Annotated in this window: 31 protein-coding genes, 1 tRNA gene and 1 pseudogene; 12 read left to right on the top strand and 21 right to left on the bottom strand. The window is 62.5% G+C overall.

Translation table 11 applies throughout. The features are described 5' to 3' along the window. The coding region (locus tag B7Z66_12715) for a hypothetical protein (GenBank protein OYV75516.1) at nucleotides 1–2,019 on the bottom strand (2,019 nt) is incomplete at its 3' end. A 1,289-nt stretch (nucleotides 2,020–3,308) separates the two neighbouring features. On the opposite strand from B7Z66_12715, the gene B7Z66_12710 reads away from it, so the two are divergent. Continuing rightward, nucleotides 3,309–3,385 (top strand) — tRNA-Arg (locus B7Z66_12710). Nucleotides 3,386–3,660: 275 nt separating this feature from the next. Continuing rightward, entirely contained in the window at nucleotides 3,661–3,891 is a 231-nt protein-coding gene (locus B7Z66_12705; GenBank protein ID OYV75515.1) for a hypothetical protein, read from the top strand. Nucleotides 3,892–4,759: 868 nt separating this feature from the next. On the opposite strand, the gene B7Z66_12700 is transcribed toward B7Z66_12705, so the two are convergent. The 6 genes from B7Z66_12700 to B7Z66_12675 all read right to left on the bottom strand — a co-directional run bounded on the left by B7Z66_12700 (nucleotide 4,760) and on the right by B7Z66_12675 (nucleotide 9,975). Beyond that, entirely contained in the window at nucleotides 4,760–4,990 is a 231-nt protein-coding gene (locus B7Z66_12700) for a transcriptional regulator (protein OYV75520.1), read from the bottom strand. Further along, nucleotides 4,987–5,316 (bottom strand): hypothetical protein, encoded by a 330-nt coding sequence (locus tag B7Z66_12695; GenBank protein ID OYV75514.1) that lies wholly within the window; start codon nucleotides 5,314–5,316, stop codon nucleotides 4,987–4,989. The genes B7Z66_12700 and B7Z66_12695 overlap by 4 nt, the downstream gene beginning before the upstream one ends. After that, nucleotides 5,313–5,690: a hypothetical protein gene (locus tag B7Z66_12690; protein ID OYV75513.1), complete on the bottom strand. Its 378-nt coding sequence runs from the start codon at nucleotides 5,688–5,690 to the stop codon at nucleotides 5,313–5,315. The genes B7Z66_12695 and B7Z66_12690 overlap by 4 nt, the downstream gene beginning before the upstream one ends. A 457-nt stretch (nucleotides 5,691–6,147) precedes the next feature. Next, nucleotides 6,148–7,005, bottom strand: coding sequence for a cytochrome c oxidase subunit 3 (locus tag B7Z66_12685; protein OYV75519.1), 858 nt, complete (start codon nucleotides 7,003–7,005; stop codon nucleotides 6,148–6,150). Nucleotides 7,006–7,123: 118 nt separating this feature from the next. Beyond that, nucleotides 7,124–8,716 (bottom strand): cytochrome c oxidase subunit I, encoded by a 1,593-nt coding sequence (locus tag B7Z66_12680; GenBank protein OYV75512.1) that lies wholly within the window; start codon nucleotides 8,714–8,716, stop codon nucleotides 7,124–7,126. A gap of 35 nt (nucleotides 8,717–8,751) precedes the next feature. After that, nucleotides 8,752–9,975, bottom strand: a complete 1,224-nt coding sequence (locus B7Z66_12675; GenBank protein OYV75511.1) for a cytochrome c oxidase subunit II — start codon at nucleotides 9,973–9,975, stop codon at nucleotides 8,752–8,754. A gap of 893 nt (nucleotides 9,976–10,868) precedes the next feature. On the opposite strand from B7Z66_12675, the gene B7Z66_12670 reads away from it, so the two are divergent. After that, nucleotides 10,869–13,892, top strand: a complete 3,024-nt coding sequence (locus B7Z66_12670) for a hypothetical protein (GenBank protein OYV75510.1) — start codon at nucleotides 10,869–10,871, stop codon at nucleotides 13,890–13,892. Between the two features lie 188 nt (nucleotides 13,893–14,080). On the opposite strand, the gene B7Z66_12665 is transcribed toward B7Z66_12670, so the two are convergent. Further along, nucleotides 14,081–14,707 (bottom strand): alkaline phosphatase, encoded by a 627-nt coding sequence (locus B7Z66_12665; protein ID OYV75509.1) that lies wholly within the window; start codon nucleotides 14,705–14,707, stop codon nucleotides 14,081–14,083. A gap of 145 nt (nucleotides 14,708–14,852) precedes the next feature. After that, nucleotides 14,853–15,242, bottom strand: a complete 390-nt coding sequence (locus tag B7Z66_12660) for a lactoylglutathione lyase (protein OYV75508.1) — start codon at nucleotides 15,240–15,242, stop codon at nucleotides 14,853–14,855. Between the two features lie 339 nt (nucleotides 15,243–15,581). On the opposite strand from B7Z66_12660, the gene B7Z66_12655 reads away from it, so the two are divergent. After that, on the top strand, nucleotides 15,582–16,142 hold the full coding sequence (locus tag B7Z66_12655; GenBank protein OYV75507.1) for a peptide-methionine (R)-S-oxide reductase: 561 nt from the start codon (nucleotides 15,582–15,584) through the stop codon (nucleotides 16,140–16,142). 37 nt (nucleotides 16,143–16,179) lie between these two features. On the opposite strand, the gene B7Z66_12650 is transcribed toward B7Z66_12655, so the two are convergent. Further along, entirely contained in the window at nucleotides 16,180–17,202 is a 1,023-nt protein-coding gene (locus B7Z66_12650) for a 6-phosphogluconate dehydrogenase (decarboxylating) (GenBank protein ID OYV75506.1), read from the bottom strand. Nucleotides 17,203–17,649: 447 nt separating this feature from the next. Here B7Z66_12650 and B7Z66_12645 point away from each other — a divergent pair, with 447 nt between their 5' ends. Then, nucleotides 17,650–18,402 carry a hypothetical protein gene (locus B7Z66_12645; protein OYV75505.1) on the top strand — a complete coding sequence of 251 codons (753 nt, stop codon included), beginning with the start codon at nucleotides 17,650–17,652 and terminating at the stop codon, nucleotides 18,400–18,402. Nucleotides 18,403–18,656: 254 nt separating this feature from the next. Here B7Z66_12645 and B7Z66_12640 read toward each other — a convergent pair whose 3' ends face one another. Next, nucleotides 18,657–22,508 carry an FAD-linked oxidase gene (locus B7Z66_12640; protein OYV75504.1) on the bottom strand — a complete coding sequence of 1,284 codons (3,852 nt, stop codon included), beginning with the start codon at nucleotides 22,506–22,508 and terminating at the stop codon, nucleotides 18,657–18,659. A gap of 398 nt (nucleotides 22,509–22,906) precedes the next feature. On the opposite strand from B7Z66_12640, the gene B7Z66_12635 reads away from it, so the two are divergent. Then, on the top strand, nucleotides 22,907–24,298 hold the full coding sequence (locus B7Z66_12635) for an aminodeoxychorismate synthase, component I (GenBank protein OYV75503.1): 1,392 nt from the start codon (nucleotides 22,907–22,909) through the stop codon (nucleotides 24,296–24,298). A 118-nt stretch (nucleotides 24,299–24,416) separates the two neighbouring features. Here the strand turns inward: B7Z66_12635 and B7Z66_12630 are convergent, their stop codons facing one another. Together B7Z66_12630 and B7Z66_12625 are read right to left on the bottom strand one after the other, a co-directional pair. Continuing rightward, complete coding sequence (locus B7Z66_12630) at nucleotides 24,417–25,394, bottom strand: hypothetical protein (protein OYV75502.1); 978 nt, start codon at nucleotides 25,392–25,394, stop codon at nucleotides 24,417–24,419. 123 nt (nucleotides 25,395–25,517) lie between these two features. Next, on the bottom strand, nucleotides 25,518–26,975 hold the full coding sequence (locus B7Z66_12625; protein ID OYV75501.1) for a hypothetical protein: 1,458 nt from the start codon (nucleotides 26,973–26,975) through the stop codon (nucleotides 25,518–25,520). A 659-nt stretch (nucleotides 26,976–27,634) separates the two neighbouring features. Here B7Z66_12625 and B7Z66_12620 point away from each other — a divergent pair. Continuing rightward, the gene (locus B7Z66_12620) at nucleotides 27,635–28,267 is read left to right on the top strand and encodes a hypothetical protein (GenBank protein ID OYV75500.1); all 633 of its coding nucleotides are present in this window, start codon (nucleotides 27,635–27,637) and stop codon (nucleotides 28,265–28,267) included. A 22-nt stretch (nucleotides 28,268–28,289) separates the two neighbouring features. Here the strand turns inward: B7Z66_12620 and B7Z66_12615 are convergent, their stop codons facing one another. Beyond that, nucleotides 28,290–29,084 (bottom strand): hypothetical protein, encoded by a 795-nt coding sequence (locus B7Z66_12615; GenBank protein OYV75499.1) that lies wholly within the window; start codon nucleotides 29,082–29,084, stop codon nucleotides 28,290–28,292. A gap of 910 nt (nucleotides 29,085–29,994) precedes the next feature. Here B7Z66_12615 and B7Z66_12610 point away from each other — a divergent pair. From B7Z66_12610 to B7Z66_12590, 5 genes are all read left to right on the top strand, one after another. Further along, nucleotides 29,995–30,984, top strand: a complete 990-nt coding sequence (locus tag B7Z66_12610; GenBank protein OYV75498.1) for a hypothetical protein — start codon at nucleotides 29,995–29,997, stop codon at nucleotides 30,982–30,984. Nucleotides 30,985–31,588: 604 nt separating this feature from the next. Continuing rightward, the gene (locus B7Z66_12605) at nucleotides 31,589–32,524 is read left to right on the top strand and encodes a TIGR01212 family radical SAM protein (protein ID OYV75497.1); all 936 of its coding nucleotides are present in this window, start codon (nucleotides 31,589–31,591) and stop codon (nucleotides 32,522–32,524) included. A gap of 8 nt (nucleotides 32,525–32,532) precedes the next feature. Next, the gene (locus B7Z66_12600) at nucleotides 32,533–33,528 is read left to right on the top strand and encodes a protease (protein ID OYV75496.1); all 996 of its coding nucleotides are present in this window, start codon (nucleotides 32,533–32,535) and stop codon (nucleotides 33,526–33,528) included. A 164-nt stretch (nucleotides 33,529–33,692) separates the two neighbouring features. Beyond that, a complete protein-coding gene (locus B7Z66_12595; protein OYV75495.1) occupies nucleotides 33,693–34,619 on the top strand; it encodes a U32 family peptidase in 927 nt (308 codons plus the stop codon). Further along, nucleotides 34,471–36,165 carry a hypothetical protein gene (locus B7Z66_12590; GenBank protein OYV75494.1) on the top strand — a complete coding sequence of 565 codons (1,695 nt, stop codon included), beginning with the start codon at nucleotides 34,471–34,473 and terminating at the stop codon, nucleotides 36,163–36,165. Before B7Z66_12595 ends, B7Z66_12590 begins: the two co-directional genes overlap by 149 nt. A 28-nt stretch (nucleotides 36,166–36,193) precedes the next feature. On the opposite strand, the gene B7Z66_12585 is transcribed toward B7Z66_12590, so the two are convergent. The 7 genes and pseudogenes from B7Z66_12585 to B7Z66_12555 all read right to left on the bottom strand — a co-directional run bounded on the left by B7Z66_12585 (nucleotide 36,194) and on the right by B7Z66_12555 (nucleotide 42,231). Further along, complete coding sequence (locus B7Z66_12585) at nucleotides 36,194–36,712, bottom strand: hypothetical protein (protein ID OYV75493.1); 519 nt, start codon at nucleotides 36,710–36,712, stop codon at nucleotides 36,194–36,196. 661 nt (nucleotides 36,713–37,373) lie between these two features. After that, nucleotides 37,374–38,000: a carbonic anhydrase gene (locus B7Z66_12580; protein ID OYV75518.1), complete on the bottom strand. Its 627-nt coding sequence runs from the start codon at nucleotides 37,998–38,000 to the stop codon at nucleotides 37,374–37,376. Between the two features lie 544 nt (nucleotides 38,001–38,544). Continuing rightward, nucleotides 38,545–38,908: pseudogene (locus B7Z66_12575) on the bottom strand (hypothetical protein). Between the two features lie 98 nt (nucleotides 38,909–39,006). Beyond that, complete coding sequence (locus B7Z66_12570) at nucleotides 39,007–39,387, bottom strand: hypothetical protein (protein OYV75517.1); 381 nt, start codon at nucleotides 39,385–39,387, stop codon at nucleotides 39,007–39,009. 211 nt (nucleotides 39,388–39,598) lie between these two features. After that, a complete protein-coding gene (locus B7Z66_12565) occupies nucleotides 39,599–40,288 on the bottom strand; it encodes a hypothetical protein (GenBank protein OYV75492.1) in 690 nt (229 codons plus the stop codon). A 165-nt stretch (nucleotides 40,289–40,453) separates the two neighbouring features. Next, nucleotides 40,454–41,119: a flavodoxin reductase gene (locus tag B7Z66_12560; protein ID OYV75491.1), complete on the bottom strand. Its 666-nt coding sequence runs from the start codon at nucleotides 41,117–41,119 to the stop codon at nucleotides 40,454–40,456. A gap of 350 nt (nucleotides 41,120–41,469) precedes the next feature. Further along, on the bottom strand, nucleotides 41,470–42,231 hold the full coding sequence (locus tag B7Z66_12555) for a short-chain dehydrogenase (GenBank protein OYV75490.1): 762 nt from the start codon (nucleotides 42,229–42,231) through the stop codon (nucleotides 41,470–41,472). Nucleotides 42,232–43,741: the final 1,510 nt, after the last annotated feature.

Below are 43,741 nucleotides of genomic sequence, written 5' to 3'. Positions count from 1 at the left end.
CTCGTTACCGCCCAGACGCGCGACGGTATGCGTTCCAAAGCGGGCCACCGTGTCGCTCGTGCGAACCACGCCGGTGAGCCGCGCACCGATCTCGCACAGCGCCTGGTCGCCAGCGTGTCGGCCGAGCGTGTCCGAGACCGTGCGAAACTGAATCAGGCCGATTGCGAGGACCGCGGTGCGTCCGCTAGTGCGCCGGCCCCTGGCGAGCGCCTGTCCGAGCCGGTCATAAAAAAGCGTCCGATTGGCGAGCCCTGTGAGTGCATCGTAGTAGGCAAGATGGCGAAGTTGTCGCTCCTGCTCGATATACTCGAGCCCGAGTCCGGTGTCGGCGGCAAGCTCCTCCAATAGCCGGATCTCCTCGGTGTCGAAAAACCCCGGCTCGTCGGCGTACAACGCCAGGGCCCCGATGGCGCGCTGTTGAAGCTGAAGCGGAAAGGCCGCCATCGAGCGCAAGCCAAACGCGCGGGCATTTTCGCGCCACAGCGCCATGTGGGAATCCTGCTCGATATCGTTGCATACCATGTACTTGCTGGAACGCAGCGCGTGACCGATGGGACCGCCGCCTTCGGGAACGTCCTCCTGCATCGAAATCCGGATCCCCTTGACGTAGTCCTGACCACTTCCGGCCCAGGCCGTTGGCACGACGTCCCCGCTCTCCGGATCCACCATCCCGATCCACGCAAGCTGAAAGCCCCCCTGATCGACTGCGATGCGGCAGGCTTCCGTGAGCAACGCCTCGCGCTCGCGAATCCGCAGTAGCGCACTGTTGATGCCACTCAATACCCTGTAGACTCGATTGAGGCGCTCGACCCGCCGGGTTTTTTCCGCGATTTCCGCGGCACGCCGCTCGAGTCCGCCGGCCATCGCGTCGAAGTCGGCGGCCAGTTCCCCGAGCTCGCTGCCCCCGCGTAGGGCATACGTACGTGCGGTAAGATCGCCGGTCGCGAGGCGCCGGGTGGCCGCGAGCAAGGCATGAACCGGTCGTATCACGAAGACGGTCCCCCCTAACCACGCCAGTATGAACACCACTGCCGTGGTCAACGTGAGGAGTAGCAGTTCGCGACGCGTCGTGCGATAGACCTGCGTGTAGGCGATCGTGGTCGGAATCCCCAAGATGACGTGCAAGTCGTGGGAGCTACCGAGGTGGCGGACCCGCGAAAACGCATAGAGGCTGGACACACCATCCGGGCCCCCAGTGTGCACGACCCCTGACCCCGCAACCGTGTGAAGAACGCGTCCGAGTGGGGTATTGGCCAGTGCCTTCCCCAACCACCGTTGTCCATGGGGATAGTGGAAGAGTACCCGCCCGGTGGGGTCGAGCACGGTCAGCGTCGCGCCGGCAGGTAGGCGCATATCCTTTGATAAGATATCGATCTCATTTAATTTCATCGCGGCGATCAGCAATGCTGTCACCCGACCCTGGGGATCGAGGAGCGGGTAGGCGGCTACCAGGACGGGTAGCCTCGTCATCTGGCCGATTTGATAGTTGCCGAGCGAGAACGCGTGCGTCTTGGAGGCACGTTGAAAGAACGCTTCCCGCGCCGGGTCAACTGGTTGGCGGAATTCCACTGCGCTACAGCGCACGTGCGCATCCGCGGCGATGATGGCGAAATTGGCATATTGCGGACTACGGGCGAGGATCCCCGCAAGGAACGAATGGCAGTTAGTGGTTCCCGAACGGACCTGTGGCAGGTGCGCAAGAAGCGCCAGGAGCTGACGGGTGTGGCGAATCCGCTGCGCTTCGCGAAGACCGATCTGTTGCGCCACGGCGATGGCTTGGTCCTGCGCGGTGGCCGTGGCTTGGGCCCGCTGCCGTTGCGCCGTGTAGCCGATGACTCCGAGTGCGGGGAGAACAGAAAGTCCAACCAACAGGAGCAGACGTGCGCGCAGCCCCCAAAGGTAGCGACGTGGCGTGGTCCGGCCCGGTAGCCCGTCCCCAGCAGCGAACCGGGCTTCATGCCCCCGCTCCCCGTTCTCGCGACCTTGGTCGCCACTGTCGGATTCGGCACGCGTCGTCATGGTGGCGACACCTCTTCTAGGCAGTGTTACTGGTGGAAATTAGAGCCGATCTCAAAATGCATCTCGGTCGCCCATGCGGTGTTGCGGACCCTGCTGCGGTGCTCATTTACTGGGTGTAAACTGCGCGCCTCGCAGGGCCCGCGCCTTGCCTGAACGCCCGATCTGCGAATTTGAGATCGGTTCTAGTACGGTTTCCCGGACTCGCGAGAGTCGGAACACTCGGTGAAGTCGGGTGTTCCCGTAAACCGGCAGTAAGATCATTGACGTGTAGATCTTCAGTTCCGCGAAGAGTTATCGGTTCGTCAATGCGCCATGATCGTGAGTCACGTTCTCAGTGCTTGCGCACGCTCGCTTAGCGCGATCGAGGTCCGAGACCGTTCGCCCTGCTTTCCTGCCTCGTGCTCATTACCTCACCTATGCCTATTGGGGTCAGCGGCAGGTTATTGAAAACATGTAGGGGTGGCCAATTTTTTTGGCCGCGAACACGAAGGCTTTGGGAACCGGAAAGGGATTCATGGTTGGCTATGTTTAGGTTCCCCAGCTCGGGCGCGCTTACTGGGGCATGCCAGCGGGTGAATGTCTTATGCGACATCGAAGACCCGCCACCAATGTCTGCTATTCCTGGGCGTCAGGGAGTGGTCACCTCTCCGACGCTGCCCGCCATGGAAGTGCGAAGCACGAGGCGGGTAGTCCCCGGAAGGCGTAGAGCGCGGGCGTATCGACGTAGTGGAGAAGTGGCGACGGACGTAGGGGGGGCCGGGGCCCAAAAGCTGGTCGCGCAGGCGAGTCGATTTTGGGGACTGGGATATCCCAAAATCGTTCACGACGTAGCGACACTCCTGCAGTTCGGTATCGCGATAAAAATTCTCGGCGGTCGAGTAACGAGGAGGAGGGCTTGCGGGGGAGGGCTCGGCATCGGTCGCCGGAGTGGACATGCCACGGGGCCGATTGCGGAGATGTAAAATTCCCCGCAGAACAATGTTCTATGGGGGGAGATCACGGTACCGCCGGTTTGGTGTCGGCACTGGGTGCATTGCGGAATCCCAGAGATTTCCTGGCGCTTGAAGTTCTCACATGGATCGGGGATAGTGCGGCAGGGTGATCCGTTGCGCCGTTGAGTTTGTGGATAAGGATGGGATCCAATGGCTTCGCCGCGACGCAGATAACTAATTGATAATACTTGTTAAGTTATTGATTATCCCGAGATCCCTTGCGCTCTGAAAGGAAGGACAGAACCAGGGTTTCTTGACACCCTGGAAGGCCGTCAGTGACAATTGCGCCGCAAATTTGCGCCCGTAGCTCAGTTGGATAGAGTACCTGGCTACGAACCAGGTGGTCGGGAGTTCGAATCTCTCCGGGCGCGCCAATAAAACAAAGGGTTAGATTAGTTTTGTCGCCGACCCCTTTGTATCCTCCGACATCCTCTTTGTTCCCTACGGGGAGCAAGCCCGTGCGTCGGACCACGATCAGCGTCGGCGCCTGCGCGAGCCCACGGTCGACGCTATTTTCGACCGCTCCCAGCAGCTCGCTCAACTCCGCAGCCGAGTAGTGCGTCGTAATGTCCCCATTATTGGCATGACCCAGCAGCGCCTTTCGTGTCTCCACCGGCACGCGCGACGCCCTCAGCCGTCTCCCGAAAGTGTGCCGGCGTTTTCGGAGCCGGCCTACGGGGATCCCGCGACGATCCTGGTCGTGGGCAGCGGGCCCGACGTCGTGGCGGCACTTGGGCGGGTCCTGGCCCCGGGTGAGTGCCGAATCGTGACCGCGGGCAATACGGAGGGGGACTTCGAGGCACTCGCTGCCAAGGACGTGGCACTCGTTTTCACGGGCGAGGAGGTCTTTGGGACCGTCGGGGAGGAATTCATGCGTTGAGTCTGCGGGATCTATCCAAACACGGCGCGCATCATGCTGGTTCGGGATACCGCCCGCCGGAGCACTACCGAGTCCGTTGGCCAGGATCCAGTGGCCGAATACATCCAACTACCGTTGGATGAGGACCATCTGCGCATCCGGCTCCGGGAGACCGTGCGCCAGCGACTTGGGCCGCCGGCGAACCGGTAACCCTCTGGCGTTCTTTTGCCTCCGGGATGCGGCCGGCGAGCAGCCGGGCACACCAGTACGACGGCCATAAATATCTCTCGCCGACCGTGTATTCGCGTTGGAATTGACGGACCACGAGTTGGGAATCGGGCCGGCAGATGAGCAGCCCCGCCCCATGGGCGACTGCCAGCTCCAGGCACTGGCAGAACGCAACAAGCACGTAGGCGGAGACTGCGATCCAGATTTGCCATGTCTGGGGTGCGTTGCACCTGACCCGATCGTGGCTCGGCGCTACGGCCAGACGGCGCTTGCCACCCCTGGCGATTACCATCTTACCATTAAGGACGGCTTGTTTTATTATGAAAATCAATAAATTAAGCTTAAGTAAGTGCCCTTCGTCACCGACCCCTTATTGTTCTACGCAGAAACCTGGGTTTGCACCAGCGCCGCCAGGCCATCGAATCCCAGGCGCATGTCGGTCACGCCGGCCACCAGCAACACGCGGCGCTCGACCATCTGAGTAGAACCTATCTCAAAATGCATCTCGGTCGCCCATGCGGTGTCGCGGACCCTGCTGCGGTGCTCATTTACTGGGTGTAAACGGCGCTCCTCGCAGGGCCCGCGCCTTGCCTGAACGCCTGATCTGCGATTTTGAGATAGGTTCTGGTTACCAGTTTTTTACTGCTCATTCAGCTTGATCCTATCTTGATCTTTCGGAAGATTCGCCGCAGGCCGGATCGATCTTCTTCTGTGTGCAAAACCGTTCGAACTGCCGCTGCGCGAGCTTCGACGGCACCGTCTTGCCGTTCTCCCAGCGGTTGACGGGGGCGAAGCTCACGCCGGGGGCGTGAGCTAGTTTCTCCTGGGAGAGCGTTAGCTGCCGCCGGACTTCCTTGACCGTTTCCGGGAAGTTTTCGGGTTGGCGGCTCATGGCCATTGGACATCTCCCGCTGATCGAATCAGCCGCAGCAGACCGGGGGCGACGTTCCACTGGTGGCCGTCGTCGGTGGCGACGCTGACGGTCTTCTTGTTGAGGCGCAGCACCACGCCCTCCCGCATCCGACCGTCCGGGGCCTGAAAGCCGACGCGGTCACCCCTGGTGAAGCCGGTCATCTGCGTTGTGGCGTGGGCCTGAGATATGAGATTGAGCCGTTCAACGATCAACCGGTTGAGAAAGAGCAGATCCTCTTCACCCAGCCGCTTGATCGCCTCGACGGCGGAGACACGGTCGACGATCTTGACGCTGCCGGGCTTCATGGCTGCGCCTGGTTTTGGAGCGTTTGCAAAAGCGGCAATAGCTGGGGTACGTCATCGCGGATGCTGCTCCACAGCGTGTCGTCGTCGATGCCGAGATCGCCATGGGTGAGGCGGTTGCGGGTGGCGATGATCATTCGCCAGGGAATTTTAGGGCGGGTGGCGCGGATCTCGTCCGGGAACTGGGTGGCGGATTCGCCGATCGGCTCCTTGGAGGTGGCCGGACCGTCGAAGGCCACCAGCACATCGACATCGCTGCCGCTGATCGCGGTATCGCGGGCGGTGGATCCGAACAACGCTAGCCGGGTCACGCCGAAACGGGCTTGCAGCTCGGGCTTGCTGCGGCTCAGCAGTTCGAGAGCGCGCTGTCTGTTCATGGGCCAACCTCCAAGGGTCGCTGTCCTCCATTTTGAGCCATTTATCCGCCGAACCGGCTGGGCGCATAAAGGCAACGTAACACCCACCGGAAATATAATATCTGCTATACGCCGTGCAACCTAAAATTGATGGAGTTCCGACCGGCGTGGGACTTGCGGGATATTTTAGGGTCGTTGTTAGGACTTTTGTTACTTCTGGCGTTGCCGCTGGGATGAGGCCCTACTAGGGTCCAGCCCCCAGGGTGCCTATCGCGCGCAAGACCCCCACTCCACGGGGTTAACGACGCTCATGCTCCGCGCCCGGCGCTGGCGCCGCCTGCATGAGCCAGGGGCGGGGCCGGTGGATGACCAGAGAAGACATGGGAACCAGCAAGCGCCGTCGGGTGGCCGAACCGGAGCAGTGAGCGTCCCGCCCCGGTCCACCCGCCCGGTCGCCGCGGCCCGACTATTCTTCGTTCTACAACCAGTACACAAATACGAACAGCAACAGCCAGACTACATCCACGAAATGCCAGTACCACGACACCGCTTCGAATCCGAAGTGGTCCTCCGGACCGAAATGTCCCTTCATGCAACGACCGAGGATTACACTTAGCATAATCAACCCGATCGTCACGTGGAGCCCATGGAACCCAGTCAAGATATAGAACGTCGCTCCATATACGCCAGATGTCAGAGTCAAATGGAGTTTCGTATACGCAAGATAGAATTCGCGGCCCTGTAGAGCAAGAAACACCATTCCGAGCGCGATCGTAGCGCCTACCGCAATCGTCGCAACACGCCGCCGCCCCTTGATCAACTGTTGCAGCCCCCAGGTAATTGTCCCACCTGACATCAGAAGAATCAGCGTATTCAATGCTGGGATCCCCCAAGCGTTCTCCGGTGTAAACGGTCCGCCCGACGGGCCGCTGGTAGGCCACGCGGCGTGGAAGCCCGCCCAGGGAGAATAGTGTGGGTTGAACGAAGCGAGCCAGGGCACCGCGATATTGCGTTCGTAGAACAGCACCCCGAACAGACTGCTGAAAAATACGACCTCCGAAATGATGAACCACCCCATGCCCCACCGGAACGACCGGTCTACCTGTGCTTGGTATGCGCCCATCCGGTTTTCCCGGATTACCCGCCCAATCCACGCGGACAAGGCATAGACTAAGATCACTGCCCCCACCAGGGCCGTCCAACGCCCGGCACGATAGCCGTTCACCGCCAGTGCCCCGCCCAGCGCCAGAAAAAACAGGCTCACAGAGAGGATGATGGGGTATGGGCTGGGACCGGGAAGATAGTAGTTGGCCCCGTCGGCATGCATTGTGCTCATCATTGTTGCCTCATCCGAAATTCCCTACGCTTAAGCTGCATCAGCAAGCCCGGCTTGGCGCTGCTCCCATCGGACAGGTAGGGACTCTCCATCCGCCGATCATGTAGGCACGTGACGTTCACTCGATCACCGGCGCCGAACTGAACGTGTGATACGGCGGTGGTGAGGGAAGCGTAAATTCCAAACCGTGTGCGCCCTCCCAGACTTGGCTCGTCGCCGCCCTGCCCGCACCGGAGATCGTGCGAACCACGTTGTATACGAACAGTAGCTGGGCTGCCCCTAGGGTAAATGCCCCTAAGCTAGAAGCCATGTTGAGATGCGCGAATTTGAGCGCGTAATCCGGTATCCGGCGCGGCATCCCGTCAATCCCTAGCAGGAATTGGGGTATAAACGTCGCGTTGAACCCGATCATGGTCAGCCAGAAATGCCACTTTCCGAGCGTCTCGTTGTACATGCGGCCCGTTAGTTTGGGCAAATAATAATAGGCAGCCGCGATCACCCCCATGATAGGTCCGCCGAAGAGTGCGTAGTGAAAGTGCGCCACGAGGAAATAAGTGTTGTGGTATTGCTGATCGGCCGCGGCGTCCGACAATACAAGCCCCGTCAACCCGCCGATACCAAACAGCACCACGTATCCGATCGCGAACAGCATCGGTGTTTCAAAGGTCATGGCCCCTCGCCAGATGGTGGCAAACCAGCAAAAAAACAGAATGCCGACGGGAACCGAAATCGCCATTGTTGAAAACATGAAGTAGATATTCGCGTAAGCGGGCAGGCCGGACGTGAACATATGGTGGGCCCATACAATCACAGAAAGCATACTGATCGCCGCGAACGAATAGACCTGTGCCTTGTATCCGTATATCGGTTTGCGCGCGAAGGTAGACAGGATGTGCGGCAATATCCCCGCCGTGGGAAGGAGCAGGATATAGACTTCCGGATGCCCGAAAAACCAGAACATGTGTTCCCAGAGTATGGGGTCTCCACCGCCGGATGCGCTGAAGAAATGGGTGCCAAAATGCCGGTCGGCGAGCAACATTACTGCCCCTGCAAGGAGGGCGGGGAATACCGCAATGAGCAAAAAGGCGGTATTCAACCAACTCCACACGAAGATCGGCAACTTTTCCAGGGTCATTCCGGGTGCTCGCAGGTTTAGCACCGTCACAATGACGTTGATTGAAGCCATCGTGGATGACAAACCGAGCAGAAAGATCGCGAAAATTGCGAAATCCACGCCCAGCCCGCTCTGGATCGACAACGGCGCGTAGATTGTCCATCCCGTATCGATGGTTCCGTTACCGATGCCGAGCAGCTGGAGAAACCACGGCAGCACCAGTAGGACAGCAGCCGGGGGAAGCAGCCAAAAGCCCCAATTGTTAAGCCTCGGCAAGGCCATATCGGGAGCACCGATCATCATGGGGATGAGGTAATTGGCCATTCCCGCGGTCACCGGCATCAGGGCTGCGAACACCATCACCAAGCCGTGGACAGTGATCACTTGGTTATAGAGTTCCGGGTGCATCAGCTTCATTCCCGGTTCAAACAGCTCTAGGCGGATGAGCATCGCCAGCAGTCCACCCACCAGGAACATCGTGAGTCCAAAAATCATATACAGGATACCGATGTCCTTGTGATTAGTCGTATACAACCATCGGCTGATTCCCCTGGGGTGGTGCTCCTCCTCAAGACCGTGAACATCAATTACGCTCATTGCTACGATCCTCCGCAATCGGACATTCGTGGAGACTATCTAACCTTTTTGGAGCGAAGCGCCTTTATGCTCGCCGGCTGAACGACTTGTCCGGTGTGATTGCCGAATGCATTTCGCTCAAATGTGATGACCGAAGCAATGTCGGTGTCGCTGAGTTGTGATTCGAACGCGGGCATCGGAGTGCCCGGGATACCGTGCATGACGATTTCGATGTGACTCGCGATGGGGCCTTCCGTGATGCGGCCAGCGCGGTAAAATCCGCGCTTCATTAGGTCAGAGAGCATCTCCTTGGATGCCGAAAACGGATGTTCGGTGGCGATCGGAGGAAACGTACCGGGAATTCCCAGCCCGTTGGGTTGATGGCAGGCCGCGCAGTTGCTGTCGAACACCCGTTTTCCATTGGCCATGAGCGCTTCTTTTGTCCAGACTTTTTCCGCGGCCTCGCGCGCGACTCCCGCTGCCGCGCGTTCCGATGCCACCCATCTGGTGAAGGCGGCCGGGGTTCTCGCGTCCACGACGATCGGCATGAAGGCATGACCGACGCCGCAGAGCTCTGCGCACTGTCCGCGATAGACCCCGGGCTTTTGGATGTTTACCCATGTCTTTCTGAGGTACCCCGGCACAGCGTCCTGTTTTATTCCAAAGGCGGGGACCCAAAAGCTATGGATCACATCTGCGGACTTCAATACGATCAAAACCTTTTCGTTGGTCGGCAGCACCAGTGGGTGATCGACCTCCAGCAGGAAATGTCGGTCCTTTGGTGCATTGCCATACACTTCATCCATGGGGGTTGATAGCGTACTGGTAAACTGGATCCCGTACGCCGGATAGGCGTAATGCCACTTCCACTGGCTCGCGGTTACCACAACAACCAGTTTGTCATCGCGCGTGTTCGCGAGGGCCAAAATGGAATGCAGGGCGGGGATTCCCAAAACCACATAATCTATGAATATCAGGGTCAGGACCGGAACGAAGCTCCACGCCCATTGCTTTTTCGTGGTCGGTTTTGTAAATGTTGCTGGCGTATAGTTCTTGCTTTTCCGGTGCGTGAACAGAGAATAGAACAGTACGCTGATTGCCCCGGCGAATATGACCGTAATAATGGCAAGGAACAGATCATGGATAAATAGCACCTCATGGGCGATTGGTGTTACCGGCGACGGGAAGTTGAAGAAATATCTAGCGCTTGCGGTTGGCGCCGATAGGGTACCGATAGCAAGCACCGCGCCGATGGATGCAAGCAGTCTTTTCGATGCCATGATTTTTCCCTTCGTGTAAATCTGGTCTGCACGGACACGGCCATACCGGGCGTCCGGGGGAGAAGACGCCACAAATGGTCGTGATCGTAGGGTGTTGTGCTTATCCGGTTGCTCCACGGACTCGGCCGTTGTCGCGTGCGTCCAGCCCATTCAACTTTATGCCCCCTCTTGCAAGGACATCGAGCGCGGCAAAACCGGGGTCGGTGACTGGCACGATGCTCCCTTGGCCGCTCTGCGTTTGCCGAACGCAACGATTCCGCACCCACCTGACGCTGAACACGGCGAGTAGGGACTGTACTAGTCTGAGGCGGACATCGGTTTGATCTGGATCAAAACGGGTCTTAGGTAACCAGGACAGACTAGTAGGTTTTTTTTGGGCAGCGGTGCTTTTCCGGCGGGACGAGCGATCCGGAGAGGTGACGGCCGGGCCGCGGTCGCGGTCGAGGGGTAAACTGCGACGCCGCCACCACTCGCGGATGCAACACGGCGGCGGGGTCTCCGGGTGCGCAGGGGACCCAAGCCGCGCGGGCGTAGTTATTCGTAGCGTTCGTTGGCAGGTTTCCATTCCGCGTCGTACAAGGACAGCCAGGGTGTCCAGCTGGCGTCTCTTGCAGGGTTCCCACGGCGCGCGGCCGGCGCGGGTACGCGCTGCGCCCCCGCATCGATGTCGTCAGGGGTGCGCTGGCGTTTGTCCATCCGTCTGCTGGCGCCTCGGGAGTGCGCAGTGTAGTTTAGGCGCAGCGCCGTAAAACCGTCGCTCGGAGCGGGTGACCGGGGTTGGCCCGGCCGGGGAGGAGGTCACCATCACGGCGGGCGTGCCGCTTCTTGGGATCAGCTTATGCGGCCGCCGGTAGGTAGTTTGTAAGTAATTGATTTTATATCGGGTATCAAGGATGGTCCTGGCGCCGCTCCGAGGCCCGCCGGATGGCATGTATGTTGCTGTTGTTGGCCCGGGAACGGTATTTAAAGAAAAAAGGGAAGCCCCCGGCATGCGCCGTTATACCACTGGCCTACGTGGACGCTTGTTGCTGCTGGTATTGTTGGCGGTGGTTCCGGCCTTCGCGTTGATGTTCTATACCGCGGTCCGCGATCAGCACCGGGCGGCGCGCAACGCCGAGCACCAGGCCTTGGGCGTCGTGCGGCTGGCAGCCGCGGAGCAGAATCAGTTGATCGCGGCCACGCGTCAACTGCTGATTACCTTTTCGCAACTGCCCGTGCTAAAACCCGCGAGCAGTGCCGCCGCTTGTCACCAGACCCTCGCAGCCTTGCGTGAGCCCTATCCCTATTACGCCAACTTCGGCGTGGCCACCCCGGACGGGCAGATGTACTGTAGCGCGCTTCCCCTGAGCCACCCGGTGAATATTGCCGATCGCCGCTACTTCCGCCATGCGCTCCGTTCGCGAGGTTTCGGGATCGGGGATTATCAGGTTGGACGGATTACGGGCAGCAGTGCCATCAACTTTGGCTATCCCATCTTCGACTCCAAGGGCCGAGTGGAGGCCGTGGTGTTCGCGGCCGTGAATCTGTCATGGCTCAGACGTCTGATCATCGGCACCGCCCTACCCGCCGGTTCCGTCGTGACGGTCACGGACAGCCAGGGCACGGTCCTGGCGGCGTATCCGAAGGCGGCACGGGAGGTGGGCCGCTCGATACGGGGCTCCGCGTTGTTCGACGCCATCCTCGCGCACCCCGATATCGGCCTTGCTAAGGTCGTGGGCCCGGAGGGGATCCTGCGCCTCTATGCCTTCGCACCCCTGCGCGACAGCTCTTCGCGCAGCGCCTATGTGAGCGTCGGAATCCCCGAGGCGGTGGCCTTCGCCGGCGCCAGGAAAGACTTCGTGCGCGGAATCGCGCTCCTGCTCCTGGCAGTGATCCTGGCGCTGCTGTCCGCTTGGGTGGGCAGCGTGCTGTTCGTGCTGCGTCCGGTCAACCTCCTTTCGGCGGCGGCCCGCCGGCTCGGAGCCGGCGACCTGGGTGCCCGTACCGGCTTGTCCCATGGTCCAGGGGAGCTGGGGCAGCTTGCCCGATCCTTCGACGACATGGCGAGTGCCCTGCAGCGGGTGCATCGCGCCCGGAAAACCCTCAGTGCCGGGAACCGGATCATGGTCCGCGCCACGGATGAGCAGTCCCTGCTGGTGGAGATGTGCCGGATCATCGTGGAGGTTGGCGTCTATCCGTGCGCTTGGGTGGGGTACGTGGAGCACGATCAGGAAAAGACGGTGCGCCTCGTAGCGCAGGCGGGCTTCGAGGGCGGTCTGGCGGCCTTGGCCAGTTCGATCCGGGTCAGCTGGGGAAATTCGGATCACGGACACGGTCCGGCGGGAATGGCGATCCGCAGTGGCCTACCTTGTGTGGCACAGAACATCGTGACCGACCGGCGATTCGCGCCCTGGCGGGAAATGTTTACCCGCTGCGGGTACGCCGCAGCGGGCGCCTTCCCGCTCCATGGGGACGGCCAAGTGCTCGGTATACTGGTGATCTACTCCATGAGCGCGGATGCCTTCGATGAGGAGGAAATGGACCTGCTGGCGGAGGCGGCCCAGGATCTTGCCTTCGGGATCGCGACGCTGCGCACCCGCGCGAATCATGACCGGGCCCATGAAACCATCCGCCACATGGCCTACTACGATCAGCTTACCGGCCTTGCCAACCATATCAACCTTCAGGAGCGGCTTCAGCAGATCCTGCGGGCGCCGGATACCGGGCGGTCACCATTGGCGTTGCTACTGGTGGGCATCGATCGTCTGCGCGAGATCAACGACGCTTTGGGTTTCGATCAGGGGGATCTCGTACTGAAAAAGGTCGGGGAGCGGCTGTGCAGCGTCATGGCGGAGAGCGAGATGATCGCGCGCCTGCGCGGCGACGAATTCGCAGTGCTGCTTCCCGGCCGGGACGCGGCCTACGCGGTTCAGGCCGCGCTGCGGATCCTGGACGCACTGGATGCACCGCTCGCGTTGAGCGATCTCGTGTTGTCGGTGAGCGCAGCAGTCGGCATTACCCTGGCACCCGAGCATGGCACCGAGGCGACGCACCTGATCCGCAACGGCGATATCGCGATGAATCAGGCGAAGAAGTTGGGTAGCCGCCACGCATTCTACGATCCGGCGCAGGGCAAGGACAGCCGTCAGCGCCTGGCCCTCGCCAGCGAACTCAGGCGGGCCATCGAAGAGGGTCAGATGACCCTGTACTATCAGCCGAAGGTCGGATTCAAGACCGGAATGGTCTGCGGCGCTGAGGCGTTGATCCGCTGGTTTCATCCCCGGCGCGGCATGATACCTCCAGACGAGTTCATTCCTCTGGCCGAGCAAACCGGCCTGATCAATCCGCTTACCGACTGGGTGCTAGGCGAAGTCGCGCGCCAGACCGCGGTTTGGCGTGCGGCGGGCCTGGGGATTGCGGTCGCCGCGAACCTCTCGGCGCGCAACCTGCGCGACCCGGCGCTGGTGGATAAGGTCCGGCGGCTCTCAGCGGCGCACAATGCGGGGGCCGGATGGTTGGAGTTGGAGGTGACGGAAAGTGCGATCATGGACGACCCGGATACCGCTTGGGACATTCTCGTACGGCTGAGCGATATGGGGATCGCGTTGTTCATCGACGACTTTGGGACTGGCTATTCCTCCCTGGGATACCTCAGGAAGCTCCCGGTGGATGCCGTGAAGATCGACAAATCGTTTGTCCTCGAGATGCTGACCAACGCCGATTCGGAGGCGATCGTGCGTTCGACCATCGACTTGGCCCATGACCTCGGCCTCAAGGTGGTGGCCGAAGGCGTTGAAGACCAAGCCACCTGGGACCGCCTCGTGGACTTCGGCTGTGACGTCGCCCAGGGATATCACATCAGCAGGCCGTTGCCAGACGAGCAGTTTGCGGCTTGGTTGCGGGATGCGGGGCTGGCGGCCGACGTCCCACGGGGGTGAGGCGCGGCGCTGGGGATCAGGTCCGCGCGGTCGCGGTCTGTCCCAGGGTGGCGATCCGGAGTGGGTGTGCTCCCGGTGTCCGTCGCGACGGCATGCCGGACGGTTCTGGCAACCGCTCGTTCTGCGGCGGCGACATCAGCGTCGCCAGTGGACCACTGGCTGGCGGCCCATAGGGCGTGGGCGCCATTTCAACCGTTCCCAGCCCTCGTATCCCGCAGATGACGGACACCGTACCAGCCGGCACCGGCCAGCAGTGCGATGCCAATCAGCGCGTCGAAGCGATGAAAATAGCCGCCCAGCGTATCCCAGTGCTCCCCCAGCTTCATGCCGATCCAGGCCAGCCCCAGGCTCCATAGCAGGGATCCGGCGAAGGTATAGAGAACGAACCGGGTCAGGTTCATGCGCGCCACCCCGGCGGGCAGCGCGATGAAGGTCCGGATTACCGGCAGGAGCCGGCCGGCGAAGATCGTGATACCCCCATGGCGCTGGAACCAGCGGTCCGCCAACGCCAGGTCGCGTTGGGAGATCAGCAGGTAGCGGCCGTATTTTTCCAGGGCCGGGCGTCCGCCCCATACCCCGGCGTAATAGGCCACCAGGGAGCCGAGCACGCAGCCCACCGCCCCCGCCAGTCCCACCAGCCAGAGGTTCATCTCACCCTGATAGACCAGATAGCCGGAAAACGGCAGGATGATTTCCGACGGCAGTGGAATGCAGGCGCTCTCCACCCCCATCAGCAACACGATGCCGCCATAGCCCAGGTGGGAGATGGTCGATAGGATGAACCCGGCCAGCAGCGTCAGGGTCTTGTCGATCATGGTGGGATTGTATCCGGGATGCGCCCATGGCGTCCGTCATTCGCGCGCTGGCGCGCGCCGACACGGTCCATCGCCGGGGCGTGCGACGGCGCCGCCGAGAACGCCGCGTTCGCGCCCCCGCCGAGCCCGATCCGCGTGGCGCCCTTCAGGGGGCCTTGCGCCCGATCAATTCGATGGAATAGCCGTCCGGGTCCTCGACGAAGGCGATGACCGTGGTCCCGGCGTTCATGGGACCTGGCTCGCGCAGGATGCGGGTACCGTGTGCGCGGATCTTCTCGGCGGCTTGATACACGTCTTCCACCTCGATGGCCAGATGACCGAAGGCGTCACCGAGCTGATAGCGCTCCACGTTCCAGTTGTAGGTCAGCTCGATCACCGTGTGGTCCGACTCTTCCCCATAACCTACGAACGCCAAGGTAAACTTGCCGTCCGGATAGTCCTTCCGGCGCAGCAGTTTCATGCCAAGCACCTGGGTGTAGAAGCGAATGGAACGGTCCAGGTCGCCGACCCGGATCATGGTGTGGAGAATACGCATGCCGCCTCCTGATTCGGTGTCCGGCGCGCGGCCGGCCGGGGGGGTGGGGTCGGATCGGAGATGCGCCCGGGCGCAGGCCCGTAGGGCGAGTGTAGCGGATCCCGGCGGGCCTCAAAAGACGGCGCCGCCGCGGCGGTGTCGGGCACGCCGGATCCGGAGCTCGCCCGCGCGGCGCGGGATAGCTGGGGTTGCGCGCCATACTTTGGTGACTCGACCCATGGAATCAGGGGATGGCGCCGCGCTGTGCAGGCGCTCGGATGGGAGTAGACTGTTTCGGGTTGCCGCCCGTGACCGGGCGGCCCCGGTGTTCGAGCGCAGGCGGGCAGGCGCACCGACATCATGAAACGGCGCGGCTTCATCTTCGGCATTGCGGCCGCCTCCTTGGCGATCCTATGGACGGGGCGGGCGCGCATGCCGGCGTTCGCCGCCGCGGGAGGGCCCTCCTTGGACGAGATGCGCGCAGATTGGACAGCCCTGCTGGCGCCGGGCGCGGACGTGGCGCTTTCCGTCGCGCCGATACACAAGTCCACGGCGCAATGGAAAGCGAGCCTGGATGACCTTGCGTTCCGTGTGCTGCGCGAGGAGGGCACCGAGCGGCCCTTCTCCAGCCCGCTCAACGAGGAGAAGCGCGCGGGTGTCTACGCCTGCGCCGGCTGCGGCCTCCCGCTGTTCACCTCCGCGATGAAGTTCGACAGCGGTACCGGGTGGCCGAGCTTCTTTACCCACATCCCCAGCCATCTCGCCACCACGAAGGATTACAAGCTGATACTGCCGCGCACCGAGTACCATTGCGTGCGTTGCGGCGGGCATCAGGGCCATGTCTTCGACGACGGTCCGCAGCCCACCGGCCAACGCTGGTGCAACAACGGCGCGGCGCTGCGGTTTATCCCTAAGGTGTAACCCGTTCCCGAGCCGCCGACCCGCGTAGCGGCTGGTCTCAGCCCCCGCCGCCGGGTTTTTCCTGGTGGCCGCCGAACCCGGCGCGCATGGCAGAAAGCACCTGGGCCGCGAAGCGTCCTTCATTGCGGGAAGAGAAACGCTCGAACAGCGCGGTGGTGAGCACCGGTGCCGGGGTGCCGGATTCCACTGCCGCCAACACCGTCCAGCGGCCTTCGCCGGAATCCGAGACGCGCCCGGAAAATCCCTCCAGCGTGGGATTGGCGGCGAGCGCGTCGGCGGTCAGGTCCAGCAGCCAGGAGGAGATGACCGTCCCGCGCCGCCACAGCTCGGTGATCTCGGTCAGATCCAGGTCGTACTGATAGGCCTCCGGGTGTTGCAGCGGGGAGGTCTCCGCATCGTGCTCGAATCCCTGTTTGCCCACGTTGGCGTGCTTGAGCACGTCCAGCCCCTCCGCCAGCGCGGCCATCATGCCGTACTCGATGCCGTTATGGACCATCTTCACGAAATGGCCCGCGCCAACCGGTCCGCAGTGCAGATAGCCTTCGGTGGCCGGTCCGCCTTTGCCGCCCCGGGCCGGCGTGGGCGCGGCGGTTTTCACCCCGGGGGCCAGGGCGGAGAATATCGGCGTGAGGTGTTCCACCGCGGCGCCGTCGCCGCCGATCATCAGGCAATATCCCCGCTCCAGCCCCCAGACGCCGCCGCTGACGCCCACGTCGAGATAGCGCAGACCGTGCTCTGCCAGCGCCCCGGCGCGCCGGATGTCGTCCCGGTAGTAGGAATTGCCGCCGTCGATCACCACGTCGCCGGTTTTCAGCAGCGGGGCAAGTTCCTGGATCATGCTATCGACGATGGCCACCGGAAGCATCATCCACACCGCCCGGGGTGTTTTCAGTGCCGCCACCAGGTCTTTCAACGAGGCGGCGCCGGTGGCGCCTTCCTGTTCCAGCGCCTTGACCGTCGCGGCGCTGCGGTCGTAGACCACGCACTGATGACCGGCGCGCAGCAGCCTGCGGACCATGTTGGCACCCATGCGCCCGAGACCTACCATGGCTATCTGCATCGTGTCGTCCTCCTGTCGGGAATGGGTTCGAACCGGCGCTATCGCGCGGGTCGCCCGTCTTGCGGTTCGGGCTCTCCCGCCGCGCCGCACGGACGGGGGTCGGTTGGTGGTCGAACCGGCTCCACCTCCGCCGCCTTACGCCGGATTTCTGAACTTACAGTACCACGTTCCGTTTGGCGCCGCGGAGCGGGTCCGACGTACGGTTTGGATGGATTCCGTGGCCCATGGTTCCGGGCCGAACACCGGCGCCGGTAACGAACACGAACCGGTTGGGATGCGCGCCGATGGTCTCCGGGCCCCGCGGGTCCGGTTTACGGCTACACTCTCTGGGCGCCGGCCGCGGCGCCGTGACAGGTGCCGGCCCCCCGCTTTTCCCGCGGGCGGCTTGGTGGACCGATAGAACCCTGGACCAAATAAAATCAATGACATGTACGGAGGAGGCGCGTCATGACCCAAACATCGCAAGGGGTCGCAGGCCACTACGACCGCAGCGGCCTGGGGGAGGCTATCCTGCAGGCACTACGGGACGCCGGGAAGGATCCCGAACGTCTCACGCCGGATGATCTCGCAGCGGTGGACGAGTTCCATATCCGTGGACGGGAGGCCACCGAGGAACTGGTCCGGCTCGCGGCGTTCACCGCCGGCGCGCGGGTGTTGGATGTGGGCTGCGGAATCGGCGGGCCCTCCCGTCAGCTTGCCCGGGCGTGCGGCTGCAAGGTCACGGGACTGGACCTCACCATGGAGTACTGCCGCACGGCGAGCATGCTGGCTGCGCGTACCGGCCTGGATCACTTGGTGGACTACCGTCAGGGCGATGCGCTCGACATGCCGTTCGAGGACCAGAGTTTCGACGGTGTCTGGACCCAACACGTCACCATGAATATCCCGGATAAGGACACGTTGTTCCGCGAGTGCCGCCGGGTGCTGCGGCCGGGAGGACGCATCGCCCTGTACGAACTCCTCGCCCACGGGAACGGTGGCGGTCTGCACTTCCCGGTGCCCTGGGCGCGGGAGCCGTCCATCAGCTTCGTGGCCACCGAGTCGACGCTGCGCGCGGCCCTGACGGCGGCGGGCTTGGGGCCTTCGCCGATCGGTTTGCATCTGCTCCTCGGCGCGGACTTCGGCGCCATGGCGGCCAATGTGCTGCGCAACCTCCGGGAGGAGCGCCTGCGCATTGTCCAGGTGGTGGCGGATGGATAGGGCGGGACCCGGAAGTCTTACTGGGGGCCTATATCGTAAAAAATGATCACCAAACCCACGGACCAAGGTACGCGCGTTCCGTGCGTTCGGTGGCGCAACTCAGCGCTCTGGTCCGCCGTCAATAGCCAGGGCTCAAGTAAGCGCCATACGGGCGGGCCCGCGATTTTTCCGGTGTCACTGGGATGGCGCTCTCCCGGCGCGGATTTTCGGATCGCTGCGCCCGGGGCGCCGGCCCGCACGGGCGCGGCACGCGCCTACAGCAGCACCCGTTCGATGCCGCCGTCCTTGGCGCGCTCCACGAAGCGCTGCTGCCAATCCTTGCCCAGGAGGTGGTTGGCCATCTCCACGACGATATAGGTGGTCTCCAGCCCGGTATCGTTGGCATAGCGCATCAACCCCTGCTGACAGGCCGGACACGAGGTGAGGAGCTTCACGTTACCACCGTGGGCCCGGGTCGCGCCGGTGAGGGAGCGGATGCCCTCGTGCAGTTCCTCCTGCTTGCGGAACCGGACCTGCGTGGCGATATCCGGGCGCGATACCGCAAAGGTACCGGCCTCGCCGCAGCAGCGTTCCGAGAGCTGGACCTCCTGTCCCATGAGTCGCGCGGCAACCTGGGTGCCGCTGTAGGTCTTCATGGGGGTATGGCAGGGGTCGTGATACAGGTAGCGCACCCCGCTGACGCCGTCCAGGCGCAGCCCCTTTTCCATCAGGTATTCGTGGATGTCCAACAGCCGGCAGCCCGGGAAGATCTTCTCGAACTCATAGCTCTGGATCTGGTCCATGCAGGTGCCGCAGGACACGATCACCGTCTTGATGTCCATGTAGTTGAGGGTGTTCGCGACGCGGTGGAACAGCACCCGGTTGTCGGTGGTGATCTTGTGGCCGCGCGCGCGGTCGCCACTGGATGTCTGTGGATAGCCGCAGCACAGGAAACCGGGTGGCAGCACGGTCTGCACCCCGGCCTCGTAGAGCATGGCCAGGGTGGCGAGGCCGATCTGGCTGAACAGGCGTTCCGAACCGCAGCCGGGGAAATAGAACACCGCGTCGGAGTCTTCAGTGATCCGCGCCGGGTCGCGCAGGATGGGCACCATCTTGTTGTCTTCCACCCCCAGCAGGGCGCGCATGGTGCGGCTGGGCAGCCCGTCGGGCATGGGTTTCTTGACGAAGTTGATTACCTGGGCGCGTACCGACATGGGCCCGGTGGTGGCCGCCGGGCGCGTGGCGTTGCCCTTGCGCGTCAGCCGTCCCACTACGTGGTAGGCCAGGCGCTGCCCCCGGTACCCCCACTGGATCAGGGTCTTGCGCATCAGGTTGATGGTGCGCGGATCGGTCACGTTGAGAAACGCCATGGCCGCCCAGGTCGCGGGGCTCGCGCGCTTCTGTCCGCGCTGGCGCAGGATATGGCGCATGCGAATGGATACATCGCCAAAGTCGATGTGCACCGGGCAGGGATCGAGGCATTTGTGGCACACCGTGCAGTGGTCCGCCACGTCGTTCATCTCCGCGAAGTGGTGGGTGGAGATGCCGCGCCGGGTCTGTTCCTCGTAGAGGAAGGCCTCGATGATCAGTCCGGTGGCCAGGATCTTGTTGCGCGGGGAGTACAACAGGTTGGCGCGCGGCACATGGGTGGTGCACACCGGCTTGCACTTGCCGCAGCGCAAACAGTTGCGGATGTCGTCGTTGAGCGCCCCGAGTTCGCTCTGCTCCAGGAGCAGCGCCTCCTGCTGGACCAGGCGCAGGGACGGGGTGTAGGCCTGCGCCAGTCCGGAGCCCGCCATGAGCTTGCCGCGGTTGAAATGGCCATCGGGATCCACCTTGGCCTTGTAGGCGGTGAACGCGTCGAGGGCGCCGGCCTCCAGGTACTGGACCTTGGTCAGGCCGATGCCGTGTTCGCCGGAGATGACCCCTCCCAGGGCCTTGGCGAGGGTCATGACGCGACGCACGATCTGCTCCGCCTCGCGCAGCATCCGGTAGTCGTTGGAGTTGACCGGGATATTGGTATGCACGTTGCCGTCGCCGGCGTGCATATGGGTGGCTACGAACAGCCGGCCGGAGCGCAGGGCGTCATGGATCCCGTCCAGGCGCCGATGCACCGGTTCCAGCTCCTGTCCGGCGAAGATCTCCTTGAGCGGGCGCTCCACCTCGCGCCGGTAAGAGATGCGCAGGTCGCGGCGCAGGAGCAGGTCGAGGAGGCAGTCACCGGCCTGCAGCCGTGCCCGGCTGGTGTCGTCCAGCAGCGCGTCGTGGCCGCGCGCGTCTTCATCCAGGTGCGCCAGCAGACCCTGCCAGTGGTCCCGGACCCGCCCCAGGTGCTCCTGGGCCGCCGCCTGCTTGGCGGCCAGGATGGCGCGGTTCTCGGCGCTGTCCTCGAAGCCGGGCAGGCCACGCAGTTCCGGGAGTTCCCCAGCCAGGTATTCCAGTACCGCGTCGATCATCTCCAGCTTGTTGCGGGTGGAGTACTCCACGTTGATGCGCTCGATCCCCGCGCTGTAGTCCGCCAGACGCGCCAGCGGGATCACCACGTCCTCGTTGATCTTGAAGGCGTTGGTGTGGGTGGCGATGGCGGCGGTGCGCGCGCGCGGCGCCCAGAACCGGCGGCGCGCCTCGGGGCTGACCGCCACGAAGCCCTCGGCGCCGCGGGCGTTGGCCATGCGCACCACCTCGGAGGCGGCTTGTGCCACGGCGTCTTCCGCGTCGCCCGAGATATCCGCCAGCAGCACCATCGTGGGCAACTCGCGCCGTGGCGCCATGGTGCTGTAGTCCACCGCACGGACGTAGCGGGCGTCGAGATGCTCCAACCCGCTCAGCAGTACATCGGGATGGGCGTCCAGATAGGCCTTGGTCTCGACGATCGCCGGTACCGCGCGCTTCAGGTCGGTGCCGAAGAACTCCAGGCACACGGTGCGGGTATGACGGGGCATGCGGTGCAGGATGAACACCGCCGAGGTGATCAGGCCGTCGCAGCCCTCCTTTTGCACGCCCGGCAGCCCGCCGAGGAACTTATCGGTCACGTCCTTGCCCAGGCCATGTTGCCGAAGGCTGCGGCCGGCCATGCGCAGGGTCTGGGGCGTCCCCACCGGGGTGCGGCCGTCGGCGCGGTAGCGCGTGAGCCGGAACTCCACCGTCTCCTGGTCGTGGATCCGCCCGAGATTGTGATGTACGCGTTCCACTTCCAGCCACAGCCCGTCGGGCAGCACCATCCGCCACGACGCCAAGTTGTCCAGGGTGGTTCCCCACAGCACCGCCTTCTTGCCGCCGGCGTTCATGGCCACGTTGCCGCCGATGGTGGAGGCGTCCTGGGAGGTGGGATCCACCGCGAACGCATACCCGGCCGCTTCGGCCCGTTCCGATACCCGCCGTGTAACTACGCCCGCTTCCGCGCGGATCGTGGGCACCTCGTGGTCGAGACCCGGCAGCACGCGCAACTCCACCGTCCCCAGTCCTTCGAGCTTTTCGGTGTTGATCACCGCCGAGCGGTGGTCCAGGGGCACCGCGCCACCGGTGTAGCCGGTGCCGCCGCCGCGCGGAATGATGGTCAAACCAAGCTCCACGCAACCCGCCACCACGGCGCGCACCTCGGCCTCGTCGTCCGGGCTGATCACCACGAACGGCATTTCCACGCGCCAGTCGGTGGCGTCGGTCGCGTGGGATACCCGGGCCAGGCCGCCGAAGTCGATGTTGTCCGCGCGCGTGACGCGGCGCAGACGGCGCCGGATCCGCGCGCGCAGGTCGCGGGTCTCCGGGAACCAGGCCTCGAACCGGAGCACCGCCTGGCGCGCGCGGCCCGCCAGTTCCAGGGCCAGCAGATTACCGTTGGCGCGGGCGACGATTTGGTCCAGCCGGTGGTGCAGGGCATGGGCCAGGGAGCGGAACCGCTTGCGGTTCTCCAGCAGGTCGTCCTGGATATAGGGGTTGCGGTCCACGACCCACATATCCCCCAGTACCTCGAACAACATGCGGGCCGAGATGCCGGTGCGGCGGGTGCCGCGCAATTCGTTGATCACCGCCCACATCTCTTCCCCGAGATAACGCTCGACGATCTCCCGGTCGGAGAACGAGGTGTAGTTGTAGGGGATTTCGCGGATCCGGTGCGCTGAGGCAGTCATGGTGTGATCGCAAGCCGTTCAATCAGACAGGGTGGCCGCCGGTACGGCGCGGCGTCGATACGCACCAGACGGGATCATGGGGGCAGGCGGATGGGTCTGCGCCGGAGATTATACGCGCCGCGCGCCCGTGATAAACGCTGGGGGTTGGCATTATGATGGGGCGGCGCCGGATCGTGCCGGTCCGGTGGGGAACGCGGTGCCGGCCGCTGCCGGCCACCGGCTGCCGGGCCATGGGACCCCAGGGGGGCGGGGCAGAGGGACGCTCGGCCGGACCCACTGGCCCGGCGCCGGCACGCTCTGGTGGCGGCGCGTACCGGCGCTGCGTGCCCAGGACAGGCGTGGCAGTCCGGGGGCGGTGGTGCGTGGTCGGCCGGTCCGGACCCCGGGAGGGATACTGCTTGAGACCGCTGCTTGCGGAGTTGCCCTATCGTCCCGATAGCGCCGCGGCGTTCGCCGCCCGGCTGGCGGACCGCCCGTGGGCGGTGTTCCTGGACAGCGGCCGCCCGGCTGGGCGGCAGGGGCGCTACGACATCCTGACGGCGGACCCGGCGACCACCCTGATCACCCGGGGCGGGATCACGGAAGTCCGCGGTCCGGAGCGCACCGATCTCTCTCCCGAGGATCCGTTCTCTCTCGTCCGCCAGGCCTTGGGCCCGGCCGCGGACGGCGTTCCCGGGCTGCCGTTCTGCGGCGGGGCCATCGGATATTTCGGCTACGACCTTGCGCGGCGTTTGGAACGATTGCCGGTGATTGCCACGGACGCGGACGGGATCCCGGAGATGGCGGTCGCGGTCTACGACTGGGCCCTGGTCGTGGACCACGAGGCGCAGCGCACGTGGCTGGTCGGCCAGGGCCGCGACCCCCGCACCCGGCAGCGCTGGGCGGACCTCACGGCGCAGTTCTCGTCGCCCGCGCCGGAGACCCGGCCGCGGCGGTTCCGGGTGACCTCGACGGCGCGTTCCAACCTGGATTACCAGTCCTACGGGGCCGCGTTCGCCGCGATCCAGCGCTACATCCAGTCCGGCGACTGCTATCAGGTCAACCTCGCACAGCGCTTCACCGCCCGGGTGGAGGGCGACCCCTGGGCCGTCTATACGCGCATCCGCGCACTGAGCCCGGTACCGTTCGGGGCCTACCTCAACGGCCCGGGGGTCCAGGTACTGAGCGCATCCCCCGAGTGTTTTCTGATGGTGCGCGACGGTTGGGTGGAGACCCGGCCGATCAAAGGAACCCGCCCGCGCGCGCCGGACCCGCGGACCGATCGGGCCTTGGCCGAGTCCTTGCGGGAGAGCGCGAAAGACCGGGCCGAGAACCTGATGATCGTGGATCTGCTGCGCAACGACCTTGGCAAGGTATGCCGATGCGGGAGCATCACGGTTCCCGAGCTGTTCCGGCTGGAGAGCTACCCGACGGTACACCATCTCGTCAGCACCGTGCGGGGCCAGCTGGCCCCCGGGCGCGACGCGCTCGATGTCCTGCGGGCCGCCTTCCCCGGGGGTTCCATCACGGGCGCCCCGAAGCTGCGTGCCATGGAGATCATCGAGGAATTGGAACCCCAGCGGCGCGGCGTATATTGCGGCGCCATCGGCTACGTGGGCTTCGACGGGGCGATGGACACGAACATCGCGATCCGTACCCTGGTGCACAGCGCCGGGCGCGTGTGTTTCTGGGCCGGCGGCGGCATCGTGGCGGATTCCGAGCTGGAATCTGAGTATCAGGAAACGCTCGACAAGGCCGCGGCCTGGCTGGACGCGCTGGCGTGTATGACGGAGCGCCACGTGGAGGGTTGAGGGATCGCTCCGGCGCGGCGGCGTACCGCGCCGCTGCCGGGCCCCGCAGCGGGATCAGCAGCGCCACGGTGGCTTATGTTTCCAGGGACAGCGGCACGGGCATGGTCGACCGATCTTGTCAACGATCCTTCCATGCCACCATTGTGATCGACTCACCCTGTTCGGGGTGGCGGGCCGCTTCGCGATCGAGCCTGCGGGCGTCCCAAGCGAGTCGAGGGGAGATCGGACATCGACTATGAGGGTTCGTACCCCGCGCGATGGCTGAACTTGATAACAGATAGAACCGGGCCTCCGGTTCCGGGAGCAGCAATTCGGCGCGGGAAAACCCCGCCTTGGCCAGAACTCGGAACAGGCCCTGTGGGCCGAAGAGCACCAGATGGCGGGGCGGTTCCAGCCCGCGCCAAGCCGCGCCGAAACGGCGGCGTCCCGTAGCATCGAGATTCGGTGTTTTGATCCAGACCCGCCCCCCCGGCTTGAGCAGGCAATGAATCTCCTGGAGGGCCCCTACCGGATCGTGCAGGTGTTCGATTACGTGGCTGAGCGTGACCTGGTCGAAGCGCGCCGTGTCCAGTCCGCTACCCGGGATCCGCGCGGCGGTCACGTCCAAGCCGGCACCGCGCGCGACCTGCACCGCCTTCGGATCGAACTCCAGTCCGGCTACCTCGTAACCAAGCTGACGGGCGTTGAGTAGGAAACCGCCGTTTCCGCAGCCGACATCAAGCAGGGTTGCAGGATGACGGCCCGGTGCCGGCAGATGGCGGATGCGGTGCGCTTCTTTAAGCCCGCGTGCCGGAAACCAGCGTGCGAGCAGTGTCCCGACGCCCAGTGCCGGGGTTAGGGCGTATCCGAAGCGCCGGTTGAGGTAGTCGTTGCGTAGGGCTTGGCGAAGCCGGACGATGGGGTTGATCCGCCGCGCGTTGAACGTCTTGTGGCCGGCCGGTGCCTCGTGGGTGAAGTAGCTCCCGTAGGCAAGTCCGATGGACTGACGATCTGGACGCGGGTCCAGGTAGGCGCTGCCGCATCCGGAGCAGCGCCACAAGTCCCATTCCCCGGGTGCCACGAAAAAGACCTGATCCCGCAAGTCCCGATACAGCATTGCGCGCCGCACATCGCCGCAGACTGGGCAGGCGGGAACCGTTTCCAACCCGTCCGGCGGCCAGGACGCGTGGCGTTCGCTAGCGGGTTTGGTCGGGTCCGCAACTCGATCGCCGTTCACCGTCTACCTCTCGATCTTAGCCAAGGGCTTATACTGACCCGCGCTCTTTGCCGTTTTCATCCGCGTCCGCGACGTCCCGCGCCACGCCAGGACGACGGACCCAATGCTCAGGGGTATTCCGACGAGGAGCAAGGCCCCCGGTGTATGGGCGAGTTGCACCGCGCCCCAAGCCGCCAGAACCAAGCCTGCACCGGGCCAAACTGCGCGTAGCTGGGGCCATTGCCCGGAGGCCCAGAACAGCAGGCCAGCGTCCACCGCGCCCCGCAGGCTGTAGACCAGCGCGGCGCCGACCAAACCCAAGGTGGTGAGTCCCAGCCATAGCAGGCCCACAAAGGGTGCCAACTCCAGCAGATGAAACTTGGCAACTAAGTCGGGCCGCCCCTGCGATTGCAGTTGCGTGTAGGGCAGGAAGGCCAGACTGTTGATCCAGACTCCCACTAGGATGATTTGGCCCACCGGCGCGCCGTCGGCCGCGAACTCGGCACCTACCCAGAGTTTCAGGAACGGCGCCATGACCAGGATACCCAGGACGATGAGCGGGGTCATCAGTGCGGCCAGGATCCGCAAACTGTCGGCGGTTTGCCGGGACGCGTCGTCGGCGCTCTGACTGGACATCCTGGGGAACAGGCTTCGGGCGATGGCTCCGGGCAGTATGCGAAAGCGGCTGGCCAATTCCGAAGGCACCGTGTAGTAGGTGACTGACGCGGCGCCCAGGACAGTGCCGATCAAGAGCCGGTCCAGAGTTTCTAACGCCGGGCCGACCAGGCTGGTAGCCGTGACCCATCCCCCGTAACTGAGCAGCCGTTTTGCCAGCGCGCGCTGTGGACCGCCCGCTCCGCGCAGCGGCAGCGCGTGGGTGACGGCGGCGGCGAGGGGCAGCATGGAGGCGGTACGGGCCAGGATCGCTGCAGGGATGAGCCAGTTCAGATTGGGCCCATGCACATAGGCCACCGTGAGCGGCGTAATCTGGAATAGCAGGGAGCCCAGGACCTGCAGGCTGTTCACGACGCCAAAGCGCTCGCGCCCCTCCAGCGTTCCGGTGAGAACGCCGGAGATCGTTGCCACGGGAACGCTTGCAGCCAGCCATGGCAGCGTCGACAGCACCTCGACCCGCATCGATTCCGGCATCTTGAAAAAATGTGCGAGCCCCACGCCCGCCACCCCATATAACACCAGACCGCCAGCAAGCCCGAAGCACGCGTTAAGAGCCAACGCAGTCCAGAACACCCGTTCACGTTCCACCGGCGGGGCGTCATGGAGCTGTGCGATGCGATTCGCCGTGGCCCGCGCTAGACCAAGGTCGAAGAAATTGAAATAGCCTAGCAGCAGCAGGACGATGGCGAGCACGCCGTAGCGGGCATTGCCGATCAGATGAAGGTAGAGGGGGATCGTGACCAGGCTCACCCCGATCAGCGTAAGGCTGCCAGTGAGGTTATACAGCGTATTGCGTTTGAGGCTCATGGCTGCCTTTCATTGCACGGCACGTCGAGCATCCATGGTGACGCGACCCCGCGGGATCGTGGTCCGGCCCGTACTCGCACGGCCGGTGCCAAAGGAACGTGATCCATGGGCGATCGGAGGATTTTAGAATCAGGCGGTCGATCCGTATCAACCGGAGGAGTGCCGGAATTGCCCAAGGCCCACCCGTCCATTCGGCCCGCGTTCCGGTTACGGTGGGTTGAGTTGACGAGCACCGTCCCAAGCACTGCAGTGTTTAGTGCGGAGACTTCAGGGGGAAGGCGTGAATCACTTCGGAGCGCGACATCCAGACTATCATGCCGACCGGCCTGCGGAGTGTCAAGCCACAGCCCCCGGCGTGTGGGAGCACGTCGAAATGTCGTAGATGAAACGTGCTGCGGCCGATTTCGTCACCGATCCTTGGGGATGCTGTCTATGCCTTTGAAGAAGCCTTGTGCTGGGATTTCTCCCGTCTCTGCATTTCGTGAGCGATGTATACTTCGGCGGCGTCTTGTGGCGCAAGCGGCGTAGTCTGCCCCGTGGTTCCCTTAGAGCGGTACGATTTGACCTGCCGCAACCGCGCTTCGCGCACGCTGTGATTCAATGAACCGGGTATAGCGCGGGAATCGCCGTGTGACGCGCTCCGATCCTGGGCTACAGTCATGCGTGAACCACTCGGCCCGATGGCCGGACATATCTCGTTTGCGTTGCCGGTGCGGAACGCCCGCCGTGCCGGTCGCATGCTGCTCGTGGAACCGGATGCGGCCGCGCGCGCAGCGCTCAGCGCGAATGGCTATTTGGATGCGCGCGGGCTTGCTGCGTTGCGCATCGAATTCGCAGATCGTCTCTGTCACCGCGAGTCGGCCCGCTACGTGGCGCCCTACGAACATGTGTTCCGGCGCCGTTGGCAGACCAGAAGCGGGTGGCGCTTCCCGGCGCCGGAGCCGGGTGGTAGCGCGGACGTGGAGCGCTGCTATGCGCTTCTTGGGTTTTCGACCGAAGAGTTGCCGTTCTGCGCGGAGCACATGGGCGATCAGCCCGCGGCCGATCACCTGGGTGCGATGCTTTACTTCGCCGCGAGGTGCCTGGAATCAGGGGGTACGGGTAACGGCATCCCGCCGCTGCTGGTGGAATTCACGCAGGCGCATTTGGGGATCTGGGTGGAGGAATTCTGCCTGCTGCTCATTCGCAGCGGTGCCGGCGCATATCTGCACGCGGTAGCCGATGCGGTGTTCGAAGCGGTCGAACGGATCCGCTGCCTATGCACGGGCAGCGAGCGCGCCGAAGTTGGCTGAAAGCGCGCGCCGCACCGTAGACCTAGGCGGTGGCGAACCGGCTGTCCGGAAGGTCCTCAGGTGCAAATCCCGCCAATTCACGCAGCCGGCTAAGACTCAGGATCTGCACGCGGCCCTGGCGGGTGCGGATGACACGTTCGCGCCGCAACCCGGCCATGACCCGGCTCACGGTTTCCTCCCGCAAGCCTAGCATCTCGGCGATCTCCCGCCGCTTCAAGGGTAGCGGCAGTTCCCGCTCCCAGGTACGCCCCGGCGGCACCAGCGAAAGGACAAACGAGGCGACCCGCTCCGGGGCGGTCCGGAGTCCCAGGTCCATGATGAGCGCCTTGGAGCGCTCGAGTTCCGCGTTGAGCACGCGCAATACATCCATGGTTACCTTGGGGTTGCCGGTCAGGATCCGGGTCATGTCGGCGCGCCGCACGCCGCATACCCGCACGGGGGTGAGGGCCTGGGCGCTGTATGGGTAGGCCTCCTGGCTGAAGCCCTCGAAACCGAGCAGGTTACCCTCCACACCAATCCCCAGCACCTGCTCCCGCCCGTCGGGCAAGGCGGCCGCAAATTTCACGTAGCCGCTCTTGAGGACATAGAGGTGACGACTCGGTCCGCCCTGGTGGAAGACAAACTCACCGGGCGCGCGTGTTTCCCGCAGGATCAGACCCCGGACCGAGCAGACTTGTTCTTCGGCGACCCCGGAAAAGAGCCGTGCCTCGCAGAGCAGGCAGTCGACAACTGCGCATTCGCATGGCGTCATCCCGCTGCGCCTTCTGGAGAGGAATCCGACCACGTGTCGCTGTCGCACGGGGTACCACCTATGCATGGTACCGGGGTGGGCACAGCGGAAAATGACGCAGATCAATAACAGCGGGTATTTGACGGACCGGGTCGAGGGCGCGTGCCCCGGTCGGGCGCCTTCCAAGTCCCGTAGCCGGCCCGTTAGGTGTAACAAAACATATATATTCTAATGGGTTATTGCGTCCCAACTACCCGCCCCGATCCCAACCGGAGCCGGGTAGGGGCCCGCGGCCACCCAGGGATGGTGTTTTGTGCGCTCACCAGGTGACCCAGGAGTTCAGGTACCGCCAGTTGTTGTCCAACGCGCTGGGCCCGGCGCCGTTGTAGATGCTACCCGCCCCGTTGAAGTTTGTTTAGGCGCCGTACTGGAGCAAGGACTTGGTGTTGTCCCCCGGCAGGTAGTCCAATTCCGTGATGCAGCCGGCGCTGCCTGGGTTCCCGCTCGCGCGGTTGTCGACGGCCCCGGGAGTGGTCGCATAGAACGCCGCATCGGTGCCTCCCCAAGTATTGAAGTACCCGAGCGAGACCTGCGCGTGGTGGCCGAACGCGCAGTCCCCATCGACACGTACCTGTTGCAGCGCATTGGCATGTGACTAGAGTGCGATAACCACTGGCGGTGGGTATTGACCCAGCGCAAACAACAATCCGTACTGCGGCACCCATCAGCCGGCCGGCTGTCCACAGCGCACACCATCCCTGCCACTGTTCGTGGCACCGGACGGTGGGGAGATAAATCTGCCACAGTTTCTTCATGAAAGCGTTTGGGCCACAACCGCAGATCAAATTGGTTCAATCGTGCGATCTGCCCCTCTCTCCGACCCACCATCCACCGAAAGACACCCCCATGTAGATCTTGCCGAAGCGCCATGGTGGTGGTCGTTTGACCGTCCGAGTTCCACGGCTCTATGATGAAACGATCATCCCTGAGGTAGACAATGGATAACGACGTAGATGCAGGGCGACCAGACAACACGAACGCCGTGTTCTCGGTTGTCTTGGCGACGTATAATTCGAGCCGTTATTTGCGGGAGCAACTCGACAGCATCCTTGTGCAGACGCATGCCCCAGCGGAAATCGTCGTCAGCGACGATGGCTCCACGGACGATACGCTCGATATCTTGGGAGAGTACGCACGGCGGGATTCGCGGATCGTGGTGGTCCGGAACCCCGCGGAGGGACGTCGATCCAACCGGATCAACGGGAACTTTGAGAATGCGGTGCGCCGATGCACCGGAAGCTGGGTGGCATTCTCTGACCACGACGACATCTGGCTCCCCGAGAAGCTGGAAGTTCTATATGCGAACCGCCATGACATGGCGCTTATTTACGGCAGGAGCGATCTGGTAGATGCCGCCGGTCGGTCGATGGGCGCCACGTTTGAGAAGTATCTCGGTTTTCCGGAATATTTTTCCGGGCCGGTTCCGCCCTACGTGTTGCTGGATACGAATACCGTATCTGGCCACGCGCTGATCGTCCGGCGGACCCTCGTCGAGGCCGCGCTGCCGTTCCCGGATGGGATCACCTATGACCATTGGCTTGCGCTCCTTGCGCGGTGCAAGGGCGGGATTCGGTTTGTCGATGAGCCGGTGGTGCTACACCGCATCCATACCGAAAACAGCGTGCACTATGTCAGACCACGGGGCCGTAGGCCCCGGCCGAACCTTAGAAAGCGGTGGCGATACTGCGAAGCGATCGCCCGGAAGGCGGAGGTTTTGCGCCGCCTGCAGGCATTCGAGGCGGACTTGGAACCAGTGGACCGGGCGTTTCTCGGAGAGTATCTGGAGCATGTGCGCAGCGCGCCCGCGCGCTATTTTGACCTACGCTACCTCATGGCGGCCTTTCCGATGCGTCGACGCCTCTATTCAAAAAAGGCCGCGTGGCGGCTTTTCAACGAGTGCATCGGGGGACGTTGTTACTGGTCCTGAATATCCTGTTCGAGCAGGCGCGCCGAACGTGCTCCCCTGCATAACTCGCCGGCGCGAATTCGCTATGCTGCGCTGCTTGAGCGGGTCCTTTGCGGGCGCGCGGCATCCCCAGGTTGTGCCCCAACGACCCGGAAACCGCTGTGTTCCGCCCGCGTCTCTACCACGCATGAGCGTCGAGACTGCGTAACCCTGTGGCCCGGTCTTCCGGCTGATGGGCCCTGCAATTACGACCCGGCCTATTTGCGCTGACCGCGGTTCCTGATGGACGTCAGATGGAAGGCGCCACCGGCGATCGCAATCCCCAGACTTCTAAGCCAATTTAAAACATCCCCGGAATCGGCGGGCGGCGATTGATGTGCATCAATGACCGTCCGGGAGCTGAACCGGTATACATACCCCCTATCAACCACCGATCTTGGTATATCCGGCGACCCACGGGCGCTGATTTGTCGAATAGGCCGCTCGAAATGCATGGTTTTGCAAGGTACACCGCGCCGACGGTGAGCGGCGAACCCGGAATCGTGCATGGCAGGCACCGCGCGCGTATCACGGCGGAACACGCGCGAGGTTTCCATGCTGTGCATGGACGCAATGAGGTGGCTTGGTGACACTTGCTGAGGTTGTACATACGTTTGGCGGATATATGCAGAGCCGCCATGGGCAGCGCGTGCATAAGATCGCCATCGATGCAGGGTTTACCTGTCCAAATCGGGATGGGACCAAAGATACCGGCGGCTGCACATTTTGCAACAACAGTTCCTTCAGTCCGAACGGCCGTAATCCGGAGTCGGCAGCAAAGCAGATCGACGCCGGCCGTCGCGTCATTGGCAAGCGAACTGGCGCGCGGCGCTTCCTTGCCTACTTTCAGGCGTACACGAACACCTATGATACGCCAGAGCGCCTACGTGCACTATATGATGAGGCGCTCGCGCAGGAAGGTGTCGTTGGCTTGTCGATAGGGACGCGCCCGGATTGCGTACCCGCCCCGGTTCTTGATCTACTGGCCGGCTATCGCGACCGGGGTTATCAGGTGTGGTTGGAATTGGGTCTGCAATCGAGTTTCGATCGATCCTTGGAGCGTGTGCGTCGCGGTCACGGTTTCGCGGAATACCAAGAGGCGGTACACGCGGCACATGCGCGCGGATTGCCTGTATGCACGCATCTGATCATTGGCATGCCCGGCGAATGCGCCCGGCATGTGCGTACCAGCCTGGAGCGGGTTCTGGAGCAAGGCGTGGAGGGGCTCAAGCTTCATCCGTTGCACGTCGTAAAGGGAACACAGCTCGCCAACAGCTGGAGGCGTGGAGAGTATCAACCGTGGACGCTGGAACGCTACATCAAGGTCGTCGCGGATCTCATCGAGCGTACCCCGGACGAAGTGGTCTACCATCGGGTGACTGGGACCGCCTCAGCCAAACTGTTGCTTGCGCCGCTGTGGTGCCAGTACAAATGGCGGGTACTCAACGGCATTGAGGCGGAGCTACGCCAGCGGGGCTCCTGTCAGGGCACCCGCCGGACCGAACGGTCGTGCCAGCACTAACACCCCGGATGGAACTCGTGTGCCCGGCGGGAAGTCTGCCGGCGCTGCGTGCCGCCGTCGATCACGGTGCCGACTGCGTGTATATGGGGTTCCGGGATGCCACCAACGCCCGCAACTTTCCGGGGCTGAACTTCGACATCAAGAGCGCGAGGCTGGGCCTGGAGTACGCGCATGACGCGAACGTCCGGGTATTTTTGGCGTTAAACACATACCCACAACCGGCGCACTGGGGGACTTGGACGGGCGCGGTGGATGCCGCTTCCGACCTTGGCTTTGATGCTGCGATTATCGCCGACTTGGGGCTCATGCACTACGCCACCCAACGCCATCCGAACCTCCGCCTGCACCTATCAGTCCAAGGCTCGGCCACCAATCACCTCGCTATCGAGTTCTATCGGCGCCGGTTCAATATCCGTCGGGTTGTGCTGCCACGCGTCCTGTCACTGCCGCAAGTCCGACGGGTGATAGCCCACACCCCGGTACCGGTGGAGGTCTTCGGTTTTGGTAGCCTGTGCGTTATGGTCGAAGGCCGCTGTGCGTTGTCGTCCTACGTTACCGGAGAGTCGCCCAATACTTGTGGCGTCTGTTCGCCGGCCAAGGCAGTTAGGTGGGAGGAAACCCCCACCTCCCGGCGGTCGCGACTCAACGGAATACTGATCGATGAGTATGCGATCGGGGAACGCGCCGGTTATCCCACATTGTGCAAGGGACGCTTTGAAGTGGGTGGCGAGGTGCTTTATGCGCTGGAGGAGCCTACGAGCCTTAACGTCCTTGAGATCCTGCCGGAATTGTTGCGCGCCGGCGTGGCGGCGATCAAGGTCGAGGGTCGCCAGCGTAGTCCTGCGTATGTCGCACAGGTGACGCGTGTATTTCGCCAGGCCCTGGATGCCTGCCACGCAAATCCAGAAGGCTTTACGATCCGACCGGACTGGGTGCAGCAGCTCGACAATGTCGCCGAGGGGCAGACCCATACGCTCGGCGCCTACCATCGGCCCTGGCAGTGAACGATGCATCGGATATGTGGGATGAATGGTTGCGCGCGCATCGGATCAAGCAATCGGAACCGGAATATTCCTTCATGCAAAGGCCACTTTCTGACGGTTGAGGCTAGCGGACATTTCCGCACTCATCGGACAGCGCGGCGCCGGCCTGAACTGGAAAGATATTTATGAGGTTATCACTCGGACCCCTGTTGTACTTCTGGCCGCGTCAGCGGACTTATGACTTCTACGCATCGGCGGCCACGTGGCCGATCGACGTCGTGTATCTTGGGGAGACGGTTTGTTCGAAGCGCCGCGAAATGCGCTTGACCGATTGGTTGCAGATCGCGGAACTGCTGGAAAGCGCCGGAAAACAGGTGGTGCTGTCCACGCTGGCGCTAGTGGAGGCGGAATCCGAGCTGCTTGCCATGGGCCGTATCGCAACCAACGGGCGTTACTGGGTCGAGGCCAACGACATGGCGGCCGTGACCTTGCTCGGCGACAATCGCGAATTTGTCGCAGGTCCGCATCTCAACACGTACAACGCCGAGACTTTGAGTTTGTTGTCCGAGTGCGGTGCGCGTCGTTGGGTGATGCCGGTGGAAATTTCGCGTAACAGCCTTCAGGACCTGCAGTCAAAACGGCCCGCTGGAATGGAGACCGAAGTATTTGCCTATGGACGGCTGCCGCTCGCCTTCTCAGCGCGTTGCTTCACGGCACGGGCGCACAACCAAGCCAAGGACGACTGCCAATTGCGTTGCCGGGATTTCGAGGCGGGGATGGAGCTCAATACGCGCGATGGCAGCAGCCTGTTTGCGCTCAACGGCATCCAGGTGCAGTCGGCGAAGATCTACGATTTGTCGGAGGCAATCCGGGATTTCCGGAGCTTGGGCGTGGATATTCTGCGCCTGTCGCCGCAGACGCAAGACATGGGTGCAGTGGTCGAGAGGTTCCGGCGTACCTTGGATGCGCCATCAGAATCCCTGCTGCCGGCGCTCGAAGTCGGAACGACGGCCGCGGCGCGGCAATGCAACGGATACTGGTACGGGTTTCCGGGGATGGATTGGCGGGAGAGATTGGAGGAGGGTGGTGATGCACTGTTATGTGAGGTATGACGGCCTGGGCTCCGGCGCCCATCAGGTGGACCGCGACGCGGCTGGCTTGATGGCGTGCAAGGCTGATAGTGCCGCGGCGTTGCGCTTTTACCGAACGACGCCAACGGTTTCCATCGGAGCGTTTGATACGCCGGCGTTGGCCGCGCGGCAGGGCTACTGTGTGGCCCACGGCATTCCCGTCGTGCGGCGGCTGACGGGCGGCGGCGCCGTTTACGTGGATCCTGGCCAACTCGGTTGGACGCTCGTTACGCGCTTAGGAAGCGCGCTTCCGGCGCGTGGCATTTCCGAATTGATGGAATACTTTACCACGGCGGTGACGCAGGCCTTGCAGAACCTCAAGGTACCGGCCTACTACCGGTATCCCAATGACATCGAGGTGGTAGGCCGCAAGCTGGCAAGTTGTTTTATCGCCATACGTGGGGATATGTTGATCTATCAGGGCACCGTGCTGCTCGCAGTTGACACTGAAGTGATGCTGCGCTCCCTGCTTACGCCCACGGAAAAACTCACCGTCGATGGAATTCGTAGCGCACGCGACCGCCTGATCGCGTTGAACGAGATTGACGGCAGCCTAGGTTCGTCCGGCGCGCTTCCGAAGGCCATTGCGCGGGCGCTTGCGCGTGCCATTCACCACAGGCCCGTACCGTGCCCAGACCCAAACCGATGGGGCGGACGCATCAGCGTGACAAATACCGAACGGCATTTTTCCCCGCGTTGGGAAACCGACGGTGGGGCCCTGCGCGCCTGGATACGAACGAAGGGCGGCGTTGTGCATGCGGCGCTGGTGGTCGATTCGGCGCGAAAACGTATTCGCAGCGCGCGCTTTGCGGGCGTGGTCCATTTGCGTGGGGTGAACGGGCTTGCGCGCCTGAGCGCAGCCCTGCAGGGAACGCATATTTTGGACGTCGATGCTGAAGTGCGCAGATTCTTCGAGGCGGCAGATTGGGATGCGATCGGCGTAGGGTTGGAGGATGTATTGCGGCTACTGCGTCTTGCGGTGGAACGCGTCGCGCAGCAGCGCAAATTCGGGCTTAATGTGGTGCAGGCGAACACGCTCATGGTGCACCCATCGGGCACCCACACGGCTGCGGATAAGATCATTCAGGATGCCAGCGTAATGCTGGTCCCGTATTGCGCAAAGCCGCCACGCTGCAAGTGGCGTAACGACGACGGTTGTACGGAATGTGGTGGCTGCGAGGTAGGCGACGCCTATCGGCTGGCGCGCAAACGTGGAATGCGGGTGGTATCTATCAACAACTTCGAACATCTGGGGGAGGTTCTGAAATCCATGCGGGAGTCTGGGGTCCACGCCTATGTCGGCATGTGTTGCTCGCATTTCTACCAAAAGCGCCAACGTGCCTTCGATGAGGCCGGAATCGCGGCTGTTCTTATGGATATCAGTGGTTCAAATTGCTATGAACTCCAGCAGGAGGATGCCGCGTATGCGGGGGCCTTCATGGCGAAGTCGCGATTGAACGTTGAAGTTATGGAGAAGGTGGTACGGAACGTCAATGCCCCCACAGACGTGTCGCGGCGTTGCGTTTAGGAGATATTTAGCGGTCTTCGGGGATGCGCTATTTGGTCGTATTTCGAGTGCGGCGGCTGGTAACGTTTGAGAAAAGCAGCGTTTGGGCGACGTCAACCACCCACGGGCCCACAACGGAGACAAAGTGGGCGCGCGGATCGAACTCAATCGCATCGATGACATTCTTGACGTGCAAGCCGATTTCAGTATCTCCTTCTAATGCCAAGCGTCGACTGAAGAACAAGCTATCGGGGTCCTCGGAACGAGTGGCCAAGAGCAAAAAGTCGTTGAGTTTTCCGCGAATGCGGACTTGCCATTCACGGGTGCCGGCGCTTGCGCGCCGCGCACGTTCCAAGCGGCCGCCACGTATTTCGAACAATAGTTCGTTACCCGTGTCGACGATAGACAGGCACAGTCGTACCCCATCGATTTCGGCGATCCGCTCGGCGCCGGTCTGACCGCGCATCAGGTGATTGAACAGACGTGTGGCGATCTCGGCGTGCCAGGCGTCCGGGAGCACGCGTAGGCCAAGCTTAACGGGGAGCAGTGGTATGTTGATCATGGCCATGCTCGTGATGCCGCGTGATTAGTGGTAGCGTGAGACCGACATTCGGCCGACACGAAAGCGAAATGACCCGCCAGCTTGCGGTGTGCTCTTCAATGCTTTTTGATCACAGTGGGTGCAGCGGAATGGGTAGACGCGATTAGAACCTACCTCAAAATGCGTCTCGGTCGCCCATGCGGCGTTGTGGACCCTGCTGCGGTGCTCATTTAGTTGGGTGTAAACTGCGCTCCTTGTAGGGGCCGCGCCTTGCCTGAACGCCCGATCTGCGATTTTGCGATGGGGTCTAGGCACCTAGGGCGCGCTGGTGCGTGATAGGTTGGATCCAGCCGTTTGATCTTTGGCGCGACACCTGTGTACCAGTCGGCAATGCGAGTACATCACCCGCGGGACTAAGCGTACGCGCGAGCTAGGCGGCGCGGCTTGATCGGGGTCAAACTAGTGCTATTCAGTGAACGCTGCGCGTGCTAAATATATTTATATACAATGGGTTGTTGATCATGGGTGGCATGGCGGCCGGCCAATTTTCCGGCTGGCCGCAGGGGACAGTGGCTTTCATCATGGCCGGAATCCCCTATTGCGGCATGTGCGGTCCGGGATATTCCGATACGGGGCCGCCATTCAGTGGGTGCAAGGAGAGGGCGGGAAGCAGGGCGCCTGACCCACGTCAGAGTTGCTCTACCCCATCGAAAAACTCCACAACCCCCGTCTCCAGTGAATATTCCGCGCCGACCACCATGAGCCCGTCGCTGCGGGTCAGCTGTTCCAGTACGTCGGATCCGTAGCGCAAATGGCTTACCGATACGCCAACGTTGGCCCGTACCGCGTGGCGCACGAGCGCATCCGGGTCGTGCCGGAGTTCGGTCCTGAGCAACCCTTCGACTGAGGGCCGCACCCGGTCCACGATCGAGCGCAGGTTCCGCGACTGGTTTCCTTCTGGCCGTTGGAGTTCCTCGATGGTCGCGAGGATGGCACCGCATTGCGAATGTCCTAGGACCACGACGAGGCGGGTACCGAACCGGGACGCTGCGAACTCGACACTTCCCACCTGTGAGGGTGCGACGATATTTCCGGCGACGCGAATGACAAACAGATCGCCCAGACCTTGATCGAACACGATCTCGGCCGGTACCCGGGAATCGGAACAACCCAGTACGATTGCGAAGGGGTGGTGGTTGCTCGCCAATTCCACCGGGCGGGAATGGCTGGGTAATGCCCCGCCACTCTGTGCGCTGGAGACGAAGCGCCGGTTACCCTCCTGAAGACGTTCAAGTGCTTCTCGTGCAGATATCATCAGTGCGTCCAATGTCGGTCCAGAAGACAGGCGGGGTTGTTAGCCGCCCAACGGTCATGGGTCATGGGTCATGGCCCGGTCCGTATCTCAGGAGAGCGTCGGCACAGCGTCGGGCCCGTTTCGTATTCCCGCGGCCGATAACGGGCGTCGGGCGAGACCCGCTGGTCTCCAGTCCCCTCGTGGGTCCGCCTGGCCGGCCCGCGGGTGGCGATCCCGGGCACCCGGAGGTTCCCTGAGCACGTGGGAAACCAAAGCCGCGGCCACACCACCGGCCAGATACCGTTGCCGAGGCAGGCCTGGTCGAGGGCTTATGGCCGGTTGCGCGGTGATCCATCCCAGCCCGTCACGTGCGTTTCTGTCCGGCGGAAACACCGGAAAGCAGACCTTGCGGATGATACCATTGTTCATTGGCAGCCCTCCAGTAAGGCGTCGCGTTGGCGATAGTCTGTCCGCAAGCGGGGAAACGACGAGAGCGTTGCGGACGAGTTCCCGCCTGGCGGTGGGCGAACCGCTCATTGCCTTCTCGCCAAGTCCGATAACAAAGCTACGCGCAGACCCACTGTATGGCTTCAGTGATGTCACGGTTGTGAAATATGCGTACACGCCCTGGGATCGCGAGGCCAAAGACCCGGATGGCGATCCGGACCCACTCGACGTCCGAGATGACTGCGATTCTCTCCCAGCCGGTAAGGTGTTTCAGGCCAAGCTTCGCATCATCCTAGACGGCGGCGGCCTTAAATCCGGAAAATTCGTCTCCGAGGTGGTATAGGAGCCGGACCCGATCGTAGCGGGGAAATAGCGCCTCCACCGGCCGGAATGATGGCGGATTCGTAGTCTTGCGCGGTCACCGTACCTTTGGCGGTGAACCCGAGCACGTTGTCCGGTAGATCGGGGATCGTATCGATCATCTCGGGGTTCCTGCATGTGGGTTGTCGTTCACCCGCTCCACGGACGGTTTAGCGGAGCGTGTGCCGCGCCTGCAAGAGTCTGTAGTGCAGCAATGAGTTCATTGTGCCGTGGCGTCGGCGCCGTGCTCGGACAATTGGGCTCCGAACCACCGATGAATCGCGGTCACCAGACGTAAATCGCTTGCCTCAAAAGTGATCTCAGCGCCTGAAGGGAGGGCCGTATACGAGATCTTGATGCGCGAGCCGGCGGATTCGAGCACCTTCAGTCCAGGCATGTCTGCGCCATGCAGGGCTGCGGGATCCGAATAGTCGCCGCGCCGGAATCGCTCGGCCTCGTATTTCAAATGTCGTTGGATCAGCCGAATCCGGTCTTTCGCGTTTGGATCCTTGGCGATCACCCGTTGCACCCCTCCGGATTCGGTCATCCGGAAGATATGCATCGTCTTCGAGAGTTCGAAGGGCATCACGCGATGCCCCATCTGATGCGTGCGTTCTTGCGAGGTGTCCGCAAACGTCGTGGTACCCACCAGCAAGAACGCAAGGGTGGTCACATGCGCCGCACGGAAGATCCTTCGGGTACAGGCGGATGGACACAAACGCGATGATCCCATCATTTTTATTCCTCCCGGAATGCGAGCCGCGATAGTGACCCCGCATACTTGACCGATCGGCGGCGGGTCGCCTGGGCGATCATGCCGCCACGCCAAACAAGCTGCCGACCAGCGCGGTCAACCCCATGGCGAGTGTCCCCCAGAAGGTAACCCGGATGGCACCGATGGCCACGGACGCGCCTCCCGCGCGTGCGGCAAGACCGCCTAGAACAGCCAAAAATATCAGCGACAACCCCGCGACTACGGGTATCAACTGCCGGTCCGGCGCAAACAATACCGTTAACAATGGCAGCGCCGCGCCTATCGTGAATGTGGCGGCTGAGGAAAACGCCGCCTGAATCGGCCGCGCCCTGGCCCGATCAAATATGCCGAGTTCGTCCCTGGCATGCGCGCCCAACGCATCGTGGGCCATCAGCTGTCTCGCGACCTGTTTTGCCAGATCTGATTCGAGCCCTCGCTCCTCATAAATCTGAGCCAGCTCCCGGTGCTCAAATGCGGAGTCCTCATCCAAGTGGCGTTTCTCGAGTTCTAGATCCGCCTTTTCTGTGTCTGCCTGCGAACTAACCGATACATACTCACCGGCGGCCATGGACATTGCGCCCGCGACGAGCCCGGCCACGCCGACGAGAAGAATTGCCTCGTGCCGGGTGTGCGCGGCTGCAACACCAATAATCAAGCTGGACGTAGAAACGATGCCATCGTTGGCACCCAACACTGCCGCGCGCAGCCAGCCGATACGGTGTGACCTATGCGCCTCATTGTCACTCATGAAATCCCCCGAAGCAGCCCTAGTAGTTCGTGCCCGTAGCAAGTACCAGCGAACCGTCCACTCCGCGAGGCTATAGCTTGCCCGCGGGCTCGTAAGGAGGTTCCGTTCGTAGCATAGAGCGGTTTCCCGAGCCGGACAACTGCGACGCCCGCGGGTTCGCCTACCTCATTGTTCGAATATCAGCGTGTCCGGCTGCGCCCCCAGGCGGCGCAGGGTTTGCATGACTGCATCGTTGAACGGCGGTGGGCCGCACACGTAGAACCGCTGACTCCAGTCCGTGACGCAGCGCCGCAGCAGCGTTTCGTCCACACGACCGGCGATGAAGTGACCGCCGGCCTCGCGATCGGTTACGAACGTTGCGCGTTCCCCGAAAGCGGCACGCAACTCTTTCTCACAGATGACGTCGCTGGGACTCTTATTGGAAAAGATCAGACCGTGGCCGTCCAGCCGTCCTTCCGCGCGCAACTGGCGCATAATCGCGAGGAAGGGCGTGATGCCGGCGCCGCCGGCGATGAACACACCGCGGCCCTGATAGCGGATCGTGCCCCAAGGGTCGGAAATCGTTAACCCTGCACCTGGATTCAGGGCGGCCAGTGCACGCGTCACGCCCGCGTGTTCTTCATAAATCTTGATGGTGAACTCCAGGACCTTGTCCTGTGCCACCGAGGTTGGGGTGAACGGCCGCGTCTGTTGGCGCCAGCGCTCGTGGTCGATAGCGAGATCGAGCCCCTGGCCGGGTTCGAAGGCGAACCCTTCAGGCCGTGCGACGATAAAACGCAGCACGTCGTGGGTCACGAACTGTTTCATCAGCAGGGTGGTTTTGTGAGTCATCGGCCTATCCTCCTTGGCTTGAGCGACTTCGATCCCAACGACTGCGCTGCCGGCACGCACGTGTACGCGGGCCCATCGTGGTTAGTGCAAGAGCGCAGTGTGGCCTTGCAGAAAAAAGATGACATCTCAATGGTGGCTAAACGTCGCACTCCTCGCGAATCATAGGCTCATAAGCATACACGGCGCTATTTTCCGGCATTAGGGCGCCCTCCTGCCGCCTGCCGGGATCTGTCAGTGTTAAACCGGCCGTGCGATGATCGGGTCAACCACATCTTCTAGGCGGGCGCAGCCTGTCAGCGGCCCGGAGCTGGGTGGCGCACTACGGATCGACCCCCATTGACCATCAACAGTTACGGATAGTCTTGGCGCGTGGGGCGAACCATGATGTCGCTTATATGCACATGGGGCGGCTGGGTCACTATGAAATGTATCGCGTTTGCCACGTCATCTCCCACCAGCAGTGGTCCAAATTTATCCTCAAAACTCTGCACCATTTCGTCAGTATAGCCCGCGCCCGCCTGAAATCCGCTCAGCACGATGCCAGGCTCAACCAGCGAAACGCGCACCCCTTTAGTGCCAACCTCGCGTCGTAGGCCTTCGGCCAGTGCATGTACTGCAAACTTGGATGCCCCATATACTGCGCTGAACGGCGATATGTGCCGTCCAACTACCGACCCGATAATGACGATATCGGCTGCGGAATTCGGATAGGTGTTTTGTTGTGCCGCGACCATTTTTTGTGCGGCTTTTTGCAGCAGAGCGAGGGTGCCAGTCACATTTATTTTTAGCAGATTCTCGAATCCCGATAGATCGGCGTCCTTGACGGATCCACCGAGACCTGAACCTGCATTGGCAACAACGATATCAGCTGTTTTTCCAAAATGATCGCCGGCTGAGACAAACAGTTTATCGAGCACAGCGCCATCGCTGGCGTCGCCGGCAACACCACGAAACGCGGTGCCGAACTCCTTTTCGAGCGCAGATAGTCTGATGGCATTACGCCCATTTCCCACTACCCCGAAGCCAGAGGCAATGAACTTTCTGGCGGTGGCCTCGCCAATACCGGATGTGGCACCGGTTACAATCGCAATGCGTGCGTATTTGTCAGGCATGGTCGTCCCTCTTTGTGCTGGAAAATATTGGGGTAGATTTATTCGCCCGCTTCCGAGGACGATGCCGGATGGTTGTGGCGGCGCCAAACGCCGTGATACCGATATGTTGCAAGCGCAACCTTGGTGCCCCGTAGTATGGCCAGGCATTCGGGAATTTTATCGGGTTCCCTTGCCGCGGGCAGCATGGTTTTGGGGCATGGGAAAGCAGATCTGTTCCGGATTTCGGACGTTACGCCCGGCGTAATTATCAAGTGCAGGCAGGGTCGTGACGGTGAAGTTGATGTCGCCGGGTGCACCGTTGTTGTCAATGGTAACCAAGGGTAATTCGTGCCATCGGTGAACGGCGCAGAATCGATGTTGGTTTGGTTGAGATAGTACAACACCGACACCACCGCTGCCGGCAGGGAGGTCAAGCCGAGCGCCAGTATCGCGACGCCGATCAGCCCGGATTTCACCGCACCGAATCTTTCGGCCATTTAAAAAATGTGCTGTAAAAACAATTAGCTATAATTATAAAATCACTGGTGTCACACACATGACCTGGGTTGGAAGATAGAGACCGGAGGCGATTGTGCCCAGAAGGCGTTTGGTTGAACGGAATGAGTGTCCTGCTTGCGGAGCGGTGGCCTGCCGCCGCTCACGGCCAGGGCCGGCCATACAATTTTCCACAAATCGGTCATTTTGATTAAACATTAGCCTACAAAATTCTACGCGAGTTCCTATAAGCCCGTGGCGGAGATTTGTAAAAAATGCCGACAAGACGTGCTATGCCACCCCGCACCGTAAAAAACGTAACAGTAATACAATAACTTATGCTGAGCGGTGCGGATCATGCTGAATCGGTGTGTCCGAGCAGCTTCGGGTAGGCAGGGCTGTGCATGCCCCACCGGTACAGTGCTCCAACCCACTTGATTTGTCGGAAATTAGTTTGTTCGCGTGAAACGGGGCGCATGTAAAAAATACCGACAGACTGCGGCCAGGCGATGGGGGAACGATTAATCTGTTGGAGTCAAATCTTTGGCTAAGAGCCCCGGAGCCCCTAAGCTAGGCCCGCGTGCCAGGATAGGTCAACCAGCGACAGGGGGAATGGCGCTTACTGAAAGCTCAGGGCGTTCAAGCCACCCACCCAAACCGTGTTGAGTTCAGCCACGGGCACCTCGTATCTTGGTAGGCGGGTTTTGCGGCCATTGCGCCGTTCCTTGTAGCCTGGGAGCCAAACGTGGAAGCCGTTCCGAACCGGGTTGAGTTCAGCCATGGAGCGCACGCGGACCTCGTGCCTTGGTCCATGGGGTCCGTCCAAGACGCCGCTCGTGGGGAATCGGCCGGCACTTTGCCGGATCTCCGCTATGCCGACCAAACTATACGATCAGGCGCGCAACACGCCTATCAGTATGGATCGCATGGGCCGGGAGGTAACCGGTCACACTAGGCCGTTCTTTAAAATTCCGCGAGGTGGCGTAATCTCATCGCGCGATGGACCAGCAGCGAGGAGACACAACGATGAGAACGG

Source organism: Chromatiales bacterium 21-64-14 (assembly GCA_002255365.1).
Classification (GTDB): domain Bacteria; phylum Pseudomonadota; class Gammaproteobacteria; order 21-64-14; family 21-64-14; genus 21-64-14.
This window is presented reverse-complemented; position numbering and strand designations above follow the sequence as displayed.

Coding starts and splice junctions, on each gene's coding strand:
- B7Z66_12700 (OYV75520.1), bottom strand. CDS start 4,990: ATGAGCCGCCAACCCGAAAACTTCCCGGAAACGGTCAAGGAAGTCCGG.
- B7Z66_12695 (OYV75514.1), bottom strand. CDS start 5,316: ATGAAGCCCGGCAGCGTCAAGATCGTCGACCGTGTCTCCGCCGTCGAG.
- B7Z66_12690 (OYV75513.1), bottom strand. CDS start 5,690: ATGAACAGACAGCGCGCTCTCGAACTGCTGAGCCGCAGCAAGCCCGAG.
- B7Z66_12685 (OYV75519.1), bottom strand. CDS start 7,005: ATGAGCACAATGCATGCCGACGGGGCCAACTACTATCTTCCCGGTCCC.
- B7Z66_12680 (OYV75512.1), bottom strand. CDS start 8,716: ATGAGCGTAATTGATGTTCACGGTCTTGAGGAGGAGCACCACCCCAGG.
- B7Z66_12675 (OYV75511.1), bottom strand. CDS start 9,975: ATGGCATCGAAAAGACTGCTTGCATCCATCGGCGCGGTGCTTGCTATC.
- B7Z66_12670 (OYV75510.1), top strand. CDS start 10,869: ATGGTCCTGGCGCCGCTCCGAGGCCCGCCGGATGGCATGTATGTTGCT.
- B7Z66_12665 (OYV75509.1), bottom strand. CDS start 14,707: ATGATCGACAAGACCCTGACGCTGCTGGCCGGGTTCATCCTATCGACC.
- B7Z66_12660 (OYV75508.1), bottom strand. CDS start 15,242: ATGCGTATTCTCCACACCATGATCCGGGTCGGCGACCTGGACCGTTCC.
- B7Z66_12655 (OYV75507.1), top strand. CDS start 15,582: ATGAAACGGCGCGGCTTCATCTTCGGCATTGCGGCCGCCTCCTTGGCG.
- B7Z66_12650 (OYV75506.1), bottom strand. CDS start 17,202: ATGCAGATAGCCATGGTAGGTCTCGGGCGCATGGGTGCCAACATGGTC.
- B7Z66_12645 (OYV75505.1), top strand. CDS start 17,650: ATGACCCAAACATCGCAAGGGGTCGCAGGCCACTACGACCGCAGCGGC.
- B7Z66_12640 (OYV75504.1), bottom strand. CDS start 22,508: ATGACTGCCTCAGCGCACCGGATCCGCGAAATCCCCTACAACTACACC.
- B7Z66_12630 (OYV75502.1), bottom strand. CDS start 25,394: ATGCTGTATCGGGACTTGCGGGATCAGGTCTTTTTCGTGGCACCCGGG.
- B7Z66_12625 (OYV75501.1), bottom strand. CDS start 26,975: ATGAGCCTCAAACGCAATACGCTGTATAACCTCACTGGCAGCCTTACG.
- B7Z66_12620 (OYV75500.1), top strand. CDS start 27,635: ATGCGTGAACCACTCGGCCCGATGGCCGGACATATCTCGTTTGCGTTG.
- B7Z66_12615 (OYV75499.1), bottom strand. CDS start 29,084: ATGCATAGGTGGTACCCCGTGCGACAGCGACACGTGGTCGGATTCCTC.
- B7Z66_12610 (OYV75498.1), top strand. CDS start 29,995: ATGGATAACGACGTAGATGCAGGGCGACCAGACAACACGAACGCCGTG.
- B7Z66_12600 (OYV75496.1), top strand. CDS start 32,533: ATGGAACTCGTGTGCCCGGCGGGAAGTCTGCCGGCGCTGCGTGCCGCC.
- B7Z66_12595 (OYV75495.1), top strand. CDS start 33,693: ATGAGGTTATCACTCGGACCCCTGTTGTACTTCTGGCCGCGTCAGCGG.
- B7Z66_12590 (OYV75494.1), top strand. CDS start 34,471: ATGCGCCATCAGAATCCCTGCTGCCGGCGCTCGAAGTCGGAACGACGG.
- B7Z66_12585 (OYV75493.1), bottom strand. CDS start 36,712: ATGGCCATGATCAACATACCACTGCTCCCCGTTAAGCTTGGCCTACGC.
- B7Z66_12580 (OYV75518.1), bottom strand. CDS start 38,000: ATGATATCTGCACGAGAAGCACTTGAACGTCTTCAGGAGGGTAACCGG.
- B7Z66_12570 (OYV75517.1), bottom strand. CDS start 39,387: ATGGGGCATCGCGTGATGCCCTTCGAACTCTCGAAGACGATGCATATC.
- B7Z66_12565 (OYV75492.1), bottom strand. CDS start 40,288: ATGAGTGACAATGAGGCGCATAGGTCACACCGTATCGGCTGGCTGCGC.
- B7Z66_12560 (OYV75491.1), bottom strand. CDS start 41,119: ATGACTCACAAAACCACCCTGCTGATGAAACAGTTCGTGACCCACGAC.
- B7Z66_12555 (OYV75490.1), bottom strand. CDS start 42,231: ATGCCTGACAAATACGCACGCATTGCGATTGTAACCGGTGCCACATCC.